This is a genomic window from Rhodococcus sp. NPDC059968 (assembly GCF_042738615.1).
Taxonomy (GTDB): Bacteria; Actinomycetota; Actinomycetes; order Mycobacteriales; family Mycobacteriaceae; genus Rhodococcus_F.
On record NZ_JBHWUE010000022.1, the window covers coordinates 1 to 57,671 of the forward strand.

General features: G+C 66.2%; 47 protein-coding genes and 1 tRNA gene (1 of these 48 running past the window's edge). 16 read left to right on the plus strand and 32 right to left on the minus strand.

All coding sequences use genetic code 11. The annotated features are described in order from the left end of the window. Window positions 1–214 precede the first annotated feature (214 nt). Window positions 215–472, plus strand: a complete 258-nt coding sequence (locus tag ACFWAY_RS19260) for a hypothetical protein (protein WP_378511701.1) — start codon at window positions 215–217, stop codon at window positions 470–472. A 346-nt stretch (window positions 473–818) separates the two neighbouring features. On the opposite strand, the gene ACFWAY_RS19265 is transcribed toward ACFWAY_RS19260, so the two are convergent. The 6 genes from ACFWAY_RS19265 to ACFWAY_RS19290 all read right to left on the minus strand — a co-directional run bounded on the left by ACFWAY_RS19265 (window position 819) and on the right by ACFWAY_RS19290 (window position 5,451). Then, window positions 819–895: transfer RNA gene (locus ACFWAY_RS19265), tRNA-Leu, on the minus strand. A gap of 50 nt (window positions 896–945) precedes the next feature. Then, window positions 946–1,890, minus strand: coding sequence for an exopolyphosphatase (locus ACFWAY_RS19270; RefSeq protein ID WP_378455370.1), 945 nt, complete (start codon window positions 1,888–1,890; stop codon window positions 946–948). Next, a complete protein-coding gene (locus ACFWAY_RS19275) occupies window positions 1,887–2,441 on the minus strand; it encodes a DUF501 domain-containing protein (RefSeq protein ID WP_378455369.1) in 555 nt (184 codons plus the stop codon). The genes ACFWAY_RS19270 and ACFWAY_RS19275 overlap by 4 nt, the downstream gene beginning before the upstream one ends. After that, entirely contained in the window at window positions 2,438–3,163 is a 726-nt protein-coding gene (locus ACFWAY_RS19280) for a septum formation initiator family protein (protein WP_378511702.1), read from the minus strand. The genes ACFWAY_RS19275 and ACFWAY_RS19280 overlap by 4 nt, the downstream gene beginning before the upstream one ends. A 33-nt stretch (window positions 3,164–3,196) precedes the next feature. After that, entirely contained in the window at window positions 3,197–4,483 is a 1,287-nt protein-coding gene (eno, locus tag ACFWAY_RS19285; protein WP_378511703.1) for a phosphopyruvate hydratase, read from the minus strand. A 197-nt stretch (window positions 4,484–4,680) separates the two neighbouring features. After that, window positions 4,681–5,451 (minus strand): lytic transglycosylase domain-containing protein, encoded by a 771-nt coding sequence (locus ACFWAY_RS19290; RefSeq protein WP_378511704.1) that lies wholly within the window; start codon window positions 5,449–5,451, stop codon window positions 4,681–4,683. A 243-nt stretch (window positions 5,452–5,694) separates the two neighbouring features. On the opposite strand from ACFWAY_RS19290, the gene efeU reads away from it, so the two are divergent. Genes efeU through efeB form a run of 3 tightly spaced genes read left to right on the plus strand, consistent with a single transcriptional unit; the run spans window position 5,695 to window position 9,042 of the window. Beyond that, window positions 5,695–6,603, plus strand: coding sequence for an iron uptake transporter permease EfeU (efeU, locus tag ACFWAY_RS19295; RefSeq protein WP_378455365.1), 909 nt, complete (start codon window positions 5,695–5,697; stop codon window positions 6,601–6,603). A 16-nt stretch (window positions 6,604–6,619) separates the two neighbouring features. Further along, the gene (efeO, locus tag ACFWAY_RS19300) at window positions 6,620–7,759 is read left to right on the plus strand and encodes an iron uptake system protein EfeO (protein ID WP_378455364.1); all 1,140 of its coding nucleotides are present in this window, start codon (window positions 6,620–6,622) and stop codon (window positions 7,757–7,759) included. A gap of 2 nt (window positions 7,760–7,761) precedes the next feature. Further along, window positions 7,762–9,042, plus strand: coding sequence for an iron uptake transporter deferrochelatase/peroxidase subunit (efeB, locus tag ACFWAY_RS19305; RefSeq protein ID WP_378455363.1), 1,281 nt, complete (start codon window positions 7,762–7,764; stop codon window positions 9,040–9,042). Here efeB and ACFWAY_RS19310 read toward each other — a convergent pair. The 24 genes from ACFWAY_RS19310 to ACFWAY_RS19425 form a co-directional block, all read right to left on the minus strand. After that, window positions 9,035–13,015: a diguanylate cyclase domain-containing protein gene (locus ACFWAY_RS19310; RefSeq protein WP_378511705.1), complete on the minus strand. Its 3,981-nt coding sequence runs from the start codon at window positions 13,013–13,015 to the stop codon at window positions 9,035–9,037. The genes efeB and ACFWAY_RS19310 overlap by 8 nt on opposite strands. Window positions 13,016–13,377: 362 nt before the next feature. Next, window positions 13,378–14,211: a glycoside hydrolase family 16 protein gene (locus ACFWAY_RS19315; protein WP_378455361.1), complete on the minus strand. Its 834-nt coding sequence runs from the start codon at window positions 14,209–14,211 to the stop codon at window positions 13,378–13,380. 56 nt (window positions 14,212–14,267) lie between these two features. Continuing rightward, entirely contained in the window at window positions 14,268–16,376 is a 2,109-nt protein-coding gene (locus tag ACFWAY_RS19320) for a hypothetical protein (RefSeq protein ID WP_378511706.1), read from the minus strand. After that, window positions 16,369–17,166 (minus strand): glycoside hydrolase family 16 protein, encoded by a 798-nt coding sequence (locus ACFWAY_RS19325; RefSeq protein WP_378511707.1) that lies wholly within the window; start codon window positions 17,164–17,166, stop codon window positions 16,369–16,371. Before ACFWAY_RS19325 ends, ACFWAY_RS19320 begins: the two co-directional genes overlap by 8 nt. 31 nt (window positions 17,167–17,197) lie before the next feature. Next, a complete protein-coding gene (locus ACFWAY_RS19330) occupies window positions 17,198–17,869 on the minus strand; it encodes a DUF998 domain-containing protein (protein WP_378511708.1) in 672 nt (223 codons plus the stop codon). Between the two features lie 2 nt (window positions 17,870–17,871). Further along, entirely contained in the window at window positions 17,872–19,116 is a 1,245-nt protein-coding gene (locus ACFWAY_RS19335) for a hypothetical protein (protein ID WP_378511709.1), read from the minus strand. Next, entirely contained in the window at window positions 19,103–20,476 is a 1,374-nt protein-coding gene (locus ACFWAY_RS19340) for a lipopolysaccharide biosynthesis protein (RefSeq protein WP_378511710.1), read from the minus strand. Before ACFWAY_RS19340 ends, ACFWAY_RS19335 begins: the two co-directional genes overlap by 14 nt. A 2-nt stretch (window positions 20,477–20,478) precedes the next feature. Beyond that, window positions 20,479–22,272 (minus strand): alpha/beta fold hydrolase, encoded by a 1,794-nt coding sequence (locus tag ACFWAY_RS19345; protein WP_378511711.1) that lies wholly within the window; start codon window positions 22,270–22,272, stop codon window positions 20,479–20,481. Further along, the gene (locus ACFWAY_RS19350; protein WP_378511712.1) at window positions 22,256–23,566 is read right to left on the minus strand and encodes a glycosyltransferase family 2 protein; all 1,311 of its coding nucleotides are present in this window, start codon (window positions 23,564–23,566) and stop codon (window positions 22,256–22,258) included. Before ACFWAY_RS19350 ends, ACFWAY_RS19345 begins: the two co-directional genes overlap by 17 nt. Beyond that, window positions 23,563–24,513 (minus strand): glycosyltransferase family 2 protein, encoded by a 951-nt coding sequence (locus ACFWAY_RS19355; RefSeq protein WP_378511713.1) that lies wholly within the window; start codon window positions 24,511–24,513, stop codon window positions 23,563–23,565. Before ACFWAY_RS19355 ends, ACFWAY_RS19350 begins: the two co-directional genes overlap by 4 nt. Before the next feature lie 6 nt (window positions 24,514–24,519). Further along, window positions 24,520–25,365: a glycosyltransferase family 2 protein gene (locus tag ACFWAY_RS19360; RefSeq protein WP_378511714.1), complete on the minus strand. Its 846-nt coding sequence runs from the start codon at window positions 25,363–25,365 to the stop codon at window positions 24,520–24,522. 290 nt (window positions 25,366–25,655) lie between these two features. Beyond that, entirely contained in the window at window positions 25,656–26,522 is an 867-nt protein-coding gene (locus tag ACFWAY_RS19365) for a MazG family protein (RefSeq protein ID WP_378511715.1), read from the minus strand. A gap of 4 nt (window positions 26,523–26,526) precedes the next feature. Continuing rightward, complete coding sequence (gene mfd, locus ACFWAY_RS19370) at window positions 26,527–30,174, minus strand: transcription-repair coupling factor (RefSeq protein ID WP_378511716.1); 3,648 nt, start codon at window positions 30,172–30,174, stop codon at window positions 26,527–26,529. A 119-nt stretch (window positions 30,175–30,293) separates the two neighbouring features. Further along, the gene (locus ACFWAY_RS19375; RefSeq protein ID WP_378511717.1) at window positions 30,294–32,771 is read right to left on the minus strand and encodes a glycosyl hydrolase; all 2,478 of its coding nucleotides are present in this window, start codon (window positions 32,769–32,771) and stop codon (window positions 30,294–30,296) included. Then, the gene (locus ACFWAY_RS19380; protein ID WP_378511718.1) at window positions 32,762–33,727 is read right to left on the minus strand and encodes a DUF1839 family protein; all 966 of its coding nucleotides are present in this window, start codon (window positions 33,725–33,727) and stop codon (window positions 32,762–32,764) included. The genes ACFWAY_RS19375 and ACFWAY_RS19380 overlap by 10 nt, the downstream gene beginning before the upstream one ends. Beyond that, the gene (locus ACFWAY_RS19385) at window positions 33,724–34,674 is read right to left on the minus strand and encodes an amino acid--[acyl-carrier-protein] ligase (protein ID WP_378511719.1); all 951 of its coding nucleotides are present in this window, start codon (window positions 34,672–34,674) and stop codon (window positions 33,724–33,726) included. Before ACFWAY_RS19385 ends, ACFWAY_RS19380 begins: the two co-directional genes overlap by 4 nt. After that, the gene (locus ACFWAY_RS19390; protein WP_378511720.1) at window positions 34,671–35,879 is read right to left on the minus strand and encodes an acyl-CoA dehydrogenase family protein; all 1,209 of its coding nucleotides are present in this window, start codon (window positions 35,877–35,879) and stop codon (window positions 34,671–34,673) included. The genes ACFWAY_RS19385 and ACFWAY_RS19390 overlap by 4 nt, the downstream gene beginning before the upstream one ends. After that, window positions 35,876–36,118 carry an acyl carrier protein gene (locus tag ACFWAY_RS19395; protein WP_378511721.1) on the minus strand — a complete coding sequence of 81 codons (243 nt, stop codon included), beginning with the start codon at window positions 36,116–36,118 and terminating at the stop codon, window positions 35,876–35,878. Before ACFWAY_RS19395 ends, ACFWAY_RS19390 begins: the two co-directional genes overlap by 4 nt. Then, the gene (gene acpS / locus ACFWAY_RS19400; protein WP_378511722.1) at window positions 36,115–36,552 is read right to left on the minus strand and encodes a holo-ACP synthase; all 438 of its coding nucleotides are present in this window, start codon (window positions 36,550–36,552) and stop codon (window positions 36,115–36,117) included. The genes ACFWAY_RS19395 and acpS overlap by 4 nt, the downstream gene beginning before the upstream one ends. A 243-nt stretch (window positions 36,553–36,795) precedes the next feature. Further along, window positions 36,796–38,640, minus strand: coding sequence for a putative bifunctional diguanylate cyclase/phosphodiesterase (locus ACFWAY_RS19405; RefSeq protein ID WP_378455343.1), 1,845 nt, complete (start codon window positions 38,638–38,640; stop codon window positions 36,796–36,798). A 14-nt stretch (window positions 38,641–38,654) separates the two neighbouring features. After that, window positions 38,655–40,793: an Rv1355c family protein gene (locus ACFWAY_RS19410; RefSeq protein WP_378511723.1), complete on the minus strand. Its 2,139-nt coding sequence runs from the start codon at window positions 40,791–40,793 to the stop codon at window positions 38,655–38,657. Continuing rightward, window positions 40,790–41,566, minus strand: coding sequence for a hypothetical protein (locus ACFWAY_RS19415; RefSeq protein ID WP_378511724.1), 777 nt, complete (start codon window positions 41,564–41,566; stop codon window positions 40,790–40,792). The genes ACFWAY_RS19410 and ACFWAY_RS19415 overlap by 4 nt, the downstream gene beginning before the upstream one ends. 193 nt (window positions 41,567–41,759) lie before the next feature. Next, window positions 41,760–42,185, minus strand: coding sequence for a hypothetical protein (locus ACFWAY_RS19420; protein ID WP_378455340.1), 426 nt, complete (start codon window positions 42,183–42,185; stop codon window positions 41,760–41,762). Between the two features lie 8 nt (window positions 42,186–42,193). Continuing rightward, complete coding sequence (locus tag ACFWAY_RS19425; RefSeq protein ID WP_105413235.1) at window positions 42,194–42,646, minus strand: GyrI-like domain-containing protein; 453 nt, start codon at window positions 42,644–42,646, stop codon at window positions 42,194–42,196. A 349-nt stretch (window positions 42,647–42,995) separates the two neighbouring features. Between ACFWAY_RS19425 and ACFWAY_RS19430 the strand changes: the two genes are divergently transcribed. Genes ACFWAY_RS19430 through ACFWAY_RS19445 form a run of 4 tightly spaced genes read left to right on the plus strand, consistent with a single transcriptional unit; the run spans window position 42,996 to window position 46,738 of the window. After that, on the plus strand, window positions 42,996–44,255 hold the full coding sequence (locus tag ACFWAY_RS19430) for a methyltransferase domain-containing protein (RefSeq protein ID WP_378455339.1): 1,260 nt from the start codon (window positions 42,996–42,998) through the stop codon (window positions 44,253–44,255). After that, on the plus strand, window positions 44,252–45,046 hold the full coding sequence (locus tag ACFWAY_RS19435; RefSeq protein WP_378511725.1) for a glucose-1-phosphate cytidylyltransferase: 795 nt from the start codon (window positions 44,252–44,254) through the stop codon (window positions 45,044–45,046). Before ACFWAY_RS19430 ends, ACFWAY_RS19435 begins: the two co-directional genes overlap by 4 nt. After that, a complete protein-coding gene (locus tag ACFWAY_RS19440) occupies window positions 45,046–45,696 on the plus strand; it encodes a PIG-L deacetylase family protein (RefSeq protein WP_378455338.1) in 651 nt (216 codons plus the stop codon). Before ACFWAY_RS19435 ends, ACFWAY_RS19440 begins: the two co-directional genes overlap by 1 nt. 1 nt (window position 45,697) lies before the next feature. After that, entirely contained in the window at window positions 45,698–46,738 is a 1,041-nt protein-coding gene (locus tag ACFWAY_RS19445) for an NAD-dependent epimerase/dehydratase family protein (RefSeq protein ID WP_378511726.1), read from the plus strand. A gap of 19 nt (window positions 46,739–46,757) precedes the next feature. Here the strand turns inward: ACFWAY_RS19445 and ACFWAY_RS19450 are convergent, their stop codons facing one another. Next, on the minus strand, window positions 46,758–47,357 hold the full coding sequence (locus ACFWAY_RS19450; RefSeq protein ID WP_378455336.1) for a dTDP-4-dehydrorhamnose 3,5-epimerase family protein: 600 nt from the start codon (window positions 47,355–47,357) through the stop codon (window positions 46,758–46,760). A gap of 17 nt (window positions 47,358–47,374) precedes the next feature. Between ACFWAY_RS19450 and ACFWAY_RS19455 the strand changes: the two genes are divergently transcribed. Beyond that, entirely contained in the window at window positions 47,375–48,613 is a 1,239-nt protein-coding gene (locus ACFWAY_RS19455) for a transferase (RefSeq protein ID WP_378511727.1), read from the plus strand. Then, entirely contained in the window at window positions 48,610–50,058 is a 1,449-nt protein-coding gene (locus ACFWAY_RS19460) for a sugar transferase (protein WP_378511728.1), read from the plus strand. The genes ACFWAY_RS19455 and ACFWAY_RS19460 overlap by 4 nt, the downstream gene beginning before the upstream one ends. A gap of 74 nt (window positions 50,059–50,132) precedes the next feature. Here the strand turns inward: ACFWAY_RS19460 and ACFWAY_RS19465 are convergent, their stop codons facing one another. After that, complete coding sequence (locus ACFWAY_RS19465) at window positions 50,133–50,981, minus strand: glycosyltransferase family 2 protein (RefSeq protein WP_378511729.1); 849 nt, start codon at window positions 50,979–50,981, stop codon at window positions 50,133–50,135. 301 nt (window positions 50,982–51,282) lie between these two features. Between ACFWAY_RS19465 and ACFWAY_RS19470 the strand changes: the two genes are divergently transcribed. The 6 genes in view from ACFWAY_RS19470 to ACFWAY_RS19495 are tightly spaced (at most 24 nt apart) and all read left to right on the plus strand, a layout consistent with a single transcriptional unit that may run on beyond the window. Next, on the plus strand, window positions 51,283–52,344 hold the full coding sequence (locus ACFWAY_RS19470) for a glycosyltransferase family 4 protein (RefSeq protein WP_378511776.1): 1,062 nt from the start codon (window positions 51,283–51,285) through the stop codon (window positions 52,342–52,344). Then, window positions 52,341–53,525 carry a glycosyltransferase family 4 protein gene (locus ACFWAY_RS19475; RefSeq protein ID WP_378455332.1) on the plus strand — a complete coding sequence of 395 codons (1,185 nt, stop codon included), beginning with the start codon at window positions 52,341–52,343 and terminating at the stop codon, window positions 53,523–53,525. The genes ACFWAY_RS19470 and ACFWAY_RS19475 overlap by 4 nt, the downstream gene beginning before the upstream one ends. After that, a complete protein-coding gene (locus tag ACFWAY_RS19480; RefSeq protein ID WP_378455331.1) occupies window positions 53,518–54,807 on the plus strand; it encodes a lipopolysaccharide biosynthesis protein in 1,290 nt (429 codons plus the stop codon). Before ACFWAY_RS19475 ends, ACFWAY_RS19480 begins: the two co-directional genes overlap by 8 nt. Beyond that, complete coding sequence (locus ACFWAY_RS19485; protein ID WP_378455330.1) at window positions 54,804–55,808, plus strand: glycosyltransferase; 1,005 nt, start codon at window positions 54,804–54,806, stop codon at window positions 55,806–55,808. The genes ACFWAY_RS19480 and ACFWAY_RS19485 overlap by 4 nt, the downstream gene beginning before the upstream one ends. 24 nt (window positions 55,809–55,832) lie before the next feature. Next, window positions 55,833–57,506, plus strand: a complete 1,674-nt coding sequence (locus ACFWAY_RS19490) for a hypothetical protein (protein ID WP_378511730.1) — start codon at window positions 55,833–55,835, stop codon at window positions 57,504–57,506. 5 nt (window positions 57,507–57,511) lie between these two features. Beyond that, window positions 57,512–57,671, plus strand: partial view of a Wzz/FepE/Etk N-terminal domain-containing protein gene (locus ACFWAY_RS19495; RefSeq protein ID WP_378511731.1) — the beginning only. It continues 1,235 nt past the right edge of the window; 160 of the gene's 1,395 nt are visible here — the first part of the coding sequence; it begins with the start codon at window positions 57,512–57,514; the stop codon falls past the right edge of the window.

Here is a 57,671-nt window from a genome sequence, read left to right on the forward strand (position 1 = left end):
GGCATACCGCCGCGCCACCGAGTCCGCCACATCCGTCATAGCTCAACGGTAACGCCCGAAACCAGCTAAAGCGACATTATTTTGTCACAGGCCCTTAGAGTCTGAAGACGGCAGTTTCCTATCCCTCAGCGTCGTGGCAGACCCACCTTCCAAAGCCTTACCAGTGGACCGATGGGGTCGTCATTTGTATGGTGTACCTCGGGAGGGGGACCCGATGGACGATTCTGCATTCAAGGTGATGCGCGCTCGGCGGGAGTTCGAGGACTTGGTGCCCGCGCCGTGGAACAGGGAACAGTTCCTGGCGAATCTGAGCGCCAAGCGCGGGCGACCCATACGGCTGACAGCGGTCGACACCTCTGCTCTGGAGCAGGCTCCATGCGGGGTGTGGCTGTCCTACGCCCTATACGACGAAATTGTCTACGACAGCTGCACTTCGCGACTGATGCCGCTGCCTCGTGATCATGTTAATTAACATGATCGTCCGGAGCCAAAGCCGCCTACGAACAAAGCCGGTCAACGCGCCTTGGTAACACTCTGAGGCCGAACTAATCGAAGCTGAAGTCCGCACCAGCGCTCGTCATGCGAGTGTGCGTCACATGAGTGTGCGTCACCGCTGACCGACTTGGCACGCCGGATGATTTGGTTACCTCAAGCGGTGTCCGGATTGCAACATGTGGCACGTTTCAGGCTGCATACGGCCAGGCAGTCCCACCGGGGTTACAAGAGGGCAGTTATTTTGAGTTGTGACATTCTGTGACACCGAAGTGGGTGTTCGAACGCCCCGCCGCAGCCTACACCCACTCTGACCTGCGGTTTAATGGTGCCCCCAGTCGGACTCGAACCGACACTGTGCGGATTTTAAGTCCGCTGCCTCTGCCAATTGGGCTATAGGGGCTACCGGTCGCCGAGGGTGTCGCTCGGCGACCGTGCGCAGATCACCCTAGCTCAGGCGATCGACAATGCGATTCCGTCGAGGATGTCGTGTTCGCTGACGACGAGTTGGTCGATGCCCGCCTTCTTCTCGAATGCGTCGGCCAGCGCCAGGGTCACGATCGCGCCGCCGCCGATGACGTCGACGCGCCCTGGGTGCATCGGGCCGAGCGCGGCCCGCTCGGTGTGGGTCATGGCGATCAGCGAGTTGCAGACCTCCCGCAGCCGGGGCATCGGGATGCGCGACAGATGTACCTGTTCGGCGTCGTATTCGGGCAGTTCTTTGGCGAGCGCGGCGATCGTGGTCATCGTTCCGGCGACACCCACCCAGGTGTGGGCCTGTTCGACGGGGACACGCGCGAACGCCTCGTCCAGACGTTCTTGCGCGAAGGCGCGGGCCTCCTCGACCTGTGCCGGTGTCGGCGGATCGTCGTGGAGGCAGCGCTCCGTGATGCGCACGCATCCGATGTCGGTGGAGAAAGCGGCGTGGACGCCGGATTCGTCGCCCAGCACCACTTCGGTCGAACCGCCGCCGAGGTCCACGACCACAAACGGTCCCTGCGACGGATCGAGTTCCCCGACTGCCCCGTTGAACGACAGCCGTGCTTCCTCGTCGCCGGTGATGACCTCGGCCCCGGCGCCGGGGATGACGGCGCCCAGCACCTCACGGGTCATCGAGAAGAAGTCTTCCCGATTGGACGCGTCGCGGGTGGCGGACGTGGCCACCATGCGGACGGCCGTGGCGCCGGCGTCCGCGATCATTCCGGCGTACTCGCTCAACGCGACTCGGGTGCGTTCGATGGCCTCGGGCGCCAGACGTCCGGTGGCGTCCACGCCCTGTCCCAGCCGGACGACGCGCATCTCGCGACGGACGTCGTGCAGTACGCCGTGCTCGTCGACGTCGGCGACGAGCAGACGGATGGAGTTCGTGCCGCAGTCGACGGCGGCGACGCGGGTCACTGCTCGGGACTTTCGATGTCGTCGATGCCGGGCCAGTCCGCGGGAATCGCGGTGCCCCTCAGCTTTCCGCCTGCCGCGGACGCGGCGAGCGCCACCGATTCGTCGCCCAGCGGGTTGACGCCCGGTCCCTTCGCCAGCGAGTGGGCCATCAGCACGTGCAGGCACTTGACGCGCTCGGGCATTCCGCCGCCGGTGAAGTCCGTTCCCAGGGGCTCGATGGCGTCGCGCTCGGCGAGATACGACTGGTGGGCGCGCAGGTACGCGGCCGCGAGTTCCGGGTCCTGCCCGAGACGCTCGGTCATGTCACGCATCACCCCCGCGGACTCCTGCCGGCTGGCCTCCGCGGTCAGTCGCGGATCGGTCAGGTAGTACAGCGTCGGGAACGGTGTTCCGTCCGGAAGTTTGGGCGCGGTCTTCACGACGCCGGGCTTGCCGTCGGGACTGCGGTACGCGATCTCGAGCACTCCACGCGGTTCGCGGCCCAACTGGGCGGCGACGGCGTCGAGGTCTTCCTGCGGCACGGGGCTGGACGGGTCGGACGAAGTGGTCACCCGGTGGGTTCTCCTGGTTCTGGCGGTACGGGCGGCGGCACCACGGGGGGCGCCGGAGCCGGTGCCGGCTGCACCTCGGGCGCGGCCGGCGGTTCTGAAATGGTCTTCCACAGGTCGGAGTACCAGGGGCCTGCCATCTCGGCGTCCTTCTCCTCCGGCTTCTCCGGTTCCTTGTAGTCGCCGGGCAGCTGCACCTGGAACGGGGTGTCGCCGGGCTTCACCCACCGGAGCCGGCCGCGTGCCTGCGCCTCGATGTAGGCAGGGTCGGAGTAGCGCTCCTCGAATATCCGCAGTTCCTGCAGATCCTTCTCGAGCTGAACCTGCTCCGCCGCAATACGATCCGCTTCACCACGCTGGGTGAGGTAGTTGCGCAGCGGAACTGCGAGGGTGAGCGCGAGAAGCAGCACGACCATCACGAGGACGAGCGCCTGGCCCGTCGACAGCCCGAGGATCGTGTGGTCGGAGCGTGTAATCCGGGCGGCCCCGGTCGCGCCCACCCGTCTCGGGCGGGCGCGACCAGGGAGCACCTTGCCGGTGTCGGCGCCGTCGACGGCGTCCGGCTTGCCGTCGGCCTGGCCCGGCGTCGTCGACTTGGTGGTGCGGGGGCGCCGCGCTCCGCCGGGAGTGCCGTCCGCCCGGTTTCCGCGGGCCCGTTCACCACGCCCGGAGCCCCGGCCGCCCGGACTTGCTCCGGACGACCGCAGCCTGCCGCGCTGTGCCACCTACCCCAACACCCCTTACTCGACTGTCGAACGTCAGCCTTCGAACGCGAACCGCGGGAACGCGACCTCGCCGGCGTAGCGCGCGGCGTCGCCCAGGTTCTCCTCGATGCGCAGCAGCTGGTTGTACTTGGCGACGCGCTCGCTGCGTGCGGGGGCACCGGTCTTGATCTGACCGCTGCCGACGGCGACCGCGAGGTCGGCGATGGTGGTGTCCTCGGTCTCACCGGACCGGTGGCTCATCATCGTCTTGTAGCCGTTGCGGTGCGCGAGGTCGACGGCGTCGAGGGTCTCGGTCAGCGTGCCGATCTGGTTGACCTTCACCAGCAGCGCGTTCGCGGCGCCCTTGACGATGCCCTCTTCCAGACGCTCCGGGTTGGTGACGAACAGGTCGTCGCCGACGAGCTGGACCTTGTTGCCGATCTGATCGGTCAGGGCGACCCAGCCGTCCCAGTCGTCCTCGTCCAGCGGATCCTCGATGGACACGATCGGGTAGGCATCGACCAGCTCGGCGTAGAACGCCGACATCTCGGCCGCGGTCCGGTTGCTGCCCTCGAACTTGTAGCCGGTGCCGTCGGTGTAGAACTCGGTGGCCGCGACGTCGAGTGCGAGCGCCACGTCGGTGCCCAGGACCAGGCCAGTCTTGCCGATCGCGACGCTGATCAGATCCAGTGCCTCCTTGGAGCCCGCGACGTCGGGGGCGAAGCCGCCCTCGTCACCGAGACCGGTGGCCAGGCCCTTCTCCTTCAGCACCGACTTGAGGGCGTGGTAGACCTCGGCGCCCCAGCGCAGCGACTCCTTGAACGTGGCGGCACCGATCGGGGCGACCATGAATTCCTGGACGTCGACACCGGTGTCGGCGTGCGCACCTCCGTTGAGGATGTTCATCATCGGGACGGGAAGGACGTGGGCGTTGGGGCCGCCGACGTAACGGAAGAGTTCCAGACCGGACGACTCGGCGGCCGCGCGGGCCACTGCCAGCGACGCACCCAGGAGCGCGTTGGCGCCCAGACGCGACTTGTCCGGAGTGCCGTCGGCGTCCAGCAGGGCCTGGTCGACGGTCCGCTGCTCGGTGGCGTCGATCCCGATGATGGCCGGGGCGATCTCGCTCAGGACGGCCTCGACGGCCTTCTCGACACCCTTGCCGCCGTACCGGTCACCGCCGTCACGCAGTTCGACGGCCTCGTGCTCACCGGTGGATGCACCCGACGGAACCGCGGCGCGGGCGAAACTTCCGTCGTCGAGCAGCACCTCGACCTCCACCGTGGGGTTACCACGGGAATCGAGGATCTCACGGGCTCCGACCTGCTCAATGATGGCCACTTGCTGATTCTCCTTATATGGGCTTCACAACTGTGCACCGACCGGTCCGATCGTGCCAGGGACACCAGATCGTGCCAGCACACAGCGTAACGGCACACCGAAACCGGCGCGGGATGGCGCGCCCCGCGGACGGCGAGCCGCCCGAACGACACCTACCGATGTGGCGTCGATCACGTCACGAGGGGGTGGCGGAAGGATCACGGGCGAACCCCGACCGAATAGGCGGACGCCCGGTCGCGTACCAGCGTGAGGTACTCGCCCGACAGGTTGTAGGCCATCAGCGCCGACTGCCAGCCCTCCGCAGCGGTGAGGTCGCCGCCGCGCTCACACAGGTAGCGGGCGGCGGTCAACGCCGCGTCGTCGATGTTGTCGGCGTCGGCCACCCCGTCACCGTTCGCGTCGACCCCCCACCGCTTCCACGTCTCGGGAATGAACTGGAGGGGACCCATGGCGCGGTCGTGCACCGGGTCGCCGTCCATCGCCCCGCGGTCGGTGTCCGGGATCTCGGCGACACCCGGTCCCCCGTCGAGGGGGATGCCCCGGATCTCGGGCGTCACCTGACCGGTAGGCCCGACCGTCGAACCGGCGTGGGTGCCGTGCCGGCTCTCCACGCTCGCGATTCCGGCGAGGGTGGTCCACCCGATCCCGCATTGCGGCCTCGTCTCGGCCATCACCGTCGCCGCGTAGCCGTACGCCTCGAGCGCAGTGCTTCCGACGCCGATCGCGTCGGCCAGCCCGGCGGACCATTCGTGCAGCTGATCCGCCGAACGTCCCGGCGCGTTGATGTCGATCGGCGGGGTGGCCGCCCCCGGCCCGGGTGGGATGCCCTCCGGTATCGCGATCCTCGGTTGCTGCTCCCGCGAGCAGGCGCCGTAGGCGAGAACCACGACAACCGTCGCCGCGAGAAGAGCGAACAGCGGTCCGGGCCATCGGGAACGACGTTTCGGCCGCGCGGGATATCGGTTCACGTCTCCATCATCCACACGAAATTCGTCGATCCCGGCCACGCGAGACGGCCCCCACACCGCGCGGGGTCACGGCGAGGCAACACACCAAAGGTAAAGGGTTGTAAAAGTGCTGGTGAGGGCTTCTTCGGACAAGGAGGCGCGGTGTATGTTTTCCTCAGGCTAAGGTTCGCCTTGCCTATCGCAAGGTTGCCTACCCAACCTTGCAGACCACTCGGCTCGACCTCGCCTCGCCCAGGAGTGTGCATGTCCGTCCTCGCCGCAGGGACCGCGCCGTCGATCGCCACACAGCTGTTCGGCAGTGGATTGATCGGTCTCCGCGAGGGACTCGAGGCGGGCATAGTCGTGATGATCCTCGCCGCGTTCCTCGTGAAAGCGCAGCGCAAGGACGCCCTCAAATGGGTGTGGCTCGGCGTCGGCATCGCCGTGGTGATGGTGGCGGCCATCTTTCTCGTCATCCACTACGGAACGTCCACCGTCACCGGACTGACCGCGGAGATCATCGCCGGCGTCGCGTCCCTCGTCGCGGTCGCGATCGTCACCGTCATGGTGCTGTGGATGCGGAAAGCCGCGCGAACCATCTCCCACGACCTCAAGGCCGGCATGGAGAAAGCGCTGGTCGCCGGTCCCGTCGCGGTACTCACCCTCGCCTTCTTCGCCGTCGGCCGGGAAGGCGTCGAGACCGCGCTCCTGATGGTCGGGTACGCCGAGAACACGGCGGGCAGCGCCTGGCCGCTCGTCGGGCTCCTGCTCGGCATCGTCGCCGCCGCGGTCCTCACGGTCCTGCTGTACTTCGGTGCCGTCCGGCTCGACTTCGCAAAATTCTTCAAGTACACCGGCGTCTTCCTGATCATCGTCGCCGCCGGAATCCTCGGGTACGGCATCCATGCCCTGCAGATCGGCGGCGTCCTGCCCGGCGGCTCGGCACTCGCCTTCGACATCTCCGGCGGCTACGACGCCTCCAGCTGGTACGGCACCGTCCTGGCCGGCATCTTCAACTTCCGGCCCGACCCGACCGTCCTCCAGGCCGTCGCCTGGGTCGTATACGTCGTAGTGGTCCTGTTCCTGTTCCTCCGGCCGGTCTCCGCACCCACACCCGCCCCCGCGGCACCCGAGCGCACCGCCTCTCCCACCCCCGACGAGACCGTTTCATGAAAGGCAACTTCCGCCCATGAAGACCACGCGCCGCACTACCTTCGCCCTCGCCTCGGTCGCCGTACTGCCGCTGGCGCTCGCCGGCTGCACCGAGAAGTCGACCGCGAGCACGGACGACATCACCGTCACCGCGAGCGACGACACGTGTGACGTCAGCACCGACTCCGGGACCACCGGCAACAGCACGTTCCAGGTCACCAACAACGGCACCAAGGTCACCGAGTTCTACGTGTTCGCCGAGGGCGACCGGGCGATGGGTGAGGTCGAGAACATCGGTCCCGGCCTCACCCGCCAGCTCATCGTGTCGTTGCCCGACGCGGGCACCTATCAACTCGCGTGCAAGCCCGGCATGGTCGGCAACGGCATCCGCCAGGACTTCACCGTCACCGGCGACTCGATGAGCGCATCCGACGAGAGCGGACAGCTCGCCGAGGCCGCCGACGGCTACCGCCGCTACATCCGCAGTCAGGTCGTCGCCCTGCAGGACACCACGCAGCAGTTCGTCGACGCCGTCAAGTCGGGCAACATCGATCAGGCCAAGGCACTCTTCCCCGTCTCCCGCACCTACTACGAGCGCATCGAGCCCGAGGCGGAGAGCTTCGGCGAGCTCGACCCCAAGCTCGACCTGCGGGAGGCCGACCTCGAACCCGGGCAGGAATGGACGGGCTTCCACAGGCTCGAGAAGGATCTGTGGGTCACCGGTCCCCAGCCCGACACCAACGCAATCGCCGACCAACTCGTCGTCGACGTCCAGTACCTCGCCGACCAGGTGAACGCCGAGGACTACACGATCGACCCCACCAAGATCGCCGGCGACGCGCAGGGGCTGCTCGACGAGATCTCGACGTCGAAGATCACCGGTGAGGAAGACATCTTCTCGCACACCGACCTGTGGGACTTCCAGGCCAACGTCGACGGCTCGCAGGCCGCGGTCGCCGCACTGCAACCGATCATCGAAGAACGCAATCCCGAACTGGCCGCGAACATCACCCAGCGATTCGCGGACCTCGATGCCGAACTCGCCCAGTACCGTCAGGGTGACGGGTTCGTCTTCTATGACACTGTCAACGAACAACAGCGCCAGGAACTGTCGCGCAAGATCGACGCCCTCTCGGCCGAGGTCAGCCAGGTTCAGGGCGTAGTAGCAGGCGCATGATCATGACTGATCCAACCGGTACGACCGACACGACCACCTCGGCGGACGAGCGCAAGGGTATGTCCCGACGACGTCTGTTCGGCGCCGTCGGGGCGGGTGCCGCCCTCGCCGGCGCCGGTGCAGTGGTCGGGCGCGCCACCGCAGCCGAACCGCCGTTCTCGCACGCCGACGTCGTCGCCTTCCGGGGTGAACACCAGGCAGGCATCGTGACGCCGGCGCAGGACCGGATGCACTTCGTGGCGTTCGACGTCACCACGAAGTCCCGTGAGGAACTCGAAGCGCTCCTGAAGAAGTGGACTGAGATGGCCGCGCGGATGACGGCCGGCGAGGAGGCCACCCCGGACGGCGCCATCGGCGACGGCGCCTACGTTCCGCCCAGCGACACCGGTGAGGCGCTCGGCCTGCCCGCGTCCCAGCTGACGCTCACCATCGGGTTCGGGCCCTCACTGTTCGACGACCGGTTCGGCTTCGCGTCCAAGAAGCCCGCCGCGCTCGAAGAGCTTCCGCACTTCCGGGCGGACAACCTGGACCCGGCGCGCAGCGGCGGCGACATCGCGATCCAGGCGTGCGCCAACGACCCGCAGGTGGCCGTGCACGCCATCCGCAACCTGGCGCGCGTCGCGTTCGGGACAGCCTCGGTCCGCTGGTCACAGCTGGGGTTCGGCCGCACCTCGTCGACGTCGACCACTCAGGACACGCCGCGAAACCTGTTCGGGTTCAAGGACGGAACGAACAACATCAAGGCCGAGGAACCCGGTGTCCTCGACCAGCACGTGTGGGTGGCGTCCGGCGACGACCAGGCGTGGATGGGCGGCGGCGCGTACCTCGTGGCGCGGCGGATCCGCATGCTCATCGAACAGTGGGACCGCACCGTGCTCGGCGAGCAGGAACGAGTGATCGGCCGGTCCAAAGGCACCGGCGCTCCCCTGAGCGGCAAGGCGGAGTTCGACGAACTCGACTTCGATTCCAAGAAGGGTCACGACCCGGTGATCGACGTCGACGCGCACGTGCGGCTCGCGTCCGCTCAGGAACTCGGCGGCATCCAGATCCTGCGTCGCGGATACAACTTCACGGACGGCTCCGACGGTTTCGGCCACCTCGACGCCGGACTCTTCTTCATCGCCTACTGCCGCAACCCGCAGGAACAGTTCGTGCCGATGCAGCTCAACCTGTCCAGGACCGACGCGATGAACGAGTATATCCAGCACGTCGGTTCCGCCCTCTTCGCCTGCCCACCCGGCCTCGCCGAGGGGCAGTACTGGGGTCAGGGCCTGTTCACGTAGCGGTAGGTCCGCCGATCGACCGAAGGTCGAGTTGTTCGGCGGGTAGCGGGCGGCCGTGGTAATGCCCTTGGGTGACGTCGCAGCCGTATCGACGCAGGGCCCGTAAGGTGTCCTCGTCTTCGACGCCTTCGGCGACCAGCGACGCACCGAGACTGTGCGCGAGCTCCACTGTCGAGCGCACAATCGCGACCGATCGAGGATCGCTGGCAAGGCGCGCGACGAAGACACGGTCGATCTTGAGCTCATCGACAGCCAGGTCCTGCAGGTAGGCCAGGGAAGACCACCCGGTGCCGTAGTCGTCGATCGACAATCCGATTCCCAGCGCCTGCAGCGCCTCGACCACCGTCCTCGCATGCACGTAGTCGGTCATCAGAACGCTTTCGGTGATCTCCAGGATGAGTGCGTCGGCGGGTAGTCGAAAGTCCTTCAGGAGTCGGTCGATCTCGGCAACCAGGTCTGCGTCGAGCAGATTCGTGACCGACAGGTTCACCGCGACGGTCAGCGATATCCCGCGATCGAGCCAGCTGCGCGCCTGACCCAAAGCAACCTGCAGCACTCTCGTCGTCAGTGGGCGCATCAGTCCCGACTGTTCGGCACGAGGAAGGAACTGATCCGGCAGGAGTAAGCCGTGACGGGGGTGCTCCCATCGAACGAGCGCCTCGACGCTGTGCACCTGCTCGTCGCACGCACTGACCTTGGGTTGGTAGTAGCACGTGAGCTCGTCGCCGGCGATCGCCGTGCGCAACTCCTCGATGGACTGCCTCTCGTCGATGCTGCGTTGGTGCTCGGCGGCGTCGTACACCGCGAGCGCGCGGCGGTCGGACTTGGCGCGATACATCGCTACTCCGGCGCGCTGCAGCAAGTCCTGGGGGTTGGTGCAATGTTGTGGGCAGAGGGCGATCCCGATGCTCGCCTCGACGTGCACGGTGATCTCATCGAGGTGGAACGGCTCGCGCAACGCTTCGAGGAGACGACCAGCCAGTGCACAGGCGGTCGTGATGTCGATCTCTGCCGGGAGCAGAACAGCGAACGCGTCGCCGCCGAGTCGGGCGGGCAGATCCCCCGGCCGCACCGACCGGGACAGCCGGTCCGCGACCTGGCACAGCAATTGATCGCCCACGTACCGTCCGAAGGAGTCGTTGATCTCCTTGAAGCGGTCCAGATCCATCAGCAGCATGCCCGGACCCGGACGGTGGGTGTGTCCGATCGGCTGTGCCACCTGGTCGAAGTATGCGGCCGTCAACGCGGCCATTATCGCCCGCCGGTTTGCCAGGTTCGTGAGGTCATCGGTCCTCGCCTGGCGGTGGCTGTCGGCCAGGACGACGACTTCCCGGAACGTCACCGCGAATCGGGCCGCGACCGCGACCAGGCTGAGCGCGGCCAGAACCACCGCGAGCCGCGGTAGCCGCGCATCGTGGTCGAGCACCAGGAGGCCCACCGCCGCCGCGGTGCACACCAGTGGTGGGACCCAGATCGCCAGTCCGGGCAGCTGACCGGACCGCCGTCGACCGGGGGCCCGCCAACTGGCCACGGCCACCAGCAACACCGCGGCGTGCGGGAGCGCATCGATCCACGTGCCTTCGACATAGCCGTCAGCACTTCGGAACAGGTAGATCGTGTCGGCCACCGCAAAAAGCATGAACCCCGCAACCAGCAACACCCACCGCTGCTCGGCACGCCAACCCAGCACCGCGAGCGCCCCGACGGCGAGCGCCAGGAGCAGCACGTCTCCCACCGGGTACGCCAACCCGACGATCACCGCTGCGGGCGATCCGCTCGCCACCGACTCGATCGGACCGAATGCGAGGGCCGCTGCCAGCGCCGCCAGCGTCAACCCGGCGGTGAGGGCGTCCAACCAGATCTCGGCCGGTAGTCGCCGCGCTCGCGCGCGCAGGAGCAACACCAGCCCGATGTAGACGAGTGGGTAGAGCGCCAATTTCAGCGGATCGGCCACCGATGGGGACTGCCCCTCAGGCACCCACGACATCGCCACGACATCGCCCACACACCAGCTTGTCAGCCCCAGCGCGATCAGCCACCACGCCCGGCGCTCGGCCGGCACACACCATGCGCGAGCGGCGACCACGAGGGCGGCCGACAGCGCCAGTCCGTCGTAGAGCGCCTCGAGCAGCACGATCCAGCCCGCCTGATCACCTACCGCGATCGAGATCCCGTACAGGACCGCACCGATCAGCAGAACCCCGGGCACCGCCATCACACCGCACCGTGACCGACCGGGTGGCGACACCCAGCCGGCCCGAAACGGCCGTGTTCGGCTGTGGGCCGACGTCAATCCAGTCGGGTCGCCCCACCCCGAGAGAGCCTGGTCTGTTACGGGTCCCACGGCTCGCGGCATGGTCTCGACCACCCCGGGACCGGTGTCGATGGTGCGGGGAGTGGGGCGGTCGACGTAGGGCCGCCGGTCGATCTCGTCGAAGCCGGCCGGATTCGGCATGAAACTGCGAAGGCAGCCGCCGCCGCAGCGTTTGGCCGCGTACATTGCCAAATCTGCCTGTTTGAGCAGGCTCTCGGTCGTGGCGTCGGGGACCTCGGATGTGGCGATGGTCAGCCCGATGCTGGGACGGATGGAGAGCGCGACACCGTCGATGACGAACGGCGGGATGAATGCCTCCAGCACCCGATCTGCGGCCGACAAGGCGTCCTCGACGCTCCCTTCGACCAGTGCCGCGAACTCGTCACCTCCGAGCCTGGCCACGGTGTCGGTGCTCCGCACGCACCCGGTGAGCCGTTCGGCGACGCGGATCAACAGTTCGTCCCCGGCGGGATGGCCGAGGCTGTCGTTGACTGTCTTGAAATCGTCGAGGTCCACACACAGCACCACGATCGGTGTCAGTTCCCGCCGCTGGCGCTGCACTGCCTGGTCGAGCCGGTCGAGAAACAGCGCACGGTTCGCCAGTCCGGTCAGCCGGTCGCGAAAGGCCTGCCGGGCCACGGTCAGCAACAGCCGCCGGTTCTCGGCCAATACGATGAACTGTCGTGCCAGCAAGGCGAATACCAGGACCATGATCGCAACGGGAATCGGGCCCGAGCCCAGGCTGGGCAGCTCCCGCTGCAGGCCGACGGCGACGGCCAGCAACAACGGAATGTACGGCAACCACAACCGTGCCCGGGACGGAATCTGCACCGGAACCGGTTCGGGTGACGGTTCGCGGGTGCTCGACCGGGCCGCCAGCCCAATCGCGACGAAGGCGGTCACCCAGCCCAGGTCGGTCACACCGCCGTTGTGATAGGTGCCGAGCGCGGTCAGGTAGGAGACGGCGCTGGCAGACAACGCCATCAGGATGATCCCGATGCACAGCAGGCCCAGGGTCAGGCGTTGCCCGGCCCGCGCCCGGGTCAGCACCACAATCGCCATCGTCGCAATCATCAGGTCCGCGACAGGATATGCGAGGGACAACACGAGGGCGAGCGGGGTGTCGCTCCCCGCGCGGTACACGCTGCCGAGAACGCTCACCCACGACACCACGAACAGTGAACCGGCCACGATGATTCCGTCCAGAATCAGCCGGGTACGGGACTGTCCGCGGTCACCGGCTGGGAACAGCAACAGCGCCGCGCACGCGCCGACCGGAAACAGCAGGTACGCCGCAGCCGCCGAGGAGGGGAACGGTATCTGATCACTTTTTTGGCGCACCACGTAGTAGCACCAGATGGCTTGGCCGACCGACCAGGCGGCCAGCCCACCCGCCAGCGCCAGCCAGCTGTTGCGCCCCATCCCCCGCCCCACCCAGGCAGCCCAGGCGGCGCACCCGGTGGCGAGCACGGCGAACACCAGCAAGCCCACGTCGGCGATCACGATCGTCGTAAACGCTTCACCCCATCCCCACCACAGACCCAGCACGAACAGCAGCGCCGGGACGATGAATACGACCGCGATCGCCCACAGACCGCCTCTCCACACGACCTCGGCACTCGACGAGGTCCCCACCCGCTCGGCTGTCCGATGTCCCATCGTCACCACCCGAACTGCCGCCGGCCATCACTACATAGTTGGATTCAAAGTTTCCAGAGATCCATCTTTGCACGACGTGCATACTGAAATATAGTCCATAAACAGACCTAAGGTATGTTTATGCGTCTCCGTAAGGCACGCGCAAACTAGGTGCGCGGATCCTGGTGCGCGGCTACCGGCCCACGAGTTTCCGGATCCACCGGGAGAACGGTCGCCGGAAACGCGGGCACTCACACAGTGCGCAGGACGTACCCGCGCGGTAATGCTCGTGGGCGGAGAAGGGGTGGCCGCAGCGGCACTCGGAGTTCGATACGGCCATGAAACCGATTCTATTCACACCGGAAACGTCGGCGTCCGGGGCGTCACTGGGAGAATCTCACCCAGTCGACCAGCATGGTGGCCGGGAAGCGTGTCGACGGGGTGACCGGGCCGGGCCAGTTTCCGCCGACAGCCACGTCGAGCAGCAGATACGCCGGCGCGTCGAACACCCAGCGTTCCTCCGGTCTCAGGTCCGCCGTGGTGACCGTGCCGACGATGTTCCCGTCGATGCCCACCGAGATGCGGCCGGGAGCCTTGATCAGCGCGTAGTCGTGGAACCCTGCGCTGAGATTCGCGCCGATCGAGCCGTCCGTCGAGCGTTCCCAGTGCCCACCGTTCACGGTCGGCCCGTGCACACCCGCGTGGTACCGGGAACCGTCCCCGATCACCTCTAGGATGTCGACCTCGCCGCAGGCCGGCCACCCCACACTGTTGATGTTGCTGCCGAGCGTCCAGAACGCCGGATGGATCCCGGGACCGGACGGCACCTGGATCCGCGCCTCCACCACGCCGTACGTGAAGTCGAACTTTCCGCGCGTCACGAGACGAGCGGAGGTGAAACCGGCACCGTTTCTGCGTGCCTCGACGACGAGACGCCCGTTGCCGTCGAGTCGCGAGTTCTGCCGGGAATCGGTGTACACCTGCTTCTCGTTGTTACCCCAACCGCCGCCCCCGAGGTCGTAGCCCCAGAACAGTGGATTGGGCGCCGCACCTGTGGGTCCGTCGAATTCGTCGCTGCCGATCATCGTGTATCCGGGGTAAGCGGTCCGGACGCTTCCGGGTGCGGCGACGGCCACGGCCGGGGTGAGGGACAGTGCGCACAGCGCCATCGAGCACGTCAACGCAATCTCGAACATCGTCGAGCGCATCCGCTGCATGAGCAGATGCTAGGCGTCGCCGGCCCCCGGTCGTGACCGAACGCGTGATGCGGCCGCTACCTGCGCGGCCCCGTGTATCGGAAAATGGTGTTGTTCTCGTCCTGCGAGTACACCGACCAGTCGGGGCTGGACCTCATCTGGTCCTCGAAATTCTCGACGGACCCGTCCGCAAGATAGCCGTAATAGCGGATGGCCGCGGTGCCCTGCGTGTTGAAGGCGAGATACGTGTCCCCGTCGCGTTCCGCCGCATCGGCGGTGAGCATCTCGATCTGGCCGCCGTGCGGGAAGCCCTCCAGCAGGTCCGGGGGAAACGCCAGCAAGGGTTGATCGAAATCCTTGTCGACCACGGCGAACTTGATGTAGTCGGCGCTCACCCGCGTCGGGAGACCGGCGGGATACAGCGACATGATCGTCGTCGGCGCGGTCTCGCTCGCGAGGATGTCCTGCGCGAACGTCACCTGGGACTGATACCCGACGACCAGCGACCACAGCCCGAAATAGCCTTGCAGGCCCGCGAACGTGACGTACGCCAACCCGCCGGCGAGCCCGACCGGGACGACTCGGCGGAGCAATCCGGATCGGAACCGGACCGTGAGCGCGTCCACGAGGATCGGGGCGATCAGAATCGCACAGCCGGGCACGGCGTAGAGATAAACCCGGAAGATCGCCTCACCGCCGTAGCTCTGACCGGCCAGCAACGCGAACGAGCTGAACGCCATGACGGTCGCGACCCAGGCGGGGCGCTTCGTGCGCCAGAGCAGGATCGCGCAGATCACCGCGAGCAGGATGATGCCCGCGGACAGGGAACGGCACACCGTGGACGTGAAGATCTTCCCGAACGTACCGACGGCGGTCACGTTGCTGGTGGCGTTGTCGACCGGGTTGAAACCGGACAGCAGCCCGTACGGTGCCACGATGTCCAGCCGGGGAACGAGATAGGCGACAAGGATCGCGAAGTAGGGAATGGGGAGCCACCACGGACGGATCTTCCGCGTCACCGCCAGGGCCACCGTCACGCCGAACAACCAGTACGGGGTCAGCTGATGGGTGGGCACCAGAGCGGCGAAGACGAGGATCGACAGGTACGCCGCAGAGCGGTGTTCCGTCGACACCACGAGCAGTGCCACCACACCCAGCGCCATGACGAGGGCGATGGCCTGCGGCGAGAAGTAGTCCTGCCCCACCCAGTTGGCGAGTTCCGCCACCATCGCGGCCGTCAGCGCGACCCGCATGCCGAACCCGAGGAGCCGGGCGATAGTGGCGATCACGACCGCGAGCAGTACGTGGATCACCGGCGCGAACCAGTGGGCGATCGACATCATGTCCGCGGACGTGATGTCGCCGAACCACGCGAATGCGGTGAAGAAGCCCGGCCACTCGCCGTAGATGTCGACGCCTTTGGGCGGCAGTGTCTGGAACTGCTGGATGTAGTCGACCACGCCGAGGTGTTTGTACGTCCACCCGTAGATGGGGACGTCGGTGATGAGCGTGGGGGTGAGGCGTTCGACCGCGATCACGCCGAGCACGGCGGCCGCCGCGGTTCCGATCCGGTTCTCGCGCAGCGCCCAGACGAACGCGCCGAGCATCATCAGCGCGCACACCACCACGCCCGGCCCACTGCCGACGAACAGCAGACCGAACTGGGAGTACGCAGTCGAGCCGAGCCCGAAGAGGACCACCACCCACACGGCGAGGGCCACGGCAACGAGGATCAGAGGCCGGTTGCGGAGGGCAGTATGCCACCACTGCGACAGACGGAACGACACCTGGCGCACGGTCATCGCGCGAACCGGCTCGGCTCCGGTGTCGTGCCACCGATGCCGCAGCGCGGACGCGACGACGGCCACGACCATCACCAGCAGCAGACCCGTCGCGGGCCATCGGTAGAACCAGGCCAGGACGGTGGTGGCCGCAGTCACCACGGACAGCCCGAGGACGGGGACCGCCGCGACGGCTGCGGCGACCGGTAGCCGCAACCACGTCACGACCCCGAGACCCGGTCCGATCAACACGAACACCGTCAGCAGCACCGCACTCACCGACGACGGAAGCGGCGCCAGGGACGCCAGCCCCGCGACCGCCGAGGCCAACGCGGCGACGTCGTAGTACCGGGCCAGCTCCGGAGCCCTCGAGTCGAGGCGCTCCGCAGCGAGGAGATCACTCATCGGTCACCCTCACCCAGTCGACGAGCATCGCGGCAGGGAACGTCGTGTCGGCGCCGACGTCGCCCGGCCACCCTCCCCCGACGGCGACATTCAGCAACAGGGAGAACGGTTTGTCGAACACCCACTCCTGCCCCGAGGCCAGGTCGGCACGCGAGAACTCGCCCGTCACCGCGTCGTCGATGCCGAACGTGATCCGGTCCGGCGACCGCTCCACCCAGTAGTCGTGGAAGTCGTCCGACATGGTGCCGCTGCCTTCGGCTTTCAGCTCCCAGGGTGTGCCGTCGGCGGACGGGCCGTGCAGCCCGCTGTGGAAGAACGACGCGTCGTTGATCGTCTCGATCACGTCGATCTCCCCCGACTGCGGCCAGCCCACCCGGTTGACGTCCGTGCCCATCAACCAGAACGCCGGATGCAAGCCCTGCCCACCCGGCAGCTTGATGCGTGCCTCGGCCCGGCCGTACTGGAACGCGAAGCGGTCCAGGGTGATCAGCCGGGCAGACGTGTATCCCGATCCGTCGCTGCGCGCTTCGATCACGAGGTTGCCGTCGCCGTCGAGCCGGGAGTTGACGGGATCGTCGGTGTAGACCTGGGCCTCGTCGTTACCCCAGCCTCCTCCCCCGACTGCGTGCCCCCAGTAGCGGGGGTCCGGCGAGGTTCCGGCGGGCCCGACGAAATCGTCGAACATGAGCACCGACTCGCCCTTCCTCGATGCCTGAGCGACATCACTCGACGCGTACCACCCGGTGGCGCCGATGCAGACGAGCGCGAGGAACACCGTTGCCGCGGACACGGCGCGGGTCCTGCGTGGACGGTTCAGCGGCCTATGCACCGGCACTGTCTCCGACCCGGACGACAGCCGAACGTCGAACCGACTGCAGCTGCGTCATGAGGTGGACGCACACGACGAACCCGAGGGTCGCCGAGTACGCCGCGACACGTTCGATACCACCGACGCCGAGACCGAGGTCCCAGGAGTAGGTGAAGCAGAAGTACCCCACCAATCCGAGTACCCCCAGTGCGAGGGCGACGTACGTTGCCGGTCCGGATAGCTGAGGCCAGACGGTGAGTGCCGTCGTCAGTGTGAAGAGACTGCCGAAGATGAGGAACAGCGTGGCGCCGAGCGAATGCACTTCCCAGTGTGTGTTCGACGGCGCGAGACCGACCACTATTCCGCCGATCCCGGCCACCGCCAGGAAGACGACAGGGGCCGGCGGCAGCACCCGATCGATGCGGTACCAGAGGACGGCGGCAACCATGTAGGCGAGTCCGGTCACCACGAACGCCGCGTCCATCAGCAGTGACGTCTTGCTGCACGGCGCGTTTCCGTCCGCGCCGCAGAACGGGACACCGAGGTCGCTGATGAAGTTGGCGGAGTAGCTGTAGTGACCGCGCCACGTGCCGGCGACGAGGAATTCGACGACGAAGAACTGCAGTACGGCAACGGTGAGGTACAGCGGAGTCCGCTTCGAAGTCTCGAGGACGTGTGAGGGCATGGTCAGAAGATCCTTCGAGACAGTAGAGACAGTGGGTCGCACAGCGCGTCCGCGAGCGCGGTGCGGACGAGTTCGGGGTCGAAGACGTTGTCGTGCAGGGACGCCGACACGTCCAGGTCGGGACCACGACGCACCAGGTTGAAGACGATCGATGCAGGGTCGGCCGGTTCGCTCAGCGCGGTGACGAGACGCCGGCCGGGCTCGTCGGTCCAGTCGAGATCGGCCAGCAGTGCGGCCTCTCCCATGTCGGAGTACACGAGCCTCGCCCGGGGGTTCGCCGCGACGTGAGTGGCCCTTGCGTGCGCAACACCGGCACGCTCGCGCCTGCGGAACTTGGCGGTGCTGAGCGCGAGCGAGGCGAGCGGCCGGCCCGACTCCGTGGCCTGCGCGATCGCCGCACTCATCTCGGCGGCATCACCCGGGTCCGACAGTGAGAACCGCACCAGGGCAGCGAAGTTGCCGTTCACCGTGGCGGCCTCCGGGAGGTATCGGCGGCAGTCGAAGAGGACGTCGACCTTGTCGTCGATCGCCAGGCCACGACTGCGCATTGCCCGCGCGACGGCCGCGAACAGCAACGAGGACACCGACGCGCCGGGCATTTCCCGATCTCGCCAGCGACGCAGTTCTGCGGTGGTCCCGGACGCTGTGGACGCGATGACCGTGGTGGGCGCGCCGTGCCACGGCACCACCACCGCGGCCGATCCGGAACCCTGTGCGGCAGCGGGCAGGGATTCGAGGAGCCGCGCGACACGTGTGGGGGACGACGTGAAGGTCCGGGTCAGGGCGCGTGCGAGCGGCAGCGCGCTGTCACGTGTCCGCGCCCATTCCGGAACCGGCGTCCCGGTGCGTCCACCGGCGACGGCACGGACGAGAGACAGTGCGAGCCTGCCGTCGCCGAGTCCGTGCGAGATGTCGAGCAGGAGGAAATCGCCCGCGACCGCGACGTTCAGTGGGTGCGCGGACGCACCCGAACGTGCCAGCCGGGTCAGCAATTGCGGCACCTCCTCCCGGGTACAGTGTCCGAGTTCTCGTACCTGTCCGAGGAAGTCCTGCGGTCGGTGCTCCCACCGGTGTGACCCGGTGGTCGGGACGACGCCGATCGGGGTGTGCCGCCCGCCCGCGTGCGCGAGCAGCGTCAGCGTGTCCCGGATCTCGCCGATGCTCGGAAGTCGGACGGGACCGATCGCGGTGATCATCCGGCTCCCGCTGCGCATCAGGTCGCGGGAACTCGCTCTATGCGTCGACATCGGACACCTGCCACATCGGTTTCTGGTTCACGCTCTTCTTCGCCAGCCACCGCTCCCACTTGGAGCGGTTCTGGAGTCGGCGGAGCCAGGAGATGAGTGGTCCTGCGAGGATCACGGCGGTGAGCGCCTCCGCGGCGAGATACGCCCAGCCCACACCCGCGACCCCGATCGATGCGCTGAGTACCAGGCTGCCGACGATGATGACCACCGTGGCCAGGCACTGGGTGACGACGGCGAGGGTCAGCCGGCGGTACACCCGCGCGAGACCGTCGTAGACGGCGCCGATGACGGTGAGGGGCACGAACACCGCGGCGAGATGGAGCAGAGGCGTTCCTTCCGCACGGTATTCGTCGCCGATGAATCCGAGCGCGGGCGGCGCGACGAAGGCCAGGCCGAGCCCGCCCACCACCGCGACCACGGCAATGGTGCGGACGAACCGGCGGGACAGGCTGACGATCTTGTCCGGGTGCGCAGCGGCCTCGGCCACGAACGGGCCCACCATGAGGTTCACCATGATGTAGAGGGCGCTGACGATCGACCAGGTCACTGCGAAGTAGGCGTTCGCCGCGGTGCCGACCCGGGTGACGACGATCAGCGGGACGACGAGCGGGGCGATGGCCCCCAGCGCCGAAATGCCGTACGAGGAACCGAAGTACACTCCGAGTTCCTTGTTGGAGGGCAGCGCGGGTGACTGCCGGTATCGAGGGTCGGACCGGATGCGCAGACCCATCGACGTCAACACGACCACAACGGCGATCGCTGCGGTGGCCCCCCAGGACGCGACGATGGCGAGCGCCGACCCCGACGCCGCGAGCACCACGACCGCGAGCAGTTTGGCCAGCGCGTGGAAGACGTTCTTCGACGCCGCCCAGCGGGCCACGCCCAGCCCGGAGACGGTCTGGTCCTGTAGGGCGAAGAGGGCGAGGACGACGACGAACACCGGATAGATCGCGATTTCCAGGTTGTTCTCGAACAGAGTGTCCCGTGGACCGAGGACGATGAGCCCGACGGCCGACACGAAGGCCAGCGTGGCCACGGCGGCGAAACCCTTGACCAGCAACGGTCCCGCGCGGTGGCCCGCCACGGGCAGGAAGCGCTCGAACATCGAGCCGAGGCTGAGATTCGACAGCGTCGACAGCATGATCGCCGTCGAGATGAGAGCGGACGCCACGCCCACCTGATCGGCGGGGAACAATCGCGCCGACGCGCCCCAGAAGGCGAGGCCGAGTCCACCGGTGACGACGCTCGACAGCATCAGTGCCATCGAGTTGAGCTGCAGATTCCGCCCCGCGGAGCGCGGTGGCTGCTCGGCACGGCGCTTCGCGCGTAGTTGCGACTGCGTCGCTGTCGGGGATCCCATGACTACCCGACCAACTCCGGCCGGGAAGCGTCACGGGCGTCGTCGACGCGGTCCACGGTCAGTTCACCGAGCGCGGTGGCGAGGACGTCCCGCAGGACCCTGTCCCGCAGGGCGGTGCTGTACAGCGAGTGATCGCCGGACGGATACGTCACCAGGCGTCCGTTCCATCCGGCGCGCCGGAGCCGGCGAAGGCTGCGCTCTCCGTGGTTCTCGACGAACGCGGCGTAGTCGATCGGTGAGAGGAGGACGGTGGTGTGCACGCCACGGTCGTTCAGCGGAGCGAGCATGACCTCCGGCACCTGCAGCAACCCGGCCCGGCCCAGCCATAACCAGCAGCGGTACGGCATCCACACTCGCAGGTACTTTTTGGCCGTCGCCGCGTGCCGGTGGAGCAGCGCGAGCGCTGCACCCTTCAGGGAACCCCGGTCGGCGTTCATCGTCGACTGCTTCACGAACGCTTTGCGAGTAATGGTCCAGTCCGCCATGTTGACCAGGACCACCGCCCGGACGGGACGCCGGAGGGCGGCGTAACTCGAATTCCACGCCCCCGAACACATCCCTGCGAGCACAACCGATTCGGGCTGCGCACCGCTGACGGAGAGGATGTCGACGGAGTCGTCCCGGGATTCGTCCGTGTAGATGGTGGTGCATTCGCCGTGCTGCACCATGCCGGTGTCGCCGGTGCCGCGACGGTCGAAGCGAATGCTGACGATCCCGTGGGCCGCGAGTTCGCGTGCCGTCTCGGTCCACAGCCGGACCGGTCCGACGCGGTGCTCGTTGGCGGTGCCGTGGAGAATCACCGTCGGTGCCGCAGGGTTGTTCGCCGCACCCCGCTCGGCCGCGACGGACGTGCGGATCGTGAAGAGTTCGGACACTCCCGCGAAGCCCAGAGTCTCGGTGATCTGCCTGCCGTCGAGGGTCCCATCCACGACGGCGGTGGTGCGGAGATCGAGTGCGGCACCGGTGTGGTGGTCGCCGAAGGACGCGGACATCCAGTCGGCGATCCGGTCGATGTCGCCGAACGGGAGCCGGACCACGAAGTCTGCCGGCTCGAGGAACGATTCGTAGTCGTGAACTGTGAAGTTCTCGGCGTTCCAGGCCGCGACGGCCTCACGCATCCCGACGGAATCGACCTCGCTCTCCCGCAACGCCATCAGGACCTTCGCGCCCGGCGGCGGGGTGGCCGCTCGCAGACTCATCACCGACAGGGCCGTAGCCGCGGCCGGTGCGAGCACTGCACCGATGAGGGTGACCCGCGGATCGTCCGCGTCCTCGGGGCCGACCACCATCTGGTGGAGCGCGGTCTGCTTGCGCAGGTAGGCGCGGCCGCGCACCACCGGATCCCACAAGGTCACGGCCCGCACCGGACCGCACGTCGCGGCGACCTGCGCGGCGAGCAGGGCGCCGACCCGGAGGCCGACCAGCCCGATGTCCGTGATGCCGCAGCTGCGCACGTAGTCGACAGCCGTCCGGATGCTGTCGAGCCATCCGGCGACCGCGTCGGAATCGTCCTGGGCGCCCGGCGAGTCACCGGTGCCTCGGTAGTCGAACCGCAACACCAGGAGCCCCCGAGCCCGCAATTGCTGGGCGAGGTACACCATTCCGCGATACGAGTCGACCTGTTCCTTCCCGATCGGCGGGCAGAGAACGACGGCACCGCGGCAGCGGCCGTCGGCAGGAAGGTCGACGACACCGAACAGCGGCGCATTCTCCGGTCCGAACCAGGTGGCGAACCGGGTGCCGTCGGCGCGGCCGCCCCGGGAGGCGGAGCCGGCAAGATCAGGATGGGCCGTCATAGGTCATCCCTCTCATCGGTGCCGGATCCCGGCCCTCCACTCGGGCCTTCAGATAGGCGAACGGGCCACGCGCGATGGACCGCAGCTCGGTGGCCCCGATGCCCACGGGGAGTTCGCCGGCGAGGCCGTCCGGTGGGGTCGCGACGTGGGACATCTTGCGCGACAGATGGAGAAACGTCGGCGCCTGCCGCACCGCGATCCGTAGGGCGAGCCAGGCGGTGCGCGGGTCGAGGGCGATCTTGGCGAGCCAGGCTCCGAGCCCCAGACCATAGCCGCGGGCCTGGACGGCGAGTGCCTCGTTGTCCGCCCGGTGCCGATGCCACACGACCGCCGCGGGCCGGTAGGCCAGCTGCCGCCCGGAGTGCAGCACCCGGAAGAACATGTCGAGGTCTTCGCCGCCGTCGGTGGGGGCGCCCGCCCCGAGTGCCTCGTCGAAACCGCCGAGCTCGAACACTGCCCGCCGGTCGACGGCGAAATTCGCTCCGGTTCCGTAGACACCTACCTGGAACGGGAAGAGCGGCACGTCGGCGGGCGGGTGCGCGAGGTCGAACAACCGTGGGACACAGGAACTCGCCCAGCCCACCCGCTGATCGAAGTACGCCTGCGCGGGTGTGCGGATCTCACCGCTCGGGACGATTCCGCACACGCACGCCACCGCATTCCCGGCGCAAAAGCCGGCGACGAGTTCGGTGAGCCAGTGCCGGTCGACGACGACGTCGTCGTCGGTGAAGGCGACGATCTCCGTGTTCGCCGCGCGGACGCCCGCATTGCGCGCCCTCGACAGGCCCGGTCGGGGCTCGGTCACGACGCGCACCCGGGGGTCACCGAGTTCGGCGACGTACCGCTGCGTGGCATCCGTGCGGGATGCGTTGTCGACCACGATCACCTCGTAGTCGGGATGGTCGAGCGACAGGATCGATTCCAGGGCGACCTTCAGGCTGTCGACCCGGTCCCGGGTGCACACCACCACCGTGACGGAGGGTCGGGATTCGGTAGCGGCCACGGCGCTGTCCCGCACCACCTCCGGCGCGAGTTCGGCCAGTGCGCGGCGCAGTTCGCCGGGTTCGAGGCTGCCGTCCTCGACGTCCACCTCGACGAACCCCAGCAGGGCGCGGTCTTCCCGCACGAGCAACCGGGCACGCCGATAGCCCTCGGCCCGGTCCAGCCGGTACTCGGTGTCCTCCCGCACGGGACCGCGCAGTTCGCCGACCCAGACGGCCCCGTCCCACGTCGGTGCCTCGTCACTCACGAGAGCGGGCACCAGGTCGATCCTGCGGTCCACGGTTCCGGTCATGCCGTCACCCGCTTCGATCGCAGCCCGGCGAGACCTCGGGCGTAGCCGGCGGTGGTCACGAGAAGTCCGGCGACCACGGCACCGGCGCGGGCCAGCCCCCCGTTCCGGGGGGACGCGATCCCGACCACGACGGCGCGCGGGAGAACGCGCGCCGTGTACGCGCGTTCGCTGCTGAGCGCGTCGCCTGCGCCGACGAGATCGGAGACCAACGCCTTCGACATGCCCTCGTGGAAGCACCGCGAGAGGAAGTATCGGAAGGTGGTGCGGTCGTCGCTGACTCGGTGCGCCACCTTCATCGCGGGGTCGAACAGCAGCCGCGCAGTGGGCTGGTGGGCGCGGATCCGGATGCAGAGTTCGGTCTCCTCGCATCCGACCGGTGTCTTCCCGACCCGGCCGATCCCGTCGCTGAACCCGTCGACGGCGTCGAACACCGTACGCCGCAGAGACATGTTGCAGCCGATGAAGTTCCGCACCGGCTCGATACGTGTCGGTTGGCCGACGTAGCTGCAGCCGACCACCCAGTCGAACTCGGCGGGCATCCACACCGGGCGGGCCGAGGGCCACACGGGCCTGGCGAATCCCCCCACACCGAGCACGTCGGGATCGGAGTAGTGGGCGGCGGACACGCGGTACCAGTCGGGTTCGGCGCGCGCATCGTCGTCGAGGAACGCGATCATGTCGCCGCGCGCCGCGTGCACGCCCGTGTTGCGGGCTCCGGACAGCCCCTTCGACCCGGAGTTACGCAGCACGGTCACCCGGGTCTCCCCGGCGAAGTGCCGTTCGGCACGCGCGAACAGCTCCTCGGAGTGGTCGATCACCACCAGGACCTCGAGCACGGGCACGTTCTGGGTGAGCACCGAGTCGACTGCGGCACACAGGTCGGTCAACCGTTCGGTGGTGTAGGCGCAGATCACGACGGAGCAGGACACGAGGGTGGACACCGTCATGGTTGCTCAGCCTCGCGAGACGGGGGCCGGGGACAGGTCCGGTGCGGGGGTGCGCTGTTCGCTCCTGATGGTGCGCAGCACCCGGAGCCCGTCACGAACCGCGTTGAGATTGCTCTCGCCGTGGATGCGGTCCTGTTCGAAACTCGGCACCTCGGTGATCTTCAGGCCCGCGTTGGCGACCCGCACGTTGATGAGTGTCTCGATCTCGAAGCCGTCGCCCCACTGGGCCTCGGCCGCGTCGACGGACGGCAATGCCATCACGGGGACGTGGTGGCGCCAGAAAGCGTTGTAGCCGTAGCACAAATCGCTGAACGAGGCCCCGAACTTGAGGTTGACGATGGCGTTCAGCGCCTTGTTTCCGAGCTTCCTGCTGAACGTGATGTCCGAGCTGCCTCCGCCGGCGGCGAAGCGGGTTCCCTTCGCGAAGTCCGCACCTGCCACGAGAGCCCCGACGAACAGCGGGATCTCGGCCGGGTCGGTGGATCCGTCGGCGTCGATCATCACGATGATGTCCGACGTGGAGGCGAGGAAACCGCAGGCCAAGGCATTGCCCTTGCCTTTTCGGCTTTGTGTCACGACCGTGGCGTCCGGCCAGAGGCTCCTGGCCACCTCGACCGTGTCGTCGACGGAATGTCCGTCGACGAAGACGATCTCGTCGATGTCGGCCGGCATCCGCGCGGCAACGTGCGGGAGGTTCTTGGCTTCGTTCATGGCAGGTACGACGACCGTGACCGTCGGCCGCTGCGACCCGTCCCCGTCGTTGCGACCGTTGTCTTCGCCTCTGCGTTGGTCGACGCCCACGACGTCGGTACCGTCGGAGGGTTCCAGGCGATCAGGCGTGTACAGGCTCATTTGTCCGTCTTTCCTCGTCGGGCGAATGGCCCGGCAGCATCACAGTCGTCCCATGCGAGCAATGACCACCCCTTGTCTGGAGCGGTGTCCTCACCACGTGCAGCGGTGCAAAGGAAGCAGAGACCGTTCGAACCCCCGCAGTTCAGAAAACTTCAATGTTTTCGACCATCGGTCTTCTTTGCAGGGGTAAACCTATCTCAAGTTTGTTTCTCGCGCATCAGTTAGCGCGAAGTGATTTAAAACTCAGTTACATTTCGGCAAACCGAAACGATCGCGCGGAACGGCCGCCCTCACGACGGCCAGTGACCCGACCAGTCCGCTGCTCCGAGCGAGGACTTCCCCTGTGCACGGGCCGCATCCTCGGCTGCCCGGATCCGGGTGATGAACGCGTGCGTCGCTGCCCGGAGTCTCGTCTCGGCGTCCGCCTCAGCTACCAGCCCGGACTCGAGTTCGACGGGCACGAGGTCGGGCGGCAGGCCTGCCTTGCTCGCGCGGGCGATCACCTTCGCCGCGAGGGACGCCGCGGGCTGACTCATCGCGACGCCGTCGAGGCAGGAACTCCGCGCCTTCTCCGCCGCTTTTCGGATCTCCCATGCGCGTTCCTGCTCCGCGATGTCGATCGGCCCGACGACGTCTTCCCCGAGGTGGGGACTACGGTGCACAAGCTTGGCCACCAGGGTCGCGGCCACGTCGTCCACGTCGAAATTGCCCGACGCCGAGGCGATGCGCGAATGGAACAGGACCTGCAGCAGCAGGTCTCCGAGCTCTTCACGCAGATCACCGGGTTCGGACGACTCGATCGCGTCGAGAACCTCGTACGTCTCCTCGACGAGGTAGTGCGACAGGGTGCGGTGCGTCTGCGTCACTTCCCAGCCGCCGTAACTCCACAGTCGGTCCATCACCTCGGCGGCCTCGACGAGGTTGTCGCCCGGGACCTTCGGGGCCGCGATGACGCGCGACCCCGACGCCATCCAGTCGCACACGGTGGGGTGGTCGGGATCGGTACTGACCAGGACGGCGGCCCCGGGTGCCTCGGTCAGCAACCTCCGGACGCCCTCGGGTACCTCGTCGGTGAACTCAACGCCGTCACCGATCACCCCGACGGCCTCCATCGGGATCGTCGTGGGCCGCAACGGGTCGAGCAGGACCACCGTCATCGGGTCAGGCCTCCATCACCACGGACCCGGCGGCCTTGCCGTCCAACGCGAGCACGAAATCGGCGATGTACTGCAGCAACTCCACATCGCGCACCCGCTCCGCGCCGATTCCGCCCGAACCCGCCCGGGGCAGCGGCAGCTGCACCATCCCGGTGGTGGCACGGTACTGCGCGCTCGGGTAGATCCGCTTGAGACGCAACTGCTTCGAGTCGGGTAGGGCCATCGGCGCGATCTTCAGCTGCGTGCCGACCACGGCGATTTCCTCGAGTCCGTACTCGCGGGCCAGCAGGCGCAGTTTGGCCACCGAGACCAGTCGGCGGACCTCCTCGGGGAGCGGTCCGTACCGGTCGACGAGTTCGTCGACCACGGCTGTGATGCCGTCGAGTTCGGTGGCCGCCGCGAGCTTGCGGTACCCCTCGAGCCGGAGACGGTCGCTGGTGACGTAGTCGGGAGGGATGTGCGCGTCGACGGGCAGGTCGATACGGACCTCCTTCGGTGCGTCCTCCGTCGTGATCGGCTTGCCGTCGGCCGCTGCCCGGAAGGCCTCGACCGCCTCCCCCACGAGCCGCACGTACAGGTCGAACCCGACACCCGCGACGTGACCGGACTGCTCGGCGCCCAGCACGTTTCCGGCGCCGCGGATCTCGAGGTCCTTCATCGCGACCGCCATGCCCGCGCCGAGGTCGGAGTTCTGTGAGATGGTCGCGAGGCGGTCGTAGGCCGTCTCGGTGAGCGGCTTTTCCGGCGGGTACAGGAAGTACGCGTAGCCGCGTTCCCGGCTACGCCCGACGCGACCGCGCAACTGGTGCAGCTGCGACAGGCCGAGGGAATCGGCGCGTTCGACGATGAGCGTGTTGGCGTTGGAGATGTCGAGACCCGTCTCGATGATGGTGGTGCACACCAGCACGTCGTAGTCGCGTTCCCAGAAGCCCTGCACGGTCCGTTCCAGGGTGTCCTCGTTCATCTGCCCGTGCGCCACCGCGACCCTCGCCTCGGGGACGAGGTCGCGGATCCTCTGGGCGGCCTTGTCGATCGAGCTGACCCGGTTGTGGACGTAGAACACCTGCCCGTCGCGGAGCAGTTCCCGTCGGATGGCCGCGGCCACCTGCTTGTCGGCGTACGCGCCGACGTAGGTGAGGATCGGGTGCCGCTCCTCCGGCGGCGTGAGGATCGTGGACATCTCGCGGATGCCCGCCATGCTCATCTCGAGCGTTCGCGGGATCGGCGTCGCCGACATCGTGAGAACGTCCACGTGGGTGCGCAGCGCCTTGATGTGCTCCTTGTGTTCCACACCGAAGCGCTGTTCCTCGTCGACGACGACGAGGCCCAGGTCCTTCCATCTGATCCCGGTCTGCAGCAGCCGGTGCGTGCCGACCACGACGTCGATCTCGCCGTCGGCCATGGCGGCGATGATCTCCTTGGAGTCCCCCGCATCCGTGAAGCGGGAGAGCCCGCGCACCGTCACCGGGAACGCCGCCATGCGCTCGGTGAACGTCTGCAGGTGCTGCTGAGCGAGGAGTGTCGTCGGCACCAGGACCGCCACCTGCTTGCCGTCCTGCACGGCCTTGAACGCCGCCCGCACCGCGATCTCCGTCTTGCCGTAGCCGACGTCGCCGATGACGACGCGGTCCATCGGGACCGCCTTCTCCATGTCGGCCTTGACCTCGCTGATGACCGTCAGCTGGTCGTGGGTCTCGGTGAACGCGAAGGCGTCCTCCATCTCCTTCTGCCACGGGGTGTCCGGGCCGAACGCATGACCGGGTGCGGCCTGCCGCGCCGCGTACAGCTGGACGAGTTCACCGGCGATCTCACGAACCGCCTTGCGCGCCTTGCGTTTGGTGTTCGCCCAGTCGGAACCGCCGAGCTTGCTGAGCGCGGGCAACTCGCCGCCGACGTACCGCGACAGCTGGTCGAGCGACTCCATCGGGACGAACAGACGGTCGCCCGGGTGTCCGCGCTTGCTGGCGGCGTACTCGATCACGAGATACTCGCGCCGGGCACCGCCGATGGTGCGTTCGACCATCTCGACGAATCGTCCGATGCCGTGCTGGTCGTGCACCACCATGTCCCCGGCGGTCAGCGCCAGCGGATCCACCTGGTTGCGGCGCTTCGCCGGCAGCCTCTTGCCGTCGCCGACCGCGGCCACCCGGTTGCCGGTGAGATCGGCCTCCGTGACGATGACGAGTCCGGCAGTGGAGTCGTCGCCGGGGAAGACCAGGCCGTCGTGGAGCGAACCGCGCAGCACCCCGACCTGGCCCCGCGGGGGCTCCGAACCGGGCGCGAGTTCCGCCGCGGGCACCTCGGCTTCGCGCAGACGCTCGAGCACACGATGCGCGGTGCCGGCGCCTGCGACCACGATGACGGCCCGGCCGCCGGTGGTGACGTGGGCGCGCAGGCTCACGAACAGTTCCGACAGCAGGTCGTCGGAACCGCGGACCTGCGGTGCCGGCGTGACCGCCAGCTCCAGTTCCTCGCCGTTGCCGGACGCAAGCGGGCTCAGCGTCCACCACGGCAGACCCGTGGTCTCCGCTGATTCACGGACCTGGCTGAGCGAGCGGTACGCGGAGGCGCCGAGGTCGATGCCGTCGCCCTTCAACACCGAGGTGTCGAGCGGGGCGGCGCCGCCGATCGACGCCGCCGTCCACGATGCCTCGAGGAACTCCTGACCGGTGCGCACCAGATCGGTGGCACGCGTCCGGATCTTCTCCGGATCGCACAGCAGCACGTGTGCGCTCTCGGGCAGCACGTCGGTGAGCAACTGGAGCTGTCCCGGCCGCAGCACGGGCAGCAGTGCCTCCATGCCCTCCACCGGGATGCCGGCCGACATCTTGTCGAGCATTTCGACGAGCGCGGCGTCGGCCTGGTTGTCGACCGCGAGCTGCGCGGCGCGGTCGCGGACGTCCTCGGTGAGGAGCAGTTCGCGGCACGGCGGGGCGATCACGGCGTCGATGTCGAGTTCGGCCAGCGACCTCTGGTCCGCGACGGAGAACGCGCGCAGTTCGGTGACCTCGTCGCCCCAGAACTCGACGCGCACGGGATGATCCGCGGTGGGTGAGAACAGGTCCAGGATGCCGCCGCGGACGGCGAACTCGCCGCGCTTGCCCACCATGTCGACGCGCGTGTACGCCATCTCGACGAGCCGCTGCATCAGCCCGTCGAAGTCGTGCTCGACGCCCACGCGCAGCGTGACGGGCTCGATCTCACCGAGACCCGGCGCCATGGGCTGCACCAGCGAACGGACCGTGGTGACGATGACCTGGAGCGGGGCGCCGTACGAGCGGTCGTCCGGCCGCGCGAGTCTGCGGAGCACCTCCACGCGGCGACCGACCGTGTCGGCGCTCGGCGACAGCCGTTCGTGCGGCAGCGTCTCCCACGACGGGAACTGCGCGACGGCGTCGCCGATCATCTCCTGCAGTTCGGCGGTGAGGTCGTCGGCCTCGCGACCGGTCGCGGTGACCAGCAGCAGATGGGTGCGCTCGGCGAGGGCCGCGGCCACGAACGGCCGGGCGGATACGGGCGCGACGATGTCGAGGTGATGGCGTCCGAGAGCCTCGGTCACCTGCGCGACGACTGCGTCGCCCAGCGCGATCTTCGCCAGACCGGCGAGCGGGGTGTCGGACGAGGGCTCGGCAGCGATGAGCGGGGAAGACAACGACGCACTCCTGAGCAGTGATGACGAACTGCCGGCGAACAGCTCGGGCCGGGACGAGCGGCCAGTTGCGGACTGAGCCAGCCTAGTCGATATCGCACACGGACGGACCGGGGTCCGGATCAGGTGGAGGCCTGCACCACCGGTGCGACGGTCATCGAGTTCAGCGCCCGCACGTGGCCGGTCACCGCGTCCGCCGTCCCGGTCCTGCGCACCGGCACGATCCGTGCTCCGCCGGGTGGCAGGTGGAACCAGGAGTCCGCCGGCTCGAAGCCGCGGAGTTCGAGGTGGACGTACTGCGCAGCGCCGTCGGTACCGACGTCGACGACCCAGTCGCCGGACGGCGCCTGTCGCGCCACCGCCGTCAGGCCGACGGTCCGTTCGAGGGCGCGCGCCGGTCCGCCGACGAGGTGAACGGACTCGGCGACGACACCGTCCTCGCTCGACAGCGTGACGGTCACGCTCTCGTAGCCGCGCGGGCCGAAGCGGTGGACGTGGGTCGCGTCGGTGAAGCGGCCGAGCAGCGTGTCGAGCGACCACCGGCGGGCCTCGTGCCCGGCGACGGTCGCCGGTTCGGTGACGTCGAACGCCAGGGCACCCGTGCGGGTGTGCACCTGCACCCGCAACTCCCCCACGACCTCGTGGCCGGTGTCGTTGACCGCGTCGATCCGCAGTCCGTCCAACCCGTCCTCGGCGAGGAGGACCGCGACCGGCAGCGACAACCGCCGCATCACGAACCACGGCGCCTTCGGCCTGCCGTCGGTGTCGAGCAGCCCCCACCCGGCGCCAGGTTCGAGGTCGCGGAGCGCGAGCACCAGGGCGCCGTCGCATCCCGAATCGGGCCGTCGCCAGTAACCGAGAGTCGCCGCGAACGCCTCGCAGACGGCGGCCCGACCGAGGGCGAGGTACCGCTCGGGGTCGCTCCACCGGACCGTCGACGGCTCCTCGCCGAACAGCGTCCGCACATAGTGATCGCGGACGTCCTCGAAGTCCCAGGACGCCCCGTTGTCCCGGGGAACGGCCGCCTTCCACCGTGGATGGTGGCCGGCCGCCGCGAGGCTGCCGAATTCGGCCTCGATCGCCGCGTCCGACGGGGGAATCGAGAACGCGAGGCATTCGGCGGCGAACCGCACCCCGGCCTGGCGGACGTCGGACGGCGGAAGCCGATAGCCCCCGACACCGAAGTAGTGCGCGACACCCGTCCCCACGTGGGTCGCGAGCGCGTCGTCGCCCGGCGGCGAGGTCGGTGACGACGACACCGGCACCACCCCCGGCGCCGTCCTACCGACCACCGCCGGAATCACGTCGTGCACCGCCATCATGTGCGGCAGCGGGAGTCCGAGCATCGCCGGTTGCTGTTCGGTCTCGCTGCCTCCGCTGAACACCGTGAGCGCGGGGTTACCGGACAGCGGCCGCAGCACCGCCTCGACCTCCGCGGTCAGCAGGTCCAGGAACGGCTGGTCGTCGGGCGGGTCGAACGTCGACAGCATGGCGTCCTGCCACACCATGACCCCGAGTTCGGCGCAGTCGTTCCAGAATGCGGCGTCCTCGTACACCGCGGTGCCCGGCACGCGGACCATGTTGAGGCCGGCCTCGACCACCCGCTCGAGAGTGGCCCGCGTCTGATCCCGGCCACCCAGCCCGACCGGATCCACCGGCGTCCAGACGGCGCCTCGGCAGTACACGTCGACCCCGTTGACCGACAGCCGGAATCCGCCGTCGCCGCGCGCCGCGCGCACGGTGCGGAATCCGACCGCACCCAGGTCGACGACGTGCTCCCCCAGGACGACGCTCAGCGGATACGTCACGGGGATGCCGTGGGTGTGGGGCCACCACAACCGGACGTCGGGGACGCGCAGGTGGGCGCGGACATCCTGCGCGCCGGACCCGGAGTCCACAACCGTCGCGTCCACGGTGAGGTCGCCGAGCCGCACGACCGGTGCCGGTCCGGCCGAACGATGCACGCGCACGGCGAGGTCCAGCACGCCCGTGCCGTCCTCCACGGCGGTGACCACGTGACGATCCGACAGGACAGGCGCGGCGCGGTCGTGCAGCCGCACCGCCCGCCACGGACCCACCGGGGCCGGCACACCACCGAAGACCGGGGCGCGGCCGAGCAGGCTCGTGCGGATCCAGCGCAGGCCCTGCGCGCTCACCAGCGACGACCGCCAGCGTCCGCGAGGCCGCCGGCGGCGCAGCGCGGCATCGAGCGACGGGAAACGGATCGCCAGCGTGACCGTGCCTGGGCAAGAGGCGAGATCGACCGAGGCCGGCACGAACATCGACTCCGAAGTCAGGACGAGGTCGGCGCCGGCCCACACCTCCGCGTGCGAGGCGAGGCCGTCGAACTCGAGCCGCCACGGTCCCGGGCCGCCGCCGGACACGTCGGTGACGAACCACCAGTCCACCGCGTCGGTCCTCGCGGCCCGCGCCGCCTCGGCACCGTCGGTCGCCCGGATCGCGCCTGCCGCGGTACCCGGCACCTGCGCGGAATACCACGGACCCGGCGCCACCGCCAGCGCCGACGGATCGGTGACCGCACCCGGTTCCGTTGCCACGCAACGCCACCGAGCGTCGGCGAGAAGATCCACTACACGCATCCGACCACTCGCGCCACGCCGCCCACCGACCGTTCCCACGCCTCGGCCATGCAGTCGAGTTGCGCCGACGGGTCGACACTGCGTCCGCGAGCGGCCCGGGCCATCTGGAACTGCACGCTCTTCGCGCCCTGGGCTACCGCCCGGAAGCCCGGCGCGAACGCCGCCGCCCCCGCGAACCCGTTGTGCTCGAGGTACTCGCACACGTCGGCGGCCAGTTCCGCGGTGGCACCGCACTGCCGTAACACCCCGAACGTCCACAGGTGGAACGTGTCGATGCCCGCGCCGCGGATCCAGGGCACGTCGGCGACCACCCGCTCACCGAGGTCGCGCACCGGATTTCCGTCCGGTCGCGTGGCGAGATGATGGCGCAGTACCGCCTCGAAGCGCGCCGGCCGGTACCCCGGATCCCCGTCGAACCGGACCTGCTCGACGTAGGGGGTGAAGGTCGCCGATCCGGAGACATCGAGCCCGAACAACCCGCGAAAGTCGTCACCGGACAGCCGGTGATACCCACTGTTGTGGAAATACTCGAGCACACCGGCCTCCCGGTCGATGTAGTTCGCGACGATCGTCGTCTTGGTGTGACTCTCGCGGTACCCGGTGCCCACCGTGTCCGGGAGCCAGTGCGCATCCACCTCGACGGTCGACAGCATTCCCGCCGCGAGATTGTCCTCGACGTGGTCGAGGACGCTGCGCCAGACGTTCATCTCCCCCACGTCGATCCCGTACAGCGCGAACAGGTCCTCCGGCTTGAACTTCAGAAACGTCCACTGCGATCCGTCGAACCGGGCTCCGAACGCGCACGCGGCGGCGGGCACCGGATCGAGCCCGAGCGAGTGGAGTACCTCCACCCACAGGTCGAGGTAGCAGTTGGTCTCGGTCCACGTCCGCTCGTCGGAGTGGATGGAATGCGGTTCGTACCCGTCCGGCGAGATGTCGATCAGCCGGGATGTCACAGCGACATCCGGGATTTCACCGCACTCGGCCAGCGCGACGGGTCCATGCCGTGAGTCCGCAGCATCGCGAGTGCGACGCGTTCCATCCCGAATCCCACGCACGCACTGTGGGCGACGTCGCCGTCCGCGGTGTCGATGTCGAACGTGACACCGAAGTGGTCCTGATGGCAGTTGCACGAGACGACGGCGGTCCCCTCGTCGAGATCGCCGTACAGGCGCACCGTGAGCTCGGTCTTGAGGTTCTCCTCGCGCTGGTTGGCGGCGAGCATGCGTCCGACCCTGCCGAAGAACGGGTCGTTAGCGACCACCGGCGTGGCGTCCAGCCGCAGGTCGGACAGCACCTCGAGCCCGCGCTCGATCCACGAATCACGGTGGGTCGCGGCCTGGTCCGCCGTGCCGATCCGCACGAACTCGTGCATCCGGAACGCCTGCATGCGGGCGGGATCGAACGCCGGCTCGTGCCGGAAGCAGTAGCCGTACACGTCCAGCAACGCACCGCCGTCAGGCAGCACACCCGTGAACATCGGGTACGCGGGGTGGCATGCCGCCGACACCAGCATCGTGTCCGTCGGTTCGAGCCACTTGTCCCAGCTCTCGCCGTCGGCTCGCGCCGCCAGCAGTTGGGCGTGCTCGGCATTGGTGCCGGTGAACGTGTTGATCGCACCGGTCAGATCGGGGAACGACGCGATGTAGTCGGTGCGCTCGAAACTGGTGCGCGGGAACATCGGAGGAAACCGGAATCGGGCCGCGGACGCGCCCGGCCCTGCTGCCCGCACGACCGCGTCGATACCGTCGACGATATCCTCGAACAACCCCGACCGTCCGTAGAGGCCTGCGACGGACGTGTCCACCAGGAGTCCGGTCTCCAGCAGTTCCGTCCGGAACGCACGCCGGGCCCGCTCGAGCTCGCTCGTCTCTTCCCGCTCCACCGCTGTATCCGTGCTCATATCGTCCCCCGGTATGCCGTGGCCATCTGCGCCGAGTTGGCCATGATTCGATCGTTGTTGACCATGACGGCCGCTCCGTGCGCATCGCGCAGGTGCCGGCCGAGCGAGTACTCCGTGTCTTCCCGGTAGCCGGCGATCCCGCAGATCAGCAGGGCCCTGCCGACGAGGTCGACAACCAGGGTCGACGCCGTCACCTTCAGGTTGTTCATCGCCAGCGAATAGCCCACTCCGCCCGCGACTTCGGCCTCCGGCGAACCGGCGGGCGCCGCATCGGCGTCGTCGAACCGGCGGGCCGCCGCGAACACGACGTCCGAGAACTGCTGGTGCACAGCGGCCGCCTCGGCGAGACGCGACGCCGCGGGCGAGGCCACGCCCGGCTGCTTTCGCGCAGCCGCTCGCACGTACCGGCGCGCCTTCTCCACCGCCGCGTCGGCGATGCCGAGCCACACGGCCGACCACACCGAGTGCGACACCGGGAGCATCGTCGCCGCCGAGATCTCCGCGTACGGATCGGCGACGACGAGATCGGGAGTGGTGGTGGCACGCAGCACGAAACCGGGACTGCAGGTTCCGCGCAATCCCAGCGTGTTCCACTCACCGGTGCGCTCGAGCGTCACGTCGACACGCCGGCAGATGACGAGCACCTGGTCGCTCGGCGGGCTGTCTGGGGTACGCCGCGCGGTCGTGAGTATCGCGTCGGCGTACTCGCCGTAGGAGATCACGGGGGCGTTCTTGACCAGCGACACCACCCCGCCGGACTGCTCCACCGCACACGTGCTGCGCCGGACGTCGCCCCCGATGCCCAGTTCCGTCGTCGCCGATGCCAGCAGATACTGACCGGCGACCGCGTCACCCAGGAAGGCGGAGACGCCGTCGCCACCCGGATGTCGTACGAGCGAAAGGATCTGGGTCTGGTGCATCGCGAACACCATCGCCGTCGCGGCGCAGTGGCGCCCGAGTGTCCGGGCGATCGTGCACAGTTCGCGAAGCGTCGCGCCTTCGCCACCCAGTTCCGGGGGCACGGCACACGAGAGCAACCGCTGGTCCCGGAGCGCGTCGATCGCTTCCTGCGGAAAACGCGCGTCCCTATCGACGTCGACGGCCCAGCGCGCGGCCACCTCGGCCACGACCCTCTCGGCTCGCGCCGCCGGTCCCCACGACTGCGCAGACTCGATCCCGGTGTCGCTCGCGAGGGCGATGCTCATGCCACTCCGAGTTCGACGAGTGCGCCCCGAATGGAATCCACACTCGCGAACGTGCTCTTGCGCAGCAGCTCGTCAGGGAATTCGATGTCGAACGAATCCTCCAGCGCCAGCATCACGTTGACGCTCGCGTGCGACGTCAAACCCAGTTCGTAGAGATCGGCGCCGACGGCGATGCTCGCGGCATCGACGGACAACCGGGCGTGGTCGCCGAGAACCTTGCGGATGGCCTGCTCGCTCATGGGTGGCGTTCTCCTTGGTGATGGGGTGGTGTGCCGAGCCGGGACGCGGTGACCATGGCGATCGCGACGTCGGCCTCGTGCGAGATCGAGACGTGGAATCCGCCGAGCCCCTGCCGCTCGGCGAGGGCCGACGCGTTGCCGGACAGGTGCACTCCGCATCCGCCCCAGCTCTCGCGCCGGATCTCGATGGACTGCCACGGCAAGGCGACATCCCCGGGTCGCAACACCTTGACCACGGCTTCCTTGGCCGCGAACCGGGCGGCCAGCCGTTGGGCCCGCGCAGGTCCCTCGCAGGTTTCCAGTTCGTGGGGTGTGAAGATTCTCGTCAGATAACGGTCGCCGAATCGCTCGACGCTGCTTCTCACGTGCCCGACCGTCATCACGTCGCACCCGATCCGGGACTCGGGTATCGACCCGACAGAACCACCAGACATCGATCCCCCTGCTCCAGTCTCCGACAGTCCCACCTTGCCGCGTCGACAGCTACCCTCAGCGACTCTCCAGCAAACCCTTCGAGAAGTTACCGCACAACGGCATTTCAAGACAAGAGGTACTGCGGTGTGGGTATAAACATACCCCGAGCCTGTAACGCTGTCTTTGCGACGCGATGAAGTAGCAAATCCGGCGCGAGCGCTTCCTCTGACAACTCGCTGCCGCGCCGTGCAAGGGAGGCGGAGCTACAGCCCGACCTCGATGGCTCCGGCCACCAGCAACTTGCCGATCTTCTCGGCCGAGACCGGGCGGCTGAACAGGAAGCCCTGGGCCCGATGGCATCCCATCTCGACAAGTTGCCGGGCCGACTCGACGTTCTCGACGCCCTCCGCGACCAATTCCAGGCCGAACGATTCGGCAAGGCCGATGATGGACTTCACGATCGCCCGATCCTCGGGGTTGGTGTCCAGGTTCATCACGAAACCCTTGTCGATCTTCAGCGTCCCCACCGGCAGCGCCTTGAGGTGGCTCAGGGAGCTGAACCCGGTGCCGAAGTCGTCGATCGCGACCTCCACGTCCATCGCGTGCAGTCCTTCGAGCGCTTCACGCGTCCAGGTCAGATCACTGAGCACTGCGTTCTCGGTGATCTCCAGGCACAGCGCGCCCTTCCGAAGGTCGAACTCCGTCAGCGCGCTCGCGACGACGTCGAGAAAATCCAGTCCGGCCAACTGCCCCGGCGAGACGTTGACGCGAAGATCCAGGTCCAGTTCGGGAACCTGCGACCGCCAGTCGGCCCACTGTCGGCAGGCCTTCCGGATGACCCATCGCCCGAGCTCGCCCGCCACATTCGTCGCCTCGGCGACGTCGATGAACGACGCCGGCTGCAGTAACCCGAGTAGCGGGTGATTCCACCGCACCAGGGCCTCCACCCCGATGATCCGGCCGGTCCGCAGGTCTACCTCGGGCTGGTACTCGAGGAACAGCGACTCGTCCGCGATGGCCGCACGCAGGCTGAGCTCGATCATGTTGCGTTTCTCGCTCTCCTCCTGCATCTCGTCCGTGAAGACGCTGATCGCGTTACCGCCCTTGGTCTTCGCGACCATGACGGCCTGGTCGGCCTGGCTGAGGAGCGAACTGGTGGTGGCCTTGCCCGGAATTCCGACCGCGACGCCGATACTGACACTGCGGCTGACCACCTCGCGGCCGAGACGCACTCGTTCGGTCACCACGTCGCGGATGTGCTGCGCCCGGACCTCCGCCTCCTCCAGGCCCACCGATCCGCCGAGTACGAGCACGAATTCGTCGCCGCCCAGCCTGGAGACGAGGTCGTCGGTCTCGCTGGTCGATCTGAGCCGGTCCGCGATCGTCGAGATGAACCCGTCACCGGCTCCGTGACCGAAGAAATCGTTGAGAGGCTTCAACCGGTCCAGGTCGAGGAATAGGATCGCGACCGGCCCGGGTTCGGACTCGGCGAGGCGAGTGTCCAGGTGGTGGTAGAGCGCGCGCCGGTTGCTGAGTCCGGTGAGGGAATCGTGGTCGGCCGAGTAGCGCAACTGCTCCTCGACGACGATGCGCGCCTGGACCTGGGCGAGCAGGGCGGCGATCGCCTTGAGGACGTCGACCTCCGGCGGCGTCCAGTCGCGGTCGCCGAACTTGATGAATCCGAGCGTGCCCGTCGTCGTGTCACCGGACAACAGCGGAACGGCCGCGAGCGACACCTGCGGCACCCCGGACGCCTCGCGGACCCGCTCGTTGTAATCCGGACCGGACACCTCCGGCCGGAAGATGGCCACTTCCTTCTGGTGCTCGATCTGGGCGAACGTCGAGTCGGCGTCCTTGAAATAGACGACGCCGAGCGGGTCGGGGTCGGGGATGAAGGGGCGGAGCGGGTACTCCGCGACCAGGACCGTCGCCGCGATCTCGTGGTCGGTGAACCGGAGGAAGCTGGTGTCGACCTCGAAGTGCTCCACGAGATCCTGCAACACGCGGGTGGCCACGGGCTTGAACGAGACCGCATCGACAGGCGTGAGCCGGGACGCCACGGTTGTCACCAGGGTCTCGAGCTTTTCCGTTTGCTTCTCGGTGGTCACTGGCCCTCCTGTCCTTACGATATCCGCCTGCGAACCCGGTCGGCGAGGCGCTCGCTCCGAACCGACGGGCTCGGCGCATGGCTGAGCCGTAACACCATGGCGAGCGCTTCACCTGCCTTTGCTCCGACGACGTCGAACAGCTCCTCCCGCAGCTTTTCCAATGGTGCCGCATACCGTGGTGAGAGTTGTTCGAGTTCCGCACTTTCCACACCGTAGAGAAACACCGGTGAAATCGGCTGGACGGCGAGCCCGAGCGCCTGGGCGTGGATCCACACACTCTCGGTCGCCTCACCTCCGCGCACGTAGTCCCGAGGGGTGCTGCCCGGAATCGCGACGACCGCGACAGCCGAACTCGACGCGACGCGGTCCGCGGTGGACTTGCCCAGCGCGCGTCCCGCGTCCTGTGCGCCGAGTCGTTCCATGACGTCGGGTCTCCGCAGCAGCGCGAGGGTCGACAGTTCCGCCGAATCGAGTTCCAGTGCGCGAACGTCGATGCCGGTCTCGACCGAATCCAGCGGCGGCCACCGCAACTCCCCGATCATTTCGCGGTGCAGGGTCGGTGTGAGGAATCGGATGCGGTCCGACTCCGCGAGAATCGCGCCGATCGTCGCGATGTCGTCCCGGTCGGTCACCAGGCAGAGGCGTGCGCCCTCGCGCGATGCCGCCTCCGCGAGAAGTCCCGCCTGGGTGTCGTCCAACGGCCGGGGCACGCCCGGCCTGCGGTTGGTGGTCCGGTCGAGCATGTGCTCGTAGCGGTCGGTGAGTTCCCGGTCGTTCCCGCTGCCGAACGTCATCGTGGCGACGGGAAGTCCCGGATCGCCGTCGTGGACCGTCACGGCACCGAGCAGTCCGGCGGCCGACGCGGCGATCCGGGCGTTGTGCAGTGCGGCGCCGACCGCGACACAACTGCCGCGGTACCCGACGTCCATGGCCGTCGTGTGCTCCGGGGCCACGGAGATGGTCAGCCCCGCGTCGTCCGCCGCGATCGTCCACGGCTGGACGTTGCCGCCGGAGGGCGCCCGGGACGCGGCATGCACGACGGCGTCGACGGCGTCGACGGCGTCGTGCGGCACCGCTGCGGCCGCCGCACGATCCGGTGCACGCTCCGGCAGATCGTGCGGTCTCGGCGGATCGGTGAGGGCATCGAGATGCTGATCCAGATCCATACGGCACCGACCCGACGCGAGCGGCTGTCCGAGCCCGATGCGCCGCACCGCCGCCGCGACCTCCGCGCCGCCGAGCAGCACCTCGCCCCCGAGCTGAGGCCACGTGGAGATGGTTTCGTCCACCTCCACCAACGACGCCGCCATCGTCGCCGACAGCTGTCCCGCGTCGAGAATGCGAAGTACGAGCGGAATCTTGTCCCGCGAGCCGAGCCCCGCCAGCGACTCCACGTCAACGTCACCGATCACTCCGTGAAAGACGGGTCGATCGGGTTCGAGGTCGAATCGCTCGACGTCCAGCAGACCCCGGTCACTGGTCGCCATCAGCACCGGCAATCCCCTCCGCCTGGCCTCCCGTCGCAGGGACACCTTGACGTCGAGGGAGTCGCATTCGTCGATCACCACGTCGGTGCCGTCCAGGAATTCGGCCACCGACTCGACGTCGAGACCGCCCTCCCACAACGTCACAGTGACGTAGGGGTCGATCTCCGCGATACGGCGGGCGGCCACCACGGCTTTGTTCACGCCGAGGTCCAGAACGGTGCCGGGAACCCGGTTCAGGTTGGACAGTTCGAGGGTGTCGAAGTCCGCGAGCCGCAGGCCGCCGCACGCACCTTCCAGCGTGAGGGCCACCGCGACCGCGTGACCGACGCTCAGACCGACGATCCCGACGGTCACGTCCCTGAGGCGTTCCTGCTCCTGCGCGGTGATCTTGGTCCGATTCCGGTCCAGCCGCAGCAGCCGGAACGATGCGGGGCCGAGGAGACGCACCACGGTCCGTCGCCACGAGTAGTACGCCCACACCGGAGCTTCGTCCAACACGCCGGGTCCCGGCGCGGGCACGAGGGAACGGAGGCTGTCGAACTGTTGGTCGAGCCGATCGACGAAGACCACCGCGGGGTCGCGGCGGAGACGGTCGAGTACCGCCGCGTCCCCGGAGTGGTCCTCGTCGAGCAGCAGGGCGGTGTAGTCACCGCGGGTTTCGTTCACGAGACGCTCCGCATCGACCGGACGACGTTTCCTCCCGTCCCCGTCGCGATGCCTGCCGACGGCGTCGGTCGGGACGTCGTGAGTAACAGCTGGGCCAGCTGCATGGATTCGGCGCGGCCCCTGCGCCTACTCCGATCCCACCACATCAGCCGCGTCTCGTAGCGGTCATCCGGATAGGGCACCGGAGCAATGTGGTCGGCCACCACCCCACCGGTGGTCCGCCACGTGTCCAGGACGTGGGATGCGGCGGTCGCGAGCATGAACTGGACGTCGAGCAGATCCATCGAGTAGGTGGCGAAACGGCCCAGTGCGCCGACGAGTTCACCCCGCCGGGCGGCCGTGTCCGCCACCCACGCCCCCTTCGCCTCCACGACACCGAACGGCAGCCGGTCCTCGATCATCCGGCGGACGGCGGGAGCTCCGGGATCGGTTCCCCATTCCGTGATCGCGTGGGCCTGATCAGCGACAAGATACGGACCCTGGGCGCGGACGCCGGCTGCGACCGAACCGTTCGGATCGATGGCAACGAAGAACAGCGCGGTGGTGTCGCCGGCCTGAATCCGGCGGTACTCGAGCGCCTTCTCGGCGCCGTACTTGCGATAGCCCGCGACCGCTCCCTCGAGATACTCTTCCCAGAGCGCCGGCTCGTCGGACGGCCGGGCGATGACGAAGCGACACTCCGCCCGCGGATCCCACACACTCAGAGTTCGATCGAGTATGGTATCGAGCGATCGTGTATCGATCTGCGGACGCGACAGCTGTTCAACTGGCATTGGCTTTCCCATCGGAGTCGGTGCGGCAATTCCGGGGACTCACGGGTTACGTAAAGACCCCAAGAACTGGACACACGAACCCGGTCACAGCCCCGCGGCTACCTATTTTCCGCGTTTACACCAGATTTGTCACCTGTGATGCCATAAATGGGCCCAAAAACAAACTTCAGGTCGGTAATTGTCGACCTTGGAATTAGTTGAGGGAAATGAACAGCTCGACGCTGCTTGGTGCGCGGAAGACCTCGACCTCCTCCGCATAGGCGCGCTCGATGCGCCCTTCCTTCTCAGCCAGCTCGGCCTGAATCCACACGTCTTCGATCGGGTCGGACGACCGCCCGTCAGGTGTGAACTTGGCAAAAAAGCCCGCCGGGACGCGCACCAGCACGTCACCGATCTCGAGATGACCGAGGTCGATACACCGATACCCGATCACAGCGGTCCAACCCAGATCCGGGACCGCAACGTAGACGGTGATCAGCTCCTCGGTGCCTCGTTGCTGGATGCGCTCACGGGTGAACTTCATCAGGTCGGTCGAGTGCGCCGACGAACTGAGTTCCGTGCGCGGCAGAACAAGCCCACCGAAGTCGGCGGACTCACGCTTGACGATCTCGAAACTCATTGTGGCCCCTACCTCGTGGCGGGTGGCACTATTGCCACATACAAATCGATCCCGAAGGCGTGCGGGTAGAACTCGAAGTCACCGGTGTAGGAGCGTTGAATCTGCTGCGATTCCTCCGCATCACGAATCTGCCCCCAGAGCGCGTCGAAGAGGTCGGGGAAGGTTCCGACCGAGGAGAACTTCGCATACGTTCCAGCAGGAATCCGCGACACCAGATGCCCGCGTCCGACCTGATCGATCGAAGAGCACTCGTAGCCCACGATTTGCGTGTAATACGAATTGATCTCGGGAGCATGGTCGACATAGGCAGAGGCCAACGGCCTGTCCACGTTCTGCGCGAGAAGGGTGGACCACGTCTTTTCGAGATCCTTGTCGCGCGCTTTTCCCAGCGCCCTCTTCGGACTGCGGACGGCCAGTCCGGCGACCAGTGTCTCTTCGCGTTCGACTATGACGAACGGCATCGGGCACCCTCCGATGTCATCGGCACATTGGGCTTTCAATGGCAATTGTTGCTCGCCCGCCTTTAATTTGGGGGACGAGATATCACCATACCTCGTCCGGTATCCGCGGTCTGCGTCCTTAGTCGCGAAAACCTCCACGTCTAAGGATTCACCCATTTGACCGAGTCCCTACGAGTTGTCCAATAAAAGGGCAGTGATCCTTTATTTGGGAATTTAACATACTCAAAGTTGGTTTTGACCCTTGCAAGACGACCTCGAGTGTGGTTTATTGGACGGATCGAGACCTTGGGTGTGACGCAACTAACACACAGAGCGACCTCCAGATCTCGGTGACGAGGGGAGACTGCCCGTGCGCTGCCGACTGTGCGATTCCGATCGCTTGCGAAGCGTCCTGGATCTGGGGGCGACACCGCCGTGCGAGCTCTTCTTGACCGAGCAGGGTCTGGACGCCCCCGAGACGAACTATCCGCTGCACCTGCGCATCTGCGAGGAATGCCTCCTGCTTCAGGTTCCGGCCCTGATTTCTCCGGAGGACACCTTCACCGACTATGCCTACTACTCCTCCTACTCGGATTCATGGGTGGAGCACGCACGGCAGTTCGTCCGCTCCTCGGTGTCGCGACTCGGCCTCGACGCGAGATCGTTGATCGTCGAGGTGGCGAGTAATGACGGTTACCTGCTGCAGCACGCGGTCGACGCCGGGATCCGCTGCGTCGGAATCGAACCGTCGCACAACGTCGGCGCGGCCGCACGTGAACGAGGTGTTCCCACTCTCACGGCATTTCTCGACGAGGAACTCGCCGCCGACGTCCGCGCCGAGCACGGTCCGGCCGACCTCGTGGTCGCGAACAACGTGTATGCGCACATCCCCGACCTCCGCGGGTTCACTCGCGCGCTGCGTACCCTCGTCGCCGACGACGGCCGGCTGAGTATCGAGGTGCACCACGCCCTCAATCTGATCGTCCACGCGCAATTCGACACGGTCTATCACGAGCACTTTCAGTACTACACACTCCTCTCCGCCATGCGTGCGCTTGCCACGGCGGGCCTCTCGGTCGTCGATGTGGAACTTCTGGAGACACACGGCGGCTCGATCCGGATCTGGGCACGTCCCGACACCGCCGGCGCAGTGCCCACCCCGCGCGTTACCGAGGTGTTGAAACAGGAGGACGACGCCGGACTGCACAATGTCGACGGATACACCCGACTCGAAATACAGGCGCGAGTTGCTCGACAAGAATTGCTCGGGTTCCTTCTCGACTGCCGGGCCCAGAACAGGACCGTCGTCGGCTACGGCGCTCCGGGCAAGGGAAACACCCTGTTGAACTACTGCGGAATTCGCCCCGATCTACTCGAATACACGGTCGACCGCAATCCGTACAAGCACGGCCGGTACACGCCGGGCACCCGGATCCCGATTCTCGATCCCCGACAGATCGAGAAAGATCGGCCGGACGTCGTCCTCGCCCTGCCCTGGAATCTCGAGGCGGAGCTGACCGAACAACTGCGCTACATCAGCGAGTGGGGCGGAGAGCTCGTGTATCCACTCCCCTCCCTGCACAGAGCGACATTCCAACCCGACAGCGTGGCAAGGAGGCTCACGACATGAAAGTTGTCCTGTTCTGCGGCGGATACGGCCTACGCATGCGCAACGACCACAACGACGTGATCCCGAAACCGATGCAGATGGTCGGACCACGTCCGCTGCTGTGGCATGTAATGCACTACTACGCGCATTTCGGCCATACAGAGTTCATTCTCTGCCTCGGGTACGGGGCGGAGGCAATCAAAGACTACTTCCTCGACTACCGCGAAGCGGAATCCAACGACTTCGTTTTGCGTGCGAGCAAGATCGAGCTGCTGAATTCCGACATCAGCGACTGGTCGATCACGTTCGTCGATACCGGTCTGGAGTCTGCGATCGGCGAGCGTCTGCGACGCGTTCGACAGCACCTCGGCGAAGACGAGTACTTTCTCGCGAACTATGCAGACGTGCTCACCGACGCCCCCCTCGACGATGTCATCACAAAGTTCCACGAGTCGGGCGCGGCCGCATCCATGCTCGTCGTCACGCCCCAGTCGTCGTTCCACTGCGTCAACGTGGCCGAGAACGGCGAGGTCAAGGAGATCATCCCAGTCAGCCGGCTGCCCATCTGGGAGAACGGCGGATACTTCGTCCTCAGTCGGGAGATCTTCGATCTCCTTCCCCCTGGCGGCGATCTCGTGGCCGATGTGTGTGAACGTCTTGCCGGTGAAGGCCGTTTGTTCGGGTACCGCCATGAGGGGTTCTGGAAGCCGGCGGACACTTTCAAGGAACGCGCCGAACTCGATTCGAACTACTCGCAAGGCATCCATCCGTGGATGGTGTGGGAGCCGTCGCAGCCCGCACACAGCACGTGATGATCAGCCTCAACACACCGGGGCTCCGCGAAGTGGCGGTGCTCGGTGCGCACTGTGACGACGTTGCGATCGGGCTCGGAGGTACCCTTCTCACACTTGCTGCCAGCACTCCCGGTCTTCGCGTCCGGGCGCTCGTGCTGGCAGGCGCCGACGCCCGACGCGAGATAGAGGAGCGTCATGCGTTGGCGGCATTGTGTCCCGCCGCAGACCTCGAGCTCACGGTTCTCGACGTTCCGGACGGGTACGCACCGGCATATTGGGAGCCGATCAAGAAGGCAGTCGAGGCCTTCGGGCGCGATTGCCATCCTGACGTGGTGTTCGCTCCGCAACGAGCCGACGCACACCAGGATCACCGAATGCTGGCGGAGCTGGTTCCGACGGTATTCCGTGACCACCTGATCCTGGGGTACGAGATCCTCAAGTGGGAGAACGACACACCTCGGCCGTCGATCTACCACCCGCTCACCCGCGCTGTTGCGACGGAAAAGGCGCGGATACTGCTGAAGCACTACCCCTCCCAAACCACCCACGACTGGTTCGACGAAGACTCCTTTCTCGGGCTGTCGCGGCTGAGGGGTGTGCAGAGCAGACAACCGCACGCGGAGGCGTTCGTCCTCGAAAAGGCGACCATCCGATTCGGAAGGACCTGACATGCGAGTGCTCCTTACCGGCCACCAGGGATACCTGGGTTCGGTCATGGTTCCGGTATTGCAAACGCGCGGGCACGACGTCGTGGGTCTCGATTCCGGGCTCTTCGCCGGATGCGTACTCGGTCCTGCACCCGCCGACCCTCCCTCTTTCGATATTGACCTGCGGGACGTGACTGAGCAGCATCTGGGCGGCTTCGATGCCGTGATTCACCTCGCTGCGCTGTCGAACGACCCTCTGGGGTCTCTCGCACCGGACATCACGTACGAAATCAATCATCGCGCGTCCGTCCGGCTGGCTCGCCTGGCGAAGCAAGCCGGTGTCCGGCGATTTCTGTATGCCTCGACATGCTCCGTATACGGTTCGGCCGGTAACGAGTTGGTGACGGAGTCCGCACCACTGCGTCCGCTCACGCCATACGCCGAGAGCAAGGTGCTCGTCGAGGAAGACGTAGCCGCACTCGCCGACTCCGGGTTCTCTCCGGTTTTCCTGCGCAACGCGACCGCCTTCGGATTCTCCCCCCGGCTGCGTGCCGACATCGTCCTCAACAACCTGGTCGGCACCGCGATGCTGACGGGCACAGTGCGAGTCTTGTCGGACGGCACGCCATGGCGTCCGCTGGTACATGCCCAAGACATCGCCACCGCGTTCGCGTGTGCACTCACCGCGCCGGTCGATCGGATCCACTGCGTCGCCCTTAACGTCGGTACAGAGACCAACAATGTGACTGTGGCACAAATCGCCGAGGCCGCCGCCGCGGCGGTCCCCGACTCACAAGTCCTCATTACGGGAGAAACAGGCTCGGACCCGCGGTCCTACCGCGTCGACTTCTCTGCCATCCGCACGGCATTCGAGGACTTCGTGCCGCGATGGAGCATCGTCGACGGAGCGGCCGAATTGTACGACCGGTGTACCCGCTGGGGCCTCACGGACGTGCTCTTCACGCAGCGCTTCACCCGACTCGCCCATCTTCAGCAACTCGAGCGCGCCGGTGTACTCGATGAGTCCCTGCGGTTCCAGCGAGTTGGAGCAGGCCATGAATGACAGGAACTGTCAGGAACGATCACAACCGTTCGAGCAACGCCGTCCAACTCCCCGCCGTGGCGTCACGTTCACTGATCAGCGATACCGGAAGCGGCCACGATATCGCGAGGGACGGGTCGTCGTGGGCGACCGCGATGTCAGCCGTCGGATCGTGCTCGAGATTGATTCGATAGCACACATCCGCGACCTCCGTGAGTGCCTGGAATCCGTGCAGGAACCCGGGCGGAACATAGAGATGTGCGAAGTCCACATCATCAAGCCTGAATGCCTGCTTCTCACCGAACGTCGGCGACGCCCTGCGAATATCGACCAGGACATCGTAAATTGCGCCATGAGCACACCGGACCAGTTTCGCCTCACCGGGATTCGCGCGTCCGTGCATGCCCCGTACCACGCCGCGCCACGACCGGGACTGCGAATCCTGCAGGAAGTCGGCGGCCAGGATTCCGGTCGCTCCCACATGTTCATCGAACTGGCCGGCTTCGAACGTGCGAGTGAAGAGACCTCTGTCGTCGCGATAGGGCAGGGGCCGGAATACCCGGACGTCCGTCAATTCGGTGGTTTCAATGTGCACGCTGCAATTCTTGCGCACAAGGGCCGGGTCGGTCACCGATTCCATCGCACCGAGGTTCCGACATGATGGCCTGTCGAGGCTGTGGTGTCGCCGTGTTCGATCGAGTACTCGATCTCGGTTCGATGCCCGCGGCCGACTTCTTCCCTCCGGCCGGTAGTCCGGTCACCCCGGCCGAATCGGCGCATCGCCTGACAATGGCGTTGTGTCGAGAGTGCGGTCTGGCTCAGCTCGTCGACGACGACACGGTGCCGGAGGAGCCACGTGGCGTCGAACCAGAGGCTTTGAGAAAGCAAGCATGCACAGCTGTTCGTGCCGTCGCCGATGCCGGGTACCTCACGGGCGACACGGTCACCGAGTTCGGCAGTCCACACGGCGGAACATGGTTGCCGCTGCTCACCGCGCGGGGGTTCCGTGTCGCGACGGACCGGCACACGGCCTCTGTGGTGATCGATTGCTTCGGGATCATGCACGAACCTGACCAGCGGGCGGCCTTGGCCGGGCGAGCAGCGGCACTCGACGCCGACGGCATCCTGCTCATCCAATTTCATTCTCTTACTGCGATTGTGAAGCATCAGCAGTGGACGGCACTACGGCACGGCCACTTCGCATACTATTCCTTGACCTCACTCCGCCGGTTGCTGGCCGACGCAGGACTTCACCTCACACAGGCATGGGTATTCGACCTTTATGGCGGCACGGTCCTGGCGGCCGCGCGCCGTTCGCCGTGCGCACCACCGACACCCCGTGTCCATCGCATACTTGCCGATGAGCACATGACCGGAGTCACGAACCCTGTTACTGTGCAATCCTTACAGCTCGCCGCGGACACGGATGCGACCGCCTTCCGCGACTGGCTGACAGTGATGGCACGGCGGCATTGTCGAGTGTTTGCCTACGGCGCCGCATCTCGGGCCGTACCACTGTTCGCCCACGCGGGCGTCGACCGGCGCCTTGTCGCGGCCGTCGCCGATGCATCCACCGCCAAACAAGGGCGGCGAATGCCCGGCACCGATGTACCGATCATCTCGCCTGAGCGACTACTTCGCGCTCAGCCGGACAAGGTTGTGCTCACGCTGCCGGATCTGCTTCCCGAAGTATCGCAGCGCTATCCGGAACTCTCCGGACGATGGGTCCTTCCATCTGAGACGCAATGCGTTCCCGCTCCAGCGCTCATCCGCACGCGGAGTCGGGAACGCGTGGCGTCGAGACACCGTGAGACCTACGCGGACACGCCGGCAACCCGAGACGGCCGGCTCGATTCGCGTTCAGCCGCCAGCAACCGAGATGAAGTACAGCCATGACCACCAGCACCCGTCGGATATTGCGAATCGGACCCTTGTATCCACGACCTCCCCTGACACGCGCGGTCCGCCACTCCGCAGACATCGTTCCGGATTCACTGCAGGCTCCCAGCCGGCCCCTGTCGAGAAAGCGTGCACGGACCTACCTGCTCCCGCTCGCTGTGGACTTCATCGTGCTGTCGGTCGTGTGTTCAGTGACACGGATCGATCGCCCCGCGGAGTCAGCAGCGATAATCGTCGCGATCCTGGCGCTCACAGGTGCGTACCGACCTCACCTGACGCTCTCGCTACTCGACGCCCTGCCCCGACTTGCACTCGCGAGCACGCTGGCGGCAATGGGTACCGCGGTGATCTTGACCCCGAACGGCACATTGGTGGGCACGGTGAAGCTGGCAGCAGTGACCCTCGTGGCCGTCGTACTGTCCCGCAACGTTACCTATGCGGTCGAACGTTTCTTCAGACGGAAGCTCCTCGGCGGTCGTCGAACGGTGATCATCGGCGGAGGTCCTGTCGCGAAGATACTGGCGGACAGCATTGTCGCGGAGCCCTCGTGTGGACTGCAGTTGATCGGACTTCTCGACGACTCCTTACACGCCGAGACCGCGCACAATGGGAACGTACCGATCACCCCGCTGCGAGGTAACCTGTGCGAGTACCTCACGACTCACCACATCGACACAGCGGTACTCGCCTTTCCCCACGCCGTCGATGGCGCGGTCATCCACGCGTTGCGTGAATGCGACCGCATCGACTGCGAGATCTTCGTTGTTCCCCGACTGTGGGAGATGACTGCGGTCACCAGCGACATGGAACGTATCGGTGCCGTCCCATTGAAGAAGTTTCGCCGAGCGGCACACCGATCGTTCCTGTGGCGGGTGAAGTTATGGATGGACCGAGTCCTCAGCGCGGCAATGCTTGTAGCGTTGGCCCCGACTCTCCTTGCGATCGCTGTCGCGGTGTATCTTTCGGACCGATCAGCACCGGTTTTGTTCAGACAGAAGCGAGTCGGCTTGGACGACCGGGTATACGAACTTCTCAAGTTCCGAACGATGAACCCAGCAAGCGACCACGAATCCGCTACTCACTGGTGCATTGCACATGACGCCAGGATCGGGCGCCTCGGTCGGATCCTACGGGCGACTTCGCTCGACGAATTGCCTCAGCTGTGGAATGTCATTCGGGGAGACATGACACTCGTCGGCCCGAGGCCTGAACGCCCCCACTTCGTCGACAAGTTCCGGACCACGGTTCCGAACTATGAAGCGCGCCATCGCGTGCCGACGGGAATAACGGGATGGGCCGCGGTCAACGGTCTACGCGGCGATACGTCGATCGGAAATCGCACCCGCTTCGACAACTACTACATCGAGAATTGGAGCATGTGGTTCGATGTCAAGGTGCTACTACTGACGGTAGTGGCGGTAGTCAGACTCGGAGGAAAGTAATCAGCTACAGATGTGCGGTGGCGCAATTCCGCCGGATACGCAATTCCGCCGGATAGTCGGCACCCACGGCCGACTCAGCAGTCGACTTGCAACCGGGTCCTTCGCGACAGAACGGTGCGGGATCGCACGGTGAGCCGCTCGACCGCCGCCCTCATCAGTCGCACGTCACCCGCGAGAACATCTGCGCGACAAATGAACTCGGGGTAATCACGAGCAATTCGGTGATGGAAGCGAAGCATGTCCGACAACTTGCTGACTGTCGATGTTTGACTGCACATGTTGAACGTGGAGTCCCGCCACGCAGCCACGCGCTCGGGCATACCGAAGAACATCCCGAAGGCTGTCACTCGCGCGAACAGATCCACGTCCATGGGGAAAACGAGATCACCGCGAAATCCCCCCACACGATCGAAATGCTCTCGCCTGAACATCGCGGCCGCCGTTGGCCCGAAGTCGGCCGGCCCTCGTCGGACAATTGTCCTCATCAGAGTGCGCGGAGCATGAAGTCCCTCCAAGCCGGGAATCCCCAGTCGTGACTCCCGCAGCACCCCGTCCTCGTCGATCACGTCGAACTTCGCGGAGCTGAGAGTTATTGTAGGATCAGCCATTACACGCATCTGCATCTCGAGCGATCCCGGCATCAGGACATCATCTGCACAGACGACTTTCACCAGTCGCCCGGTCGAGAATCCCACTACCCTGTTCCAGTTGGCGCCGATCGGCAGAACGACGTCGTTGCGAAAGACTCGCACCCGTGAGTCACTGAACGAGTGCGCGATCGATTGAGTGGCGTCCTCGCTCGAATTGTCGAGAACGACCAGATCGATTTCGACATCCTGGTCGAGGATCGATCGCAACGTCTCTTCGAGAGTGTTGGCGGCGTTATATGCCGGAACGCAGACGGAAACCGTGGCAGCAGCCATCGCTATTCTCCCACCAAACCCTCGACGCGAGCGACAATCATGATCCTCTTTGTGCACCAATGCTTCCTGGCGACAGGACTGCCTCAAATTCTATCACGCCGCACGGCTCGAGACATCGACGTGAACGGGCATTGCGAAAGTCTCGCAACGACATCGCGCGTCCGTGTGCAGCAATGTAGAGTTTAATTGTCCGGTACCGAATGGGCCGGCGTGACAGCGCAATAGCAACGACAGCCGGCGCGACATGAACTTTACGGTGAGTAGTCCACAACTCGACAACACTCGGTCTCTTCGACTCCATATGACGGGGGCGGAGTGGTTCACGTCGGGACCTGGCGGATTGAACCGATACTTCACCGACTTGTTTTCCACACTGAATCAACTCCCGGGCGTCGACGTTTCCGCTGCAGCGTTCGGTAAGCCCGAGCGGGGCGGGCGTTCGTGGGGCCCGGTCGGTGCATCGACGTTGAGCCGCGCATACACGGCCTTCCGCGACACCAGCGCTCTACCGCCGGACGCGGTCATCGACCGCCATTTCTGCCTCTATGGACGCTCGGCGATCGGCGCGCATGGCAAACATCCCCTGGTTGTGCACTTTCACGGGCCCTGGGCAGCCGAAAGTCGCATGGTGGGGGCCGGTGAGATGGTTGCGCGGTCGAAGTACTGGATCGAACGGCTCCGCTACGCCGGCGCAGATCGCTTCGTCGTACTGTCCAAGCACTTCCGAAATCTGCTCGTCGACAGCTACCAGGTTCCAGAAGGCAAGATCAGGGTTATTCCTCCTGGTGTCGATCTCGACCGCTTTCGCCCATCGGACTCTCCCTCGGCGTCATGCACCATCCTCTGTGTTCGACGCCTCGAGAGGAGGATGGGTATACATGTTCTGCTCCGGTCATGGCGAGCAGTCATCGCTGCTCATCCCGACGCCCGACTCGTGATAGTCGGTACTGGTACCGAAGAATCGGCCCTCCGGGTCCAAGCTGCCGAGGCTGGCTACCGGGACTCGATCACGTTCGAGGGCAACGCCACCGACGGACGACTGGCTCAGTTGTACGGACAGGCAGCGCTGACCATCGTCCCATCCGTCGCACTGGAAGGGTTCGGGCTTATCGCGCTCGAATCCCTGGCCGCCGGGCGCGCCCCGATCGTGACCGAGTGCGGCGGATTACCGGACTCCGTGCAGGAACTCGACCCTTCCTTGATCGTTCCCACCGGCGACGCCGATGCGCTCGGAGACCGGATCGTCCGTGCTCTGGACGGACAAGTTCCCGGGCCCGAGCAGTGCCGTGCTCACGCCGAAACGTTCTCCTGGGACGCCGCCTCGCAGCAGCACATCTCGATGTACGAGGAACTGGTCTCATGACGAAGGCCCTCTTCATCACACACACAGCCGCACCCTCTGGTGCAGAGTTGGCAACACTTCGATTGGCAATCGCTCTGCGCGACAATAGGCCAGGTGACTCCAGGAGTCGGGGAATCGATGTCGCGGTGGTCTGTGCGCAGGGCGGGCCGATTGTCGATCGCATGCGCGAGGCAGGTGTGGAAACCATCGTTTTGCCAAGCACTTTCGATAGTCGTGCCATGACTGTCCGAAGCAGGAGCCTGCGCCGACTGATCGTGGGATTCATCGGACTCGCCAAGATCGGATGGTCGGCCGGTGCAACCGCGAGGGCGACAGGGGCGACAGTTCTTGTCGCAGAAAGCACCAAGGCACTGGTCATCGGCGCTGTCGCTGCGCGACGCACAAGGATCCCACTCGTCTGGCAGGTGCACGACAGGATATCCGCCGAGTACTTCGGAGGGCTCCTCTCGAGCGTCGTTCGCGGACTCGGCTGGGTGTTCAGCCGAGGTTACATCGCCAATAGCAGATCGACGTTGAGTACACTGATCACCTGGCACAGGGCAACGCTCGTCGCCTACCCTGGAATCCAACCGCGCAGTCTCGCCGATCACGTAGGCCAACGTCGCCCATCCGAGACTGTTGTCGTCGCCGTCGGACGCTTGACGCCTTGGAAAGGGCAGGACGTATTCCTGCGCGCGCTGGCCGATACGACTGTTCGACCTGAGTGCGTCTACCTCGTCGGAGGGACATTCTTCGACGAGGAAGCTTTTCGTGAAAGCCTGGAGCGCCTCGCATGTGAACTCGACCTTCCAGTCATCTTTACGGGACACGTCGATCACCCCGACGCCTACATGCGGCAGGCCGACATTCTGGTGCACTGCTCCGTCATCCCGGAACCGTTCGGTCAGGTCGTGGTTGAGGGGATGAACGCGGGCTGCGCGGTGATCGCCTCGGGCCCCGGCGGCCCAACCGAGATCGTCGAGTCCGGGATCAACGGGCTACTCGTCGACGGCGGTGATCAGGAGCAACTGACAACGGCGCTGAACACATTGATCGGAGACCGCGAGCTTCGTCGACGCCTCTCGGCAGCGGGTCGCCGGCGTGCAGCTCATTTCGACATAGCCGAGTCCGCTCGCGACATAGCATCATTTCTCGACACCGTGACTGCCACGCCGAAACGTAAGCGAGCAGCACATGCATGACGATCGCAAAGAAAACCACATCGTCACTGTCGTGCGTGACATCGCTTTCGTAAGCTTCGGGAAGTACGGCCAGTATGTGATCACGGTAGTAACGCTTCCGTTGATCGCGCGAGTTCTCGGAACCGAAGGACTGGGGCTTCTCGCGATCGGAATGTCCTCCTACTTCATCGGATCCCTGCTCGTCGATCTCGGAATCACCCAGTTTCTCGCCGCTATGGTCCACAGCGCAGATATCAATCAGCTCCGCGGAAACTATCTCGTGATCCGAGCGGCCATCCTCGGGACCATCGGTGCCACATTGCTCGCCAGCCTCGTCCTCGGCGTCGATGTCCATGTTCACATGATCCTGCTCGGGTTGTTCGCCGGTGGCTTCTGGTCCATCTCCGAAGATTGGGTTCTCATAGGGCAAGGTCGATTCGGAGCGTCGATGGCGTATCAGGGCATCGGCCGAGTCGCATATCTCGTGCTCCTGATGTCGTTGCTCCCACGCCTACCCCATCCCTCTGTCGCCCTCCTCTGCTTACTCGTGTCGTCCACACTGACCGTCGCACTGACATGGAGGGACTCTTTCAAGAAGTTCGGCCGCCCATGTCGTCCACACAAAGTGATGACCATCCTCCGAATGGGAGCACCCGTCCTCACCTCACGTTTGCTCGTGGCAAGCTACGGGCAGGGCGCTGCCGCGGTGTACTCCTCGGTGCTCGATGCGGTGTCCATCGGCCTGTATTCTGCCGGAGATCGGCTGGTGCGAGCCATACAGTCCTTGCTCGACCCAATAGGCTTCGCCCTACTGCCACGTATGGCCCGCCACAGCAACGACGACCAGTTCTGGCGACGCGCAACCCAGGCCCTGATCGTATGTCTTTGCGCTGCCGGAGTTGCGACTGTCGCGGTATGGATTGCGGCGCCGACTCTGATCAACCTCATCTTCGGAAGCGATTTTTCCGAGGCGATTCCGCTCCTGCGAGTCGAGGTGCTCATACTTCCCGCGACCGCCTTGACGTCATTTGTCACCACGGCGGTCTTACCCGTCAAGCAGGACACGAGCGGCGTCTTGATCGGTGCAACCGTCGGAACCGGCGTCGCAGCCGCTGCGTTGTTCGTCGCTGCACTGACCCAATCGGTGTGGGCCCTCGTTTACGGCACATTGTGCTGCGAGTTCTCCGTGGCGCTGTGGTACGTCGTCCGGATGCGGCAACTCGCCGGTCGCGAACGGAAAGAACGCAATGCCGACGGCACCGTCACAGAGGTCGCGCTGGTTCACAAGGAGAATCGGCTATGAAGATCCTGTATGTCGGCGACGACTGGGTCGGAAGCAACGCTCGATCGCTCGCCAACGGCTTCCGGCAGGCGGGACACGACGTCGTCGTTGTCGACTCGACGTCCGTGTCACTTCCTACGCGGCTGTCACCTCCGTGGATATATGCGAAGGCTACTCACCGGCGTGCGTCCTGGAGCATCGAAGCCGTTCATTCGCGCATCGATGCCATCGCTGCCGAATTCAGACCCGACATGGTGTTCGGATTCAAGGCCGTCTTCCTTGACCAACGACGCCTCCTCGGCGTCCCGGCCCAGTTCCATGTTCACTACAGCCCCGACGACACCTCGAACCCCTACAACACGTCACCCGGCTACCTGGAACTCGAGAACCAATGGGACCTCGTCGTCACGACCAAGCGCCACAACGTTCCTGAGTTACTCGAACGTGGCGCGCGCGCCGTCAAGTTCGTTCTCAGCGCATACGACCCTGCGTGGCACCACCTCTCGGCGCGGCGCGACTCCCGGCAATACATCGTCGGCTTCATCGGAGCCTGCCGTCCCGACCGTCGCGATCGCTTGATCTCGTTGGCACGAAAGTACGGCGGGAAGATGCTCGTTCGAGGGCCTGGCTGGCGCCGAGTGCCCGAGTTGCAGATCACCCACGCCGACGTCGCGGGTCCGGTGTACGGAGAGCATTTCGCCTCGGAGATCGCGTCCGTGACGGCAAACCTCGTTCTGCTCAACTCCGACAACCGGGACACGCACACCTGCAGAAGTTTCGAAGTGCCCGCCTCCGGCGGACTCTTCGTGGGTGAAAGGACAAGCGAACATGCGGAACTTCTCGAGGAGGGCACGGAATGTCTCTTGTTTTCGAACGAGAACGAGTTGAACGAGATCGTGGAATGGTGCGTGAACAGTCCCGGCCAGGCGGAGAGAATTGCAGAATCGGGTTTCCGGCGGATCGTGGAGGGTAGACACCGGTATGTGGATCGTGCCCGAGAGATCGTCGATGAAATCGGCTGACAATCGAGAATCGGAACGCGAACTATGAACAACCCCGAGTTCCAGATATTGCTCGTCATAGGAGCACTGGCGACGATCGTCGTCGCCGCTGCATACGTTCACGGAATCGCACGCGTCTTCCTCATCGCGCAGGCCGCCTACTGGAGCCTGTCCTACGTCGCGCGGCCGATCGTCCTTCTACTGGTGCGGCCGCAACCACGGTTCGGCGACAGCATCGCCGATCCGCGACTGGCCACGATCGGATACGACCACGGGATCGCGATGGTCCTGCGACCCGTCGTGTTCGGGCTGTGGGTGTATGCGATCATCGTTGTGGCGTATGCGGTCTGGATCCGGCATCGTCCAGGACGTGACCGTGACGCACGCGTTTCAGGCCGTTCCGCCGGCGACGCGAATCTGATTCCTACACTCTGGACCGTTTACGCGATCGGTGTACTCGGGCGAGTCGTGTCGTATGCAACAGGTTCCACCGCCTCGGCCGGACAAACGCAGAGCCCGAACCCGATACTCAGCTTCGTGACGCTGATGGCGGTGATCGGCGCCCTCGGGCTGATCGTCTTCTACCGGCCGGCCAATCCCAGGGTGGCTGTTGCGGTTATCGGTGCGCTCACTGTCATGGAGTTGATGTGGACTGTCGCAATCGAATCGAAGACACCGATCATGGGCGCCGCGCTCGCGATTGCAGTCCGTTTCGCGCTCACCGGATGGTCCAGGGGAAAGGTCGCCGCGATCGCGGCGATCTCGGTTCTGGGAATAGCAGCGTTCGGCTGGCTGCAGGCCATCAAGGCATCCGCTCTCGCGCGAGCGCAGTCCGAGGTGCTCGATGCGAACTATCCCGCAGCCATGCAGCCCTTCCTCAGCATCTTGCGCAGATTCGATCTTCTCGAGGCTGCGACGGACAGCTACTACCTGGGCGGACGGCCTTGGCTCACCCTGTCGGACGTCGCACACCATGCGCTCATCAGCATGGTGCCGGAACAGTTGCTCGGGACCGCAAAGTTCCAGTCCGGGACCGCGTGGGCAATCGAAGTCCGTGGGTCGTCTGTCGACATGACGAGGGTGTCCGTCTCACTGGCCGAGGGAAACATCAACGAGGGTTTCGTGCTCGGCGGGTATCCCGGGGTCGCCGTCGGCGTTATCTTCACTTTCGCGTTGGTGTTGGCCGGAGTGCGTGCGTTGCATTCATGGCACATCATCCCGATCTCGATGGGTCTCATGCTGATCGAGGTACCCGTCTTCTTCGAGCGAGGAATTCTGGGCAGCATGGAACTCCTCGGAAAGTCACTTCAGGTGGCCATTCTGGTCTGGATTGTCTACCTGCTCGTCGGAGAATACCGAAGACGCACTGAAGCGTCTTCGAAACAGAAACCGCAGGAACCGCCACTCACACTCGTCGGCGCGGCGCGGTCGAAAGGTTGGAGTGGTCCGTCGATCTCGCCGATCTGCCTGCCCGCGCAGTCGGCGATCACCCCGCCGTTCACGGTCGGGCCACCGAGAACGCGCGCAGGTCCCGTCTTCTTCGAGCGGGGAATTCTGGGCAGCATGGATCTCCTCGGAAAGTCACTTCAGGTGGCCATTCTGGTCTGGATTGTCTACCTGCTCGTCGGAGAGCACCGAAGACGCACTGAAGCGTCTTCGAAACAGAAACCGCAGGAACCGCCACACACACTCGTCGGCGCGGCGCGGTCGAAAGGTTGAAGGACATGCGATTGATCGACTATTGGCACATAGCTCGCCGCCGCTGGATACTCATCTCGGCGATAACGCTTCTCTGTGTGGCGGGCGCTGCCGGCTACAGCTCCATGCAACCGACCACATATCAATCGACCAGCCGACTGTATGTGACTATGGCAACCGGAACGT

Bases quoted from the DNA above. Each gene is read 5' to 3' on its own strand.
- ACFWAY_RS19340 (WP_378511710.1), bottom strand. From the start codon at position 20,476: ATGGGATCCCCGACAGCGACGCAGTCGCAACTACGCGCGAAGCGCCGT.
- ACFWAY_RS19450 (WP_378455336.1), bottom strand. From the start codon at position 47,357: ATGGAATCGGTGACCGACCCGGCCCTTGTGCGCAAGAATTGCAGCGTG.
- ACFWAY_RS19375 (WP_378511717.1), bottom strand. From the start codon at position 32,771: ATGCGTGTAGTGGATCTTCTCGCCGACGCTCGGTGGCGTTGCGTGGCA.
- efeO (WP_378455364.1), top strand. From the start codon at position 6,620: ATGAAGACCACGCGCCGCACTACCTTCGCCCTCGCCTCGGTCGCCGTA.
- ACFWAY_RS19395 (WP_378511721.1), bottom strand. From the start codon at position 36,118: ATGAGCGAGCAGGCCATCCGCAAGGTTCTCGGCGACCACGCCCGGTTG.
- ACFWAY_RS19365 (WP_378511715.1), bottom strand. From the start codon at position 26,522: ATGACGGTGGTCCTGCTCGACCCGTTGCGGCCCACGACGATCCCGATG.
- ACFWAY_RS19310 (WP_378511705.1), bottom strand. From the start codon at position 13,015: ATGGGACATCGGACAGCCGAGCGGGTGGGGACCTCGTCGAGTGCCGAG.
- ACFWAY_RS19435 (WP_378511725.1), top strand. From the start codon at position 44,252: ATGAAAGTTGTCCTGTTCTGCGGCGGATACGGCCTACGCATGCGCAAC.
- ACFWAY_RS19415 (WP_378511724.1), bottom strand. From the start codon at position 41,566: ATGCCAGTTGAACAGCTGTCGCGTCCGCAGATCGATACACGATCGCTC.
- ACFWAY_RS19345 (WP_378511711.1), bottom strand. From the start codon at position 22,272: ATGACGGCCCATCCTGATCTTGCCGGCTCCGCCTCCCGGGGCGGCCGC.
- ACFWAY_RS19320 (WP_378511706.1), bottom strand. From the start codon at position 16,376: ATGAGTGATCTCCTCGCTGCGGAGCGCCTCGACTCGAGGGCTCCGGAG.
- ACFWAY_RS19260 (WP_378511701.1), top strand. From the start codon at position 215: ATGGACGATTCTGCATTCAAGGTGATGCGCGCTCGGCGGGAGTTCGAG.
- ACFWAY_RS19470 (WP_378511776.1), top strand. From the start codon at position 51,283: ATGACGGGGGCGGAGTGGTTCACGTCGGGACCTGGCGGATTGAACCGA.
- efeB (WP_378455363.1), top strand. From the start codon at position 7,762: ATGACTGATCCAACCGGTACGACCGACACGACCACCTCGGCGGACGAG.
- ACFWAY_RS19420 (WP_378455340.1), bottom strand. From the start codon at position 42,185: ATGAGTTTCGAGATCGTCAAGCGTGAGTCCGCCGACTTCGGTGGGCTT.
- ACFWAY_RS19480 (WP_378455331.1), top strand. From the start codon at position 53,518: ATGCATGACGATCGCAAAGAAAACCACATCGTCACTGTCGTGCGTGAC.
- ACFWAY_RS19390 (WP_378511720.1), bottom strand. From the start codon at position 35,879: ATGAGCATCGCCCTCGCGAGCGACACCGGGATCGAGTCTGCGCAGTCG.
- ACFWAY_RS19445 (WP_378511726.1), top strand. From the start codon at position 45,698: ATGCGAGTGCTCCTTACCGGCCACCAGGGATACCTGGGTTCGGTCATG.
- ACFWAY_RS19485 (WP_378455330.1), top strand. From the start codon at position 54,804: ATGAAGATCCTGTATGTCGGCGACGACTGGGTCGGAAGCAACGCTCGA.
- ACFWAY_RS19330 (WP_378511708.1), bottom strand. From the start codon at position 17,869: ATGCCCTCACACGTCCTCGAGACTTCGAAGCGGACTCCGCTGTACCTC.
- ACFWAY_RS19335 (WP_378511709.1), bottom strand. From the start codon at position 19,116: ATGTCGACGCATAGAGCGAGTTCCCGCGACCTGATGCGCAGCGGGAGC.
- ACFWAY_RS19490 (WP_378511730.1), top strand. From the start codon at position 55,833: ATGAACAACCCCGAGTTCCAGATATTGCTCGTCATAGGAGCACTGGCG.
- ACFWAY_RS19425 (WP_105413235.1), bottom strand. From the start codon at position 42,646: ATGCCGTTCGTCATAGTCGAACGCGAAGAGACACTGGTCGCCGGACTG.
- ACFWAY_RS19385 (WP_378511719.1), bottom strand. From the start codon at position 34,674: ATGAGCACGGATACAGCGGTGGAGCGGGAAGAGACGAGCGAGCTCGAG.
- efeU (WP_378455365.1), top strand. From the start codon at position 5,695: ATGTCCGTCCTCGCCGCAGGGACCGCGCCGTCGATCGCCACACAGCTG.
- ACFWAY_RS19465 (WP_378511729.1), bottom strand. From the start codon at position 50,981: ATGGCTGCTGCCACGGTTTCCGTCTGCGTTCCGGCATATAACGCCGCC.
- ACFWAY_RS19475 (WP_378455332.1), top strand. From the start codon at position 52,341: ATGACGAAGGCCCTCTTCATCACACACACAGCCGCACCCTCTGGTGCA.
- ACFWAY_RS19350 (WP_378511712.1), bottom strand. From the start codon at position 23,566: ATGACCGGAACCGTGGACCGCAGGATCGACCTGGTGCCCGCTCTCGTG.
- ACFWAY_RS19315 (WP_378455361.1), bottom strand. From the start codon at position 14,211: ATGCAGCGGATGCGCTCGACGATGTTCGAGATTGCGTTGACGTGCTCG.
- acpS (WP_378511722.1), bottom strand. From the start codon at position 36,552: ATGTCTGGTGGTTCTGTCGGGTCGATACCCGAGTCCCGGATCGGGTGC.
- ACFWAY_RS19355 (WP_378511713.1), bottom strand. From the start codon at position 24,513: ATGACGGTGTCCACCCTCGTGTCCTGCTCCGTCGTGATCTGCGCCTAC.
- ACFWAY_RS19460 (WP_378511728.1), top strand. From the start codon at position 48,610: ATGACCACCAGCACCCGTCGGATATTGCGAATCGGACCCTTGTATCCA.
- ACFWAY_RS19360 (WP_378511714.1), bottom strand. From the start codon at position 25,365: ATGAGCCTGTACACGCCTGATCGCCTGGAACCCTCCGACGGTACCGAC.
- ACFWAY_RS19455 (WP_378511727.1), top strand. From the start codon at position 47,375: ATGATGGCCTGTCGAGGCTGTGGTGTCGCCGTGTTCGATCGAGTACTC.
- ACFWAY_RS19440 (WP_378455338.1), top strand. From the start codon at position 45,046: ATGATCAGCCTCAACACACCGGGGCTCCGCGAAGTGGCGGTGCTCGGT.